General features: G+C 68.5%; 52 protein-coding genes (2 of these 52 cut by a window edge). 33 read left to right on the top strand and 19 right to left on the bottom strand.

The window, feature by feature from the left end; genetic code table 11:
• Positions 1–123, top strand: the final stretch of a protein-coding gene (locus tag HWX08_RS01300) for a glutamine synthetase family protein (protein ID WP_174922358.1). It extends 1,224 nt beyond the left edge of the window; the window shows 123 of its 1,347 coding nt (coding positions 1,225–1,347); the start codon falls outside the window, past its left edge; its stop codon occupies positions 121–123.
• A 24-nt stretch (positions 124–147) separates the two neighbouring features.
• On the opposite strand, the gene HWX08_RS01305 is transcribed toward HWX08_RS01300, so the two are convergent.
• The 5 genes from HWX08_RS01305 to HWX08_RS01325 form a co-directional block, all read right to left on the bottom strand.
• The gene (locus HWX08_RS01305; protein WP_244122667.1) at positions 148–660 is read right to left on the bottom strand and encodes a GNAT family N-acetyltransferase; all 513 of its coding nucleotides are present in this window, start codon (positions 658–660) and stop codon (positions 148–150) included.
• A 142-nt stretch (positions 661–802) separates the two neighbouring features.
• Positions 803–1,192, bottom strand: a complete 390-nt coding sequence (locus tag HWX08_RS01310) for a lysozyme inhibitor LprI family protein (RefSeq protein WP_069260443.1) — start codon at positions 1,190–1,192, stop codon at positions 803–805.
• 55 nt (positions 1,193–1,247) lie between these two features.
• On the bottom strand, positions 1,248–2,009 hold the full coding sequence (locus HWX08_RS01315; RefSeq protein ID WP_174922360.1) for an N-acetylmuramoyl-L-alanine amidase family protein: 762 nt from the start codon (positions 2,007–2,009) through the stop codon (positions 1,248–1,250).
• A 148-nt stretch (positions 2,010–2,157) separates the two neighbouring features.
• On the bottom strand, positions 2,158–3,777 hold the full coding sequence (locus HWX08_RS01320) for an NAD(P)-binding protein (protein ID WP_174922361.1): 1,620 nt from the start codon (positions 3,775–3,777) through the stop codon (positions 2,158–2,160).
• Complete coding sequence (locus HWX08_RS01325) at positions 3,777–5,300, bottom strand: polyamine aminopropyltransferase (protein ID WP_174922362.1); 1,524 nt, start codon at positions 5,298–5,300, stop codon at positions 3,777–3,779. Before HWX08_RS01325 ends, HWX08_RS01320 begins: the two co-directional genes overlap by 1 nt.
• 121 nt (positions 5,301–5,421) lie before the next feature.
• Here HWX08_RS01325 and HWX08_RS01330 point away from each other — a divergent pair, with 121 nt between their 5' ends.
• From HWX08_RS01330 to speD, 5 genes are read left to right on the top strand one after another with little or no spacing between them, the layout of a single operon-like run.
• On the top strand, positions 5,422–5,808 hold the full coding sequence (locus HWX08_RS01330) for a DUF350 domain-containing protein (RefSeq protein ID WP_107314819.1): 387 nt from the start codon (positions 5,422–5,424) through the stop codon (positions 5,806–5,808).
• A gap of 27 nt (positions 5,809–5,835) precedes the next feature.
• Positions 5,836–6,873 carry an SPFH domain-containing protein gene (locus tag HWX08_RS01335; protein WP_175806962.1) on the top strand — a complete coding sequence of 346 codons (1,038 nt, stop codon included), beginning with the start codon at positions 5,836–5,838 and terminating at the stop codon, positions 6,871–6,873.
• Positions 6,874–6,882: 9 nt separating this feature from the next.
• A complete protein-coding gene (locus HWX08_RS01340) occupies positions 6,883–8,409 on the top strand; it encodes a DUF4178 domain-containing protein (RefSeq protein WP_174922819.1) in 1,527 nt (508 codons plus the stop codon).
• A complete protein-coding gene (locus HWX08_RS01345) occupies positions 8,406–8,555 on the top strand; it encodes a hypothetical protein (protein ID WP_157126877.1) in 150 nt (49 codons plus the stop codon). The genes HWX08_RS01340 and HWX08_RS01345 overlap by 4 nt, the downstream gene beginning before the upstream one ends.
• Positions 8,552–8,938 carry an adenosylmethionine decarboxylase gene (speD, locus tag HWX08_RS01350; RefSeq protein ID WP_174922818.1) on the top strand — a complete coding sequence of 129 codons (387 nt, stop codon included), beginning with the start codon at positions 8,552–8,554 and terminating at the stop codon, positions 8,936–8,938. Before HWX08_RS01345 ends, speD begins: the two co-directional genes overlap by 4 nt.
• A gap of 90 nt (positions 8,939–9,028) precedes the next feature.
• Here speD and HWX08_RS01355 read toward each other — a convergent pair whose 3' ends face one another.
• Positions 9,029–9,481, bottom strand: a complete 453-nt coding sequence (locus tag HWX08_RS01355; RefSeq protein ID WP_069260435.1) for an SRPBCC family protein — start codon at positions 9,479–9,481, stop codon at positions 9,029–9,031.
• Between the two features lie 181 nt (positions 9,482–9,662).
• Here HWX08_RS01355 and HWX08_RS01360 point away from each other — a divergent pair, with 181 nt between their 5' ends.
• Together HWX08_RS01360 and HWX08_RS01365 are read left to right on the top strand one after the other, a co-directional pair.
• Positions 9,663–10,703, top strand: a complete 1,041-nt coding sequence (locus tag HWX08_RS01360; RefSeq protein WP_174922817.1) for a bifunctional nicotinamide-nucleotide adenylyltransferase/Nudix hydroxylase — start codon at positions 9,663–9,665, stop codon at positions 10,701–10,703.
• A gap of 73 nt (positions 10,704–10,776) precedes the next feature.
• Entirely contained in the window at positions 10,777–12,210 is a 1,434-nt protein-coding gene (locus HWX08_RS01365; protein WP_174922816.1) for a nicotinate phosphoribosyltransferase, read from the top strand.
• A 57-nt stretch (positions 12,211–12,267) separates the two neighbouring features.
• Here the strand turns inward: HWX08_RS01365 and HWX08_RS01370 are convergent, their stop codons facing one another.
• The gene (locus tag HWX08_RS01370) at positions 12,268–13,134 is read right to left on the bottom strand and encodes an NmrA family NAD(P)-binding protein (protein ID WP_174922815.1); all 867 of its coding nucleotides are present in this window, start codon (positions 13,132–13,134) and stop codon (positions 12,268–12,270) included.
• A gap of 195 nt (positions 13,135–13,329) precedes the next feature.
• Between HWX08_RS01370 and HWX08_RS01375 the strand changes: the two genes are divergently transcribed.
• Positions 13,330–14,238: a LysR family transcriptional regulator gene (locus HWX08_RS01375; protein WP_107311124.1), complete on the top strand. Its 909-nt coding sequence runs from the start codon at positions 13,330–13,332 to the stop codon at positions 14,236–14,238.
• Positions 14,239–14,253: 15 nt separating this feature from the next.
• Here HWX08_RS01375 and HWX08_RS01380 read toward each other — a convergent pair whose 3' ends face one another.
• Complete coding sequence (locus HWX08_RS01380; RefSeq protein ID WP_174922814.1) at positions 14,254–15,720, bottom strand: aminotransferase-like domain-containing protein; 1,467 nt, start codon at positions 15,718–15,720, stop codon at positions 14,254–14,256.
• A gap of 126 nt (positions 15,721–15,846) precedes the next feature.
• On the opposite strand from HWX08_RS01380, the gene HWX08_RS01385 reads away from it, so the two are divergent.
• Positions 15,847–16,734, top strand: a complete 888-nt coding sequence (locus HWX08_RS01385; protein WP_174922813.1) for a DMT family transporter — start codon at positions 15,847–15,849, stop codon at positions 16,732–16,734.
• 108 nt (positions 16,735–16,842) lie between these two features.
• Here the strand turns inward: HWX08_RS01385 and lysA are convergent, their stop codons facing one another.
• Positions 16,843–18,081 (bottom strand): diaminopimelate decarboxylase, encoded by a 1,239-nt coding sequence (lysA, locus tag HWX08_RS01390; RefSeq protein WP_174922812.1) that lies wholly within the window; start codon positions 18,079–18,081, stop codon positions 16,843–16,845.
• A 109-nt stretch (positions 18,082–18,190) separates the two neighbouring features.
• Between lysA and HWX08_RS01395 the strand changes: the two genes are divergently transcribed.
• Both HWX08_RS01395 and HWX08_RS01400 read left to right on the top strand, forming a co-directional pair.
• Positions 18,191–19,105 carry a LysR family transcriptional regulator gene (locus HWX08_RS01395; RefSeq protein WP_107311109.1) on the top strand — a complete coding sequence of 305 codons (915 nt, stop codon included), beginning with the start codon at positions 18,191–18,193 and terminating at the stop codon, positions 19,103–19,105.
• A gap of 55 nt (positions 19,106–19,160) precedes the next feature.
• Positions 19,161–19,781 (top strand): GNAT family N-acetyltransferase, encoded by a 621-nt coding sequence (locus HWX08_RS01400; RefSeq protein ID WP_174922811.1) that lies wholly within the window; start codon positions 19,161–19,163, stop codon positions 19,779–19,781.
• A gap of 94 nt (positions 19,782–19,875) precedes the next feature.
• Here the strand turns inward: HWX08_RS01400 and HWX08_RS01405 are convergent, their stop codons facing one another.
• Together HWX08_RS01405 and HWX08_RS01410 are read right to left on the bottom strand one after the other, a co-directional pair.
• A complete protein-coding gene (locus HWX08_RS01405) occupies positions 19,876–20,454 on the bottom strand; it encodes a DUF4142 domain-containing protein (RefSeq protein WP_069260426.1) in 579 nt (192 codons plus the stop codon).
• 431 nt (positions 20,455–20,885) lie between these two features.
• Entirely contained in the window at positions 20,886–21,509 is a 624-nt protein-coding gene (locus HWX08_RS01410; RefSeq protein WP_174922810.1) for an HAD hydrolase-like protein, read from the bottom strand.
• Positions 21,510–21,902: 393 nt separating this feature from the next.
• Here HWX08_RS01410 and HWX08_RS01415 point away from each other — a divergent pair, with 393 nt between their 5' ends.
• Together HWX08_RS01415 and HWX08_RS01420 are read left to right on the top strand one after the other, a co-directional pair.
• Positions 21,903–22,346: a GNAT family N-acetyltransferase gene (locus HWX08_RS01415; protein ID WP_069260424.1), complete on the top strand. Its 444-nt coding sequence runs from the start codon at positions 21,903–21,905 to the stop codon at positions 22,344–22,346.
• 58 nt (positions 22,347–22,404) lie between these two features.
• A complete protein-coding gene (locus HWX08_RS01420; RefSeq protein WP_006480837.1) occupies positions 22,405–22,623 on the top strand; it encodes a DUF1653 domain-containing protein in 219 nt (72 codons plus the stop codon).
• A 51-nt stretch (positions 22,624–22,674) separates the two neighbouring features.
• Here the strand turns inward: HWX08_RS01420 and HWX08_RS01425 are convergent, their stop codons facing one another.
• The 4 genes from HWX08_RS01425 to HWX08_RS01440 all read right to left on the bottom strand — a co-directional run bounded on the left by HWX08_RS01425 (position 22,675) and on the right by HWX08_RS01440 (position 27,891).
• Entirely contained in the window at positions 22,675–23,886 is a 1,212-nt protein-coding gene (locus tag HWX08_RS01425) for a winged helix-turn-helix domain-containing protein (protein ID WP_174922809.1), read from the bottom strand.
• Between the two features lie 336 nt (positions 23,887–24,222).
• Entirely contained in the window at positions 24,223–25,293 is a 1,071-nt protein-coding gene (locus tag HWX08_RS01430; protein ID WP_174922808.1) for a terpene synthase family protein, read from the bottom strand.
• 54 nt (positions 25,294–25,347) lie between these two features.
• Positions 25,348–26,118, bottom strand: coding sequence for a polyprenyl diphosphate synthase (gene uppS, locus HWX08_RS01435; protein ID WP_174922807.1), 771 nt, complete (start codon positions 26,116–26,118; stop codon positions 25,348–25,350).
• Between the two features lie 384 nt (positions 26,119–26,502).
• On the bottom strand, positions 26,503–27,891 hold the full coding sequence (locus HWX08_RS01440; protein ID WP_069260420.1) for an MFS transporter: 1,389 nt from the start codon (positions 27,889–27,891) through the stop codon (positions 26,503–26,505).
• A gap of 547 nt (positions 27,892–28,438) precedes the next feature.
• Between HWX08_RS01440 and HWX08_RS01445 the strand changes: the two genes are divergently transcribed.
• Both HWX08_RS01445 and treA read left to right on the top strand, forming a co-directional pair.
• The gene (locus HWX08_RS01445; protein WP_174922821.1) at positions 28,439–29,068 is read left to right on the top strand and encodes a TetR/AcrR family transcriptional regulator; all 630 of its coding nucleotides are present in this window, start codon (positions 28,439–28,441) and stop codon (positions 29,066–29,068) included.
• 135 nt (positions 29,069–29,203) lie between these two features.
• Positions 29,204–30,946: an alpha,alpha-trehalase TreA gene (gene treA, locus HWX08_RS01450; protein ID WP_174922806.1), complete on the top strand. Its 1,743-nt coding sequence runs from the start codon at positions 29,204–29,206 to the stop codon at positions 30,944–30,946.
• Between the two features lie 111 nt (positions 30,947–31,057).
• Here the strand turns inward: treA and HWX08_RS01455 are convergent, their stop codons facing one another.
• The gene (locus tag HWX08_RS01455) at positions 31,058–32,521 is read right to left on the bottom strand and encodes a carbohydrate porin (RefSeq protein WP_174922805.1); all 1,464 of its coding nucleotides are present in this window, start codon (positions 32,519–32,521) and stop codon (positions 31,058–31,060) included.
• Positions 32,522–32,646: 125 nt separating this feature from the next.
• Positions 32,647–32,916, bottom strand: a complete 270-nt coding sequence (locus HWX08_RS01460) for a hypothetical protein (RefSeq protein ID WP_174922804.1) — start codon at positions 32,914–32,916, stop codon at positions 32,647–32,649.
• Positions 32,917–33,995: 1,079 nt separating this feature from the next.
• Here HWX08_RS01460 and HWX08_RS01465 point away from each other — a divergent pair.
• Both HWX08_RS01465 and HWX08_RS01470 read left to right on the top strand, forming a co-directional pair.
• Entirely contained in the window at positions 33,996–34,133 is a 138-nt protein-coding gene (locus HWX08_RS01465) for a hypothetical protein (RefSeq protein ID WP_167375402.1), read from the top strand.
• A gap of 115 nt (positions 34,134–34,248) precedes the next feature.
• Positions 34,249–35,895 (top strand): NRAMP family divalent metal transporter, encoded by a 1,647-nt coding sequence (locus HWX08_RS01470; RefSeq protein WP_069260415.1) that lies wholly within the window; start codon positions 34,249–34,251, stop codon positions 35,893–35,895.
• A gap of 112 nt (positions 35,896–36,007) precedes the next feature.
• Here the strand turns inward: HWX08_RS01470 and HWX08_RS01475 are convergent, their stop codons facing one another.
• Positions 36,008–36,913 carry a helix-turn-helix transcriptional regulator gene (locus tag HWX08_RS01475; protein ID WP_069261202.1) on the bottom strand — a complete coding sequence of 302 codons (906 nt, stop codon included), beginning with the start codon at positions 36,911–36,913 and terminating at the stop codon, positions 36,008–36,010.
• 282 nt (positions 36,914–37,195) lie between these two features.
• On the opposite strand from HWX08_RS01475, the gene HWX08_RS01480 reads away from it, so the two are divergent.
• The 15 genes from HWX08_RS01480 (at position 37,196) to asnB (ending at position 53,586) form a co-directional block, all read left to right on the top strand.
• A complete protein-coding gene (locus HWX08_RS01480; protein ID WP_069260414.1) occupies positions 37,196–38,044 on the top strand; it encodes a helix-turn-helix transcriptional regulator in 849 nt (282 codons plus the stop codon).
• Between the two features lie 234 nt (positions 38,045–38,278).
• Positions 38,279–40,486, top strand: coding sequence for a type III secretion system export apparatus subunit SctV (gene sctV / locus HWX08_RS01485; protein WP_174922803.1), 2,208 nt, complete (start codon positions 38,279–38,281; stop codon positions 40,484–40,486).
• Positions 40,483–40,761: a type III secretion system export apparatus subunit SctS gene (gene sctS / locus HWX08_RS01490; protein ID WP_006480854.1), complete on the top strand. Its 279-nt coding sequence runs from the start codon at positions 40,483–40,485 to the stop codon at positions 40,759–40,761. The genes sctV and sctS overlap by 4 nt, the downstream gene beginning before the upstream one ends.
• A complete protein-coding gene (sctC, locus tag HWX08_RS01495; RefSeq protein WP_174922802.1) occupies positions 40,761–42,797 on the top strand; it encodes a type III secretion system outer membrane ring subunit SctC in 2,037 nt (678 codons plus the stop codon). The genes sctS and sctC overlap by 1 nt, the downstream gene beginning before the upstream one ends.
• The gene (gene sctD / locus HWX08_RS01500) at positions 42,778–44,157 is read left to right on the top strand and encodes a type III secretion system inner membrane ring subunit SctD (protein ID WP_174922801.1); all 1,380 of its coding nucleotides are present in this window, start codon (positions 42,778–42,780) and stop codon (positions 44,155–44,157) included. Before sctC ends, sctD begins: the two co-directional genes overlap by 20 nt.
• 141 nt (positions 44,158–44,298) lie before the next feature.
• Positions 44,299–44,511, top strand: coding sequence for a hypothetical protein (locus HWX08_RS01505; protein ID WP_034180511.1), 213 nt, complete (start codon positions 44,299–44,301; stop codon positions 44,509–44,511).
• 148 nt (positions 44,512–44,659) lie between these two features.
• Entirely contained in the window at positions 44,660–45,136 is a 477-nt protein-coding gene (locus HWX08_RS01510) for a hypothetical protein (protein WP_069261201.1), read from the top strand.
• A gap of 52 nt (positions 45,137–45,188) precedes the next feature.
• Positions 45,189–46,058, top strand: coding sequence for a type III secretion system inner membrane ring lipoprotein SctJ (gene sctJ / locus HWX08_RS01515; protein ID WP_175806964.1), 870 nt, complete (start codon positions 45,189–45,191; stop codon positions 46,056–46,058).
• A complete protein-coding gene (locus tag HWX08_RS01520) occupies positions 46,055–46,804 on the top strand; it encodes a SctK family type III secretion system sorting platform protein (protein ID WP_175806966.1) in 750 nt (249 codons plus the stop codon). Before sctJ ends, HWX08_RS01520 begins: the two co-directional genes overlap by 4 nt.
• Entirely contained in the window at positions 46,786–47,415 is a 630-nt protein-coding gene (gene sctL, locus HWX08_RS01525) for a type III secretion system stator protein SctL (protein ID WP_174923181.1), read from the top strand. The genes HWX08_RS01520 and sctL overlap by 19 nt, the downstream gene beginning before the upstream one ends.
• Positions 47,412–48,788: a type III secretion system ATPase SctN gene (gene sctN, locus HWX08_RS01530; protein WP_174923182.1), complete on the top strand. Its 1,377-nt coding sequence runs from the start codon at positions 47,412–47,414 to the stop codon at positions 48,786–48,788. The genes sctL and sctN overlap by 4 nt, the downstream gene beginning before the upstream one ends.
• Positions 48,781–49,497: a hypothetical protein gene (locus HWX08_RS01535; RefSeq protein WP_244122668.1), complete on the top strand. Its 717-nt coding sequence runs from the start codon at positions 48,781–48,783 to the stop codon at positions 49,495–49,497. The genes sctN and HWX08_RS01535 overlap by 8 nt, the downstream gene beginning before the upstream one ends.
• Positions 49,491–50,300: a type III secretion system export apparatus subunit SctT gene (gene sctT / locus HWX08_RS01540; protein WP_069260405.1), complete on the top strand. Its 810-nt coding sequence runs from the start codon at positions 49,491–49,493 to the stop codon at positions 50,298–50,300. Before HWX08_RS01535 ends, sctT begins: the two co-directional genes overlap by 7 nt.
• Before the next feature lie 16 nt (positions 50,301–50,316).
• The gene (locus HWX08_RS01545) at positions 50,317–51,348 is read left to right on the top strand and encodes an EscU/YscU/HrcU family type III secretion system export apparatus switch protein (protein WP_069260404.1); all 1,032 of its coding nucleotides are present in this window, start codon (positions 50,317–50,319) and stop codon (positions 51,346–51,348) included.
• Positions 51,349–51,618: 270 nt separating this feature from the next.
• On the top strand, positions 51,619–53,586 hold the full coding sequence (asnB, locus tag HWX08_RS01550) for an asparagine synthase (glutamine-hydrolyzing) (protein ID WP_174923184.1): 1,968 nt from the start codon (positions 51,619–51,621) through the stop codon (positions 53,584–53,586).
• Between the two features lie 55 nt (positions 53,587–53,641).
• Here the strand turns inward: asnB and HWX08_RS01555 are convergent, their stop codons facing one another.
• Positions 53,642–56,666, bottom strand: partial view of an LWXIA domain-containing protein gene (locus HWX08_RS01555; RefSeq protein WP_175806968.1) — the end only. Its footprint extends 10,418 nt past the window's final position; only the last 3,025 of its 13,443 coding nucleotides appear in the window; its start codon lies beyond the right edge, outside the window — the gene reads right to left on this strand; the stop codon is at positions 53,642–53,644.

Raw genomic sequence — 56,666 nt, forward strand, 5'->3', positions numbered from 1 at the left:
CATGCGGCCGTGCGCGAAGGGCTCGGCAGCGAGTTCGTGATGGTGTATTGCGAGAACAAGCGCCAGGAAGAGCTGGATTTTCGCAATGAGATCGGCGCGCGGGAGTATCGGTGGTTTCTGTGACTGTCCGTGAGCCGATGTCGCCCGTCAGGGCAGTGCGCGCCAGTACCGCACTTCGTCGATCGGCGTGCCGTCGATCTCGAACGTCTTGATGTCGTCTTCGGCGACGAAGCTCTCGCGTTCATAGAACGCCCGGGCGCGATGGTTCTTGATCAGCACCCACAGCGACACCCATTCATGACCCATGTCATGCAGCGCCCGGCACGCATGGTCGACCAGCGCCGCGCCGATGCGTTGCCCGCAATGCGACGGATGCAGGTAGATCGCTTCGATTTCGCCCCAGGCGCGATCCTTGTCGGTGTCGCGCGTCGGACCGTAGGCGACCCAGCCCGTCGGGCCGCTTTCCGCGAACGCGAGCGCAACGCGCGGCCGGCCGGCGTCGAGCGTATGGCGCCACGAAGCGGTGCGCTTTTCGACCGACAGGCCGGCGAGGAACGGGGCCGGCATGATGCCCGGGTAGGTGGCCTGCCACGATGCGACGTGGATGGCGGCGATGGCCGGGGCGTCGGCGGCCGTGGCGGCGCGGATGTCGATCTTCATCGTGTCCGGATCGTTGAGGACTTCAGAGGATTCAGGCCGCATCGCCGCGCGTTTTTGCGGTGCCGAAGCGGCGCAACGGCAAGGGCCGCACGCGCCGCGCCGCGTCGAGAAACGCCTCGCGGCACGGCATGCGAACAAGCCCTTACTCGCCGAGCTTCGACGTCACGCAGCCCGTGCTCGAGCATTCGCGCTCGCGTTCGCGCAGGAACGACAGCCGCGACTGCGTCATGTCGTTCGCGCACTGGATATCGACGAGATAGCGGTCGTTGCGCGTCTCGCTGCACTGCGCGTCGCGTTGCTTGAGCCACGCGAGCTGGCCGGCCTTCAGCGTCGCCTGCTGGTCGCCGCTCAGTTGCTTGCGCAGGCGGCCGTATTCGTCGTTGAGATCGCGGTCGGACTGCGAGAACTGCGTGCTGGTGCAGTACACCTGGTCGAACGCGCTGCGCGGCGTCCCGCAGCCGGCCGCCTGCGCGGCGAACGGAACGGCGAGCGCGAGCAGTGCGCAGGATGCGAGCAGATTCTTCATTTTCATCGTGGTGCTCCTGACTGGGGGAAATCCGTGGGGGCCGACAGCGGCCCCGTCGTTGTCATTTCGGCGCGGTGCACGCGTCGATCCCGCCCGCGATCGCGGTCGACAGTTTCTGGATCGTCTCGCGTCGCGCAAGCCGCGCTTCCTCGTCCGGATTGACGATCACGCCGGCTTCGATGAGCACGGCCGGAATCGGCGCGGTGCGCAACACGACGAGATCGTCGAAGCGGTGGATGCCGAGTTGCGGGTCGATCAGCGGGCGATTCTCGCCGCGGATCGGCTGCGCGTGATACAGCGACGGCCGTTCGCCGGCTGCGACCAGCCGTTCGGCGATCGCCTTCGCGCAACGCAGGCTTTCCGCATAGTGCGGATTGCGTTCCGACACGAACACCGAGAAGCCGCGGAATTCGCGCTGCCGGCCCGCGTCGATGAACTGCTGCTGCATCGAGTCGTGATGGATCGACACGAACAGGTTCGCGTCGGGCGCCTGCGTCGATCGCTGGTCAAGCGCAATCTCGCGGCCGTCGGCCGACGTGCGCAGCACGCGATCGCCATGCGCTGTGAGTTTTTCGGCAACCGCCGCGGACAGGTCGAGGTTGTACAGGTATTCGACGCGGCCGCTCGCGCCGGTCGAGCCCGGGTGAGCCGGCGTATGGCCGGTGTCGACGACGATGTAGCGCCCGGAGGCCGGCTCGGCGGCGGCACCGGCCGTGTCGGCCGCATGCAGCGCCAGCGGCGCGGCGAGCAGCGGCGCGCAGGCGAGCACACGCGCGGCCGTGCGGGCGAGCGCACCCAGGTGTCGGAGGATTCGGTTCGTCATTGTTGTTCTCGCGGAGGGCATACGGCGCGTCGAACGGCGCGGCGCCGTCGGCCTGCTCAATGCAGTCGGAATGTCGCGCGATTATAGCGGTTGGCGGCGCCGCCGCAATGACGAAACGGCCGGCACCGCGCCGCGCGGCAGGCGGCGCTCAGGCCAGCACGCGGCGGGCCGCCAGCATGCCCCAGTACGACGCTTCCTCGAACAGCGACAGCCCGGACAGATCGGCATGCGCGAACACGACGGGGCCGTCGGCATCGCGCAGCGCGAGCAGGCCCGGCCGGCTCAGGAAGCCGACGTCGGGCGTGGCCATCGCGTGGCCGCGCACGGTGATCTCGAGCGCCGTCGCGTGCTTCCACAGCTCGCGCCCGTATACGGCCTGCAGGTCGATCGCCGCCTGTTCGCGCAGCGCGTCGGGCTTGGCCTGCGCCAGCCAGCGGCGCGTGTCGTCCGGTGCCTGCAGGTTCAATGCCTGATACGCGGAAAACACCGAGCGTGTCGGCGGCGACATCCGGATCAGTTGGTGCGTCGACACGACATAGCCGAGCGCCGCACCGTCGTAGACGACGTTGTCCCACGCGAGCGGTACACCCGCTTCCTCGGCCGGCATCCCGTCGAGCAGGAAGTTGGACACGAGCCACGGCGCACGCGGCGGCAGGTCGCGCGCGGGGTCGAAGCCCGACGCGGCAAGCAGCGGAAATACGCGTGCCGCGACGAACAGCGGCATCGCGCTGACGACGCGTCGCGCCTTCAGCGTGAACGTCGACAGTGCGCCGTCGCTGCCGATGCGCGCGCACAGCACGTCGACGCCGCCCGCGCGTTCGGTCGCGCGCACCGCGAAGCCGTCGCGCGACCACGCGTTCGAGCCGGTGCGCGCGGTGATCGAATCGCTCAGCTTCGTCACCATCGTGTGCAGCCCGTCGGGCCAGGTCAGTACCGCACCGTCGCTCGCATCGCCCGCATGGCCGCCGCGCGACGAGAAATAGTGCAGGCCGGCCCATGCCGAAACGTGCGCGTAGCCCGCGCCATAGTCGTCGCGGCAGCAGTAGTTCAGGTACCAGTGCAGCGCCTTCGCGGTATAGCCCTCGTCGAGCAGCCACTGGCGAAACGAGCGCCGGTCCAGCGCGCGCCAGCGCGGGTCGCGCGACGATTCCGCGATCGGGATGCAGAACACCTTGCGGCCGTCGGCGCCGCGCGCGGTGCGCAGGCTGTCCGTATACGCGAAGAAGCGTGCCTGTTGAGCGAGTTCGTCGGCGCCGAGGCCGGCCGTCGGCACGATGCCGTCCTGCCACTGCCCGGCGATGAAGAGCCGTTCGTCGGGCGCATGGACGAGCACGCGCTCGTCGTACACCGGCCGCGCGGCGAACGGCGCCGACTCGATAACGCCGAGATCGGCGAGCATGTCGCGCAGATGCGCGGATTCGAGCGACGGCAGCGGCAGGTAGTGCGCGCCCTTCGGATAGCCGAGATCGCCGAAGCGTCCGCCGGCCGCGTTGCCGCCGAATTCGGGGCCCGCGAGCACCGTGAAGCGCTGGTGCCCCGCGCGCGCGAGCTGCCACGCGCACGACAGGCCGGCCGCTCCCGCGCCGAGGATCGCGATGTCGGTCTCGATCGTGCCGGACGGCGGCGGCAGCGTCGCATGGTCGCGCAGCGCGTGGCCTTCGCGCATGCCGGGGTAGCCGACATGCGGCGTCGTCTCGATCCAGCCGGTGCGCCCGCAGGCGGCGAGCGACGCGGCCGCCGACGCGACGAGGAACGTGCGGCGGTCCATCAGCGCAGCACGTGTTTCCAGTCGTCGTCGAAGCGGCGCACGAGCGGCTGGTCGTTGAGTTCGTTCGGCGACATCGGCAGCGCCGGCATGTCGGCCGGGAAGTGGAACATCTCGACGGCCGTCTGCGCGTCGAGCCAACGCGTGGGCACCGAGTAGTGCGTCGGCACCGTGAAGTCGCGGCGCTTGCCGGCGATCACGAAACCCCAGTCGCCGAACGACGGCACGTAGCAGTGATAAGGCCACGTGTTGAGCCCGGCTTCGTGCAGCGTCGCGATGATGGTCCAGTACGCGTGCGGCGCGAAGTACGGCGACGTCGACTGGATCACCGCGTAACCGTTCTCCGACAGGTGGCGCGCGAGCAGCCGGAACACCGGCACCGAATACAGCCGGCCGAGCCCGAAGTTGGTCGGGTCGGGAAAGTCGACGACGATCGCGTCGTACACGTCGGCATTCGATTCGAGCCAGCGCACCGCATCGTCGTTGATCACCTGCACGCGCGGGTCCTTCAGCGCGCCCTGGTTCAGCTTGACGAGCGGCGCGGACGTCGAGAACAGCTTCGTCATCGCGGGATCGAGATCGACGAGCGTGATCCGTTCGAGGTTGCGGTGCTTGAGCAGTTCGCGCACCGCGAGACCGTCGCCGCCGCCGAGTACGAGCACGCGCTTCGCCCACGGCAGCGCCTCGATCGTCGGATGGATCAGCGCCTCGTGATAGCGGTGCTCGTCGCGCGACGAAAACTGCAGGTTGCCGTTCAGGTAGAGCCGCATGTCGTCGTGCCACTGCGTGAGCACGATGCGCTGGTACGGCGTCGTTTCCGAATAGATCGTCTCGTCGCCGTACACGCCGTGTTCGGCCCAGTGCGTGATGCGGTCCGACAGCGCGAACCCGGCGACGAGCAGCCCGATCACGAGCGACGCGCGCATCAGCTTGCCGCGCACGTTGCGGATCTCGTCGCGGAACAGGTGCGTCGTCCACAGCGCGACGAAGGCGTTCAGGAGCCCGAACAGGAAGCTCGTGCGCAGCAGGCCGAGACGGGGCGCGAGCACGAGCGGGAAGATCAGCGATACGGCGAGCGAGCCGAGATAGTCGAAGGTCAGCACTTCGCTGACGGTATGGCGGAACGCCTGGCGGCGCTGCTGGAACGCGCGCATCACGAGCGGGATCTCCATCCCGATCAGCAGGCCGAGCGCGAGCACGAGTGCATAGAGCGCCGCGCGAAACGGTGCGGCGAGCCACGCGAACACCGCGAACACAGCGAACAGCAGCGCGGCCGACACGCCGCCGAGCAGGCCGACGAGCAGCTCGATGTCGACGAAGCGGTCGAGCACGTCGTCGTCCTCGACGAACTTCGCGAGCCACGAGCCGATCCCCATCGCGAACAGGTAGCAGCCGATCACCGACGAGAACTGCAGGATCGAATCGCCGAGCAGGTAGCTCGACAGCGCGCTGCTGATCAGTTCGTAGCCGAGCCCGCACGACGCGAGCACGAGGATCGACAGGACGAGCGCGCGCTTATGCAGCATGGCGCATCCGTTGTGCAGTGTTCGGCAATGTGGATATACTGGCGCGGATTTTTGTCTGTCGGCCCCGAGCGGGCCGGCCGGCGACGGGGCGGCGAACCGAGCACAAAATCCGAGGAAAAGAATGAATAGTGCCTATCTTTATGCGGTTCATTTGCTGTCGGCGTTCGTGCTGCTTTTCGTGTTCGCGGCAGTGTACCTGAAGGTCACCCCGTTCGACGAACTGGCGCTGATCCGCGACGGCAACGCGGCCGCGACGCTGTCGTTCGGCGGCGCGCTGATCGGTTTCTGCCTGACGCTCGCGTCCAGCATCGCGCACAATTCCACGCTCGGCGAAGTCGTGGTCTGGGCCATCGGCGCGATGATCGTCCAGTTGATCACCTATGCGGCGCTCACCCGCGTGATGCCCGGCATGAATCATGCAATCGAGGATCGCAACGTCGCGATGGGCGGCCTGATGGGCACCGCGTCGCTCGTCGTCGGCATCATCAATGCCGCCTGCCTGACCTGACGCGCCACGCGTTTCGAGGAGACCGACATGAGTCTGGGTTCATTCATCCGCAAGCAGTTCATCGACGTCCTGCAATGGACGGAGGACACCGACGGCGTGCTGGCCTGGCGCTATCCGATGGAAGACCAGGAAATCCAGTACGGCGGCAAGCTGACCGTGCGCGAAACGCAGGTCGCGATCTTCGTGAACGAAGGCAAGATCGCCGACGTCTTCCAGCCGGGGCTGTACACGCTGGAAACGAACACGCTCCCGGTGCTCACGTACCTGAAGAACTGGGACAAGTTCTTTCAGTCGCCTTTCAAGTCGGACGTCTATTTCTTCAGCACGCGGCTGCAACTCGGCCGCCGCTGGGGCACCGCGCAGCCGGTGACGATCCGTGACCGCGAATTCGGTTTTGTGCAGGTGCGTGCGTTCGGCATCTACTCGTACCGGATCGTCGACGCGGGCGCGTTCCACCGCGAAGTGAGCGGCACGCGCGCGCAGTACACGGTCGACGATCTCGAACAGCAGTTGCGCAACCTGGTCGTCACGGCGATGAGCACGACGTTCGGCTCGTCGGACGTGCCGTTCGTCGACATGGCCGCGAACCAGTCGCTGCTGTCGCAACGCGTCGCCGACGCGCTGGCGCCGGTGTTCACGCGCTATGGCCTCGCGCTTGACGCGTTCGCGGTCGAGAGCGTATCGCTGCCGGCCGAACTGCAGAAGGCGCTGGACCTGCGCATCGGCGCGGGGATGGCCGGCGATCTCGCCCGCGCCACGCAATACCAGACCGCGCAGGCGATTCCGCTCGCCGCGCAAAACCCGGGCGGCATCGCCGGCGTCGGCGCGGGGCTCGCGGCCGGCGCGGCGATCGGGCAGGCGATGGCCGGCCAGATCGCGGGCGCCGCGCCGCCCGCGCCCGTGGCGGCGCCGGCGGCGGCTGCGCCGGCGGCAGCTGCGCCGGCGGCAGGTACCGATTACGTGCAGCGGCTCGAACAGTTGAAGGCGCTGTTCGACAAGGGCCTCGTGACCGAAGACGAATATTCGCGCGCGAAGGCCGAGATCCTCGCGAAGCTCACCGGTTAAGCGTCGCGCATGTTCAGTACCTCGTGCCCCCAGTGCGGCGCGCCGGTCGAGTTTCGCTCGGCCGCGGCGGTCATGGCCGTCTGCGCGTTCTGCCGCAGTACGCTGCTCAAGCGCGGTGCCGACGTCGAACGGATCGGCGAACTGGCCACGGTGCTCGACGATGCGTCGCCGATCCAGATCGGCACGGCCGGGCGCTACGGCAAGCGCGCGTTCACGGTGCTCGGGCGCATCCAGATGACGTACGACGCCGGCGCCTGGAGCGAGTGGTACGTCGTGTTCGACGACGGCGCGTTCGGCTGGCTGTCCGATGCGTCGGGCCAGTATGCGATCACGGTGCGCGAGCCCGACGACGCGATCGGCGCGACCTGGCCGGCGTTCAACGCGCTCGAACCCGGCATGCGGATCGACCACGGCGGCCGCGCGTATCTCGTGTCCGACGTGCGCACCGCACGCTGCACGGGCGGCGACGGCGAGTTGCCGTTCCGGGTCGATGCGGGGTGGGAAGCGCGCGTGGCCGATTTGCGCACCGGCAACGCATTCGCGACCTACGACTATTCCGATGCCGCCGCGAACGGCGGGCGCCCGGCGGTCTACGTGGGCGAAGCATTCGAGTTCGACGCACTCGCGTTCACCGGGCTGCGCGATACCGAGAACGAGACGCGCGAGCAGCGCGGCGCGGAGATGGTGCCGTTCGCGTGCCCGAGTTGCGGTGCGCCGCTGTCGTATGCGCCGAACGTGGCCGATTACGTCGTGTGCGGAAACTGCCATGCGGGCGTGCAGTGCACGGCCGAGCAGCAGACCGTGTTCGCCGCGCAGCGCAGGCTCGACGCGGTGAAGGGCGCGCTGGAGCTCGGCGCGGTCGGTACGTTCGACGGCGCGAAGTACACGGTGATCGGGATGATGCGTTGCCGCGTGCCGGGCGACGACGAGACGTGGGACGAATACCTGCTGCTGAATCCGAAACGCGGCTTCCTGTGGCTCGTGCAGAGCGACGGGCGCTGGGAGCGCGTGCAGGTGCTCGACCAATGGCCGACGATCGGCGGCGATGCCGACGTGACCGACGGCGGCAAGACCTATCGCCTGCGCGAGACATACGACTCGGAGGTCGTCTACGTGGTCGGGGCGTTCAACTGGCGTGTGCAGGTCGGCGATCGCACGTCGATCATCGACTACGGCTGGCAGAAGGACAAGCTGACGCGCGAGCGCAGCGCCGCGGAGATCGTGTGGTCGCGCGCGCGGCCGCTGTCGGGCAGCGCGCTCGCCGACCGCTTCGGCATGCCGGCGCTCGCGACGGCCGCGGCTACCGGGGCTACGGCGGCAACCGGCGCCGCCGCGTCGACCGGCCTGTTCGGCGGAAAAGGCCCGCACAGTTTCGCGCCGCTGCCGCTCGTGTTCAGCGCGCTGCTCGTGATCCTGAATATGGGCTCGCTGTTTTCGTTTAGCGGGCGCACCGTCTACGTGCTGATCGGCCTGCTGGTGCTGTGGCTGCCTGAATGGCTGTGGAAGCGCTTTGCATCGGACGGGGGCGGAGCGTGATCCGGTACATCCTCTACGGCATTTACGCGCTGATCGTCGTCACGCTGTTCAGCTGCGCATCGATCGGCGGCAGCGGTTCGGGCGGCAGCGGCTGGGGCAGTTCGTCGGCCCGCAGCGGCTACTCGTCGTACGGGTCGCACAAATGACCGCGTTCGACGGGATTGCGGCACCGCCGCGCGCGACGTTCGGTTCGCACGTGCTGGCCGATCTGGCCGGCATCGACGCCGCGCTGCTGCGCGACGCCGCGCGGCTCGAGGCGCTGCTGACCGACGCGGCGCAGCGGGCGGGCGCCCGCGTGATCGGCGCGCATTTCCATCATTTCGGCGGCGAGCATGGCGTGACGGGGGTCGTGCTGCTCGCCGAATCGCACATCACGATCCACACATGGCCCGAGCATCGCTTCGCGGCCGTCGACGCGTTCATGTGCGGCGCGGCGCGCGCGGCCGATGCGGTCGATGCGATCGCCGCCGCGCTCGGCGCGCAGGCGCAGGTCCGGCAGCAGGTCGCGCGCGGCGGCGCGGCAATGTAACCGGGCGAGTCGCGTTCCTGACGCTATTCCCGTCAACGGTCGAACCGGAACGACGACACGCCGCGCAGCGTCGCGCGGCACATGCCGCTGTCAGTGCGGCACCGCTTCGGCTTCGGCCCAGCGCTTGAACGAATCGAGGCGCCGGCGCGTCTGCACGAGGTAGAACGCGCCGATCAGCGGTTCGAGCAGCCAGCGCAGCCAGGCCGGCTGCGCGCGGAAGTGATATGTGAATTTCACCTCGGTCGTGCCGGGCGTGTGCTCGGTGAAGTTCCAGCTGCCGCTGAAGCGTTCGAGCACTTTCGGCCCGTCGACCATTTCGACGGCCGCGACCTGCGGCGGACGGTACGAGATGTAGCGCGACACCATCGTCGCGCCCGACTGGCTGCGGCAGAACGCATCGACGCCGACGTCGGCCGCCGCTCCGTCGAGCAGGTAGGCGTCGGCGAGGAAGCTGTCCCACATGAGCCGCCGCGCGTAATCCTGCGACCACGTGAAGAGGCGCCTGCGATCGACGCCGACGGTCCGGCTGACTGAGATCCTCATGATGGCGGACGCAATGGCGCGGATTGGGATGAAATCGAGTGTAACCCGCCAATGCCGCGCATTTCTTCATACTTCGTCAAGTCGAGGAGGGGCTCGATTGACGCACTCCGGGATTTCACCTAGAGTTCGTGTCAACCCTTCGGGAAAGACCCGAAGCGTTTCAATCTCTTGAGGGAGCCTCATGAGTACGCAACAGAACCGGCGCTTCGACGCGCTCGTTTTCATTGGTCGTTTCCAGCCTCCGCATCGTGGTCACCTGAACGTGCTGAAGTCGGCACTGAGCCGGGCCGAACGCGTGTGCGTGCTGATCGGATCGACCGACAAGCCCCGCACCATCAAGGATCCGTTTTCGTTCGACGAGCGCCGCCAGATGCTGGCTTCGCTGCTCGACGCGTCCGAGCGCGACCGCGTCACGATCGCACCGTTGCAGGATTCGACCTACAACGACGGCGACTGGGTGCGCTGGGTGCAGGACGCCGTCGCGTCCGCGCTCGGCGACGTCGCGCAGCGCAAGGTCGGGCTGATCGGCCACGAGAAGGACGCCACGTCGTATTACCTGCGGATGTTCCCGCAATGGGAGCTCGTCGACGTCGATGCGACCGAAGACATTTCCGCCACCGAGATCCGCGACCAGTATTTCGCCGAACGCCCCAACAGCTTCGTGCAATGGGCCGTGCCGGAACCGGTGTTCGGCTGGCTCGAGCGTTTCCGCACGCAGCCGGAATTCGCGCAACTGAAGTCGGAAGCCGAATTCATCGCCGGCTATCGCAAGGCGTGGGCGGCCGCACCGTATCCGGTCACGTTCGTGACGGTCGACGCGGTGGTCGTGCATTCGGGCCATATCCTGCTCGTGCGCCGTCGCAGCGAGCCGGGCCGAGGCCTGTGGGCGCTGCCGGGCGGGTTCGTGAACCAGGACGAGCGGCTCGACGCGGCCTGTATCCGCGAGCTGCGCGAAGAAACCGGCCTGAAGCTGCCGGAGCCCGTGCTGCGCGGCTCGATCAAGGACCGCCAGGTGTTCGACCACCCCACGCGTTCGCTGCGCGGGCGCACGATCACGCACGCGTGCCTGTTCAACTTCCCGACCGGCGAATTGCCGCGCGTGAAGGGCAGCGACGACGCCGACAAGGCGCGCTGGGTGCCGCTGAACGAATTCGCGCAGATGCGCGGCGTGATGTTCGAGGATCACTTCGACATCGCGTATCACTTCCTGGGGAAGCTGTGACACGCTGATTCCCCGCAATCCGTCCGCCGCGACAGACGCGGCGGCACTTCAACGGCCTAGAGGAGCTCTAGCCATGCAAAGCGATCCCGGCGGCTTTGCCGCGATTCTCGCCAATCCGATCCTCAACACGGATTCGTACAAAGCTTCCCATTTCCTGCAATATCCGCCCGACGCGACGGCGATGTTCTCGTACGTCGAATCGCGCGGCGGCCGCTACGACCGCACGCTGTTCTTCGGCCTGCAGATGCTGCTGAAGGATTATCTGTGCAAGCCGATCACGCACGCGATGATCGACGAGGCGCGCGACTTCTTCACGGTGCACGGCGAGCCGTTCAACGAAGCGGGGTGGCGCTATATCGTCGAACGCTACGACGGCTATCTGCCCGTGAAGATCCGCGCGGTGCCCGAGGGGTCGGTCGTGCCGGTGCACAACGTGCTGATGACGGTCGAATGCGCCGATCCGCAGGTGTTCTGGCTCGCGTCGTATCTCGAGACGATGCTGTTGCGCGTCTGGTATCCGGTGACGGTCGCGACGCGCAGCTGGCACCTGCGGCAGACGATCCGCCGCTTCCTCGAAAAGACCGACGACGATCTCGCACAACTGCCGTTCAAGCTGCACGACTTCGGCGCGCGCGGCGTGTCGAGCGCGGAGTCGGCCGCGATCGGCGGCGCCGCGCACCTCGTGAATTTCATGGGCTCGGACACGGTGCTCGGCGTACTGGCCGCGAACCGTTTCTATCGCGAGCCGATGGCCGCGTATTCGGTGCCGGCGGCCGAACACAGCACGATCACGTCGTGGGGCCGCGAACACGAAGCCGATGCGTACCGGAACATGATTCGCCGCTTCGGGCTGCCCGGTGCGATCGTATCGGTCGTGTCGGACTCCTACGATCTGTTCGCCGCGCTCGATCTGTGGGGCGGCGAGCTTCGTCAGGCCGTGCTCGACTCGGGCGCGACGCTCGTCGTGCGACCCGATTCGGGCGACCCGGTGAAAATCGTGCTGCAGACCGTGCGCGCGCTCGACGAATCGTTCGGCTCGACCGTGAACGGCAAGGGGCGGCGCGTGCTGAACCGCGTGCGCGTGATCCAGGGCGACGGCGTCGACGAGCTGTCGATCGAAGCGATCCTTTCCGCGCTCGACGATGCGGGCTATGCGGCCGGCAACGTCGTGTTCGGGATGGGCGGCGCGCTGTTGCAGCAGGTGAATCGCGATACGCAGCGCTTTGCGATGAAGTGCTCGGCGATCCGGCGCGGCGACGTATGGCACGACGTCCGCAAGGATCCGGTCACCGACCAGGGCAAGCGCTCGAAGAAGGGGCGGCTCACGCTGCTGCGCAGCATGCGCACCGGTGAGTATCGGACCGTGACGCTGCCCGTCGCTTGGGACGACCGGGTGCTGGAAGGCGAGTGGGAAGAGGCGCTGGTAACGGTGTTCGATACGGGGCGGTTGCTGGTCGACACGACGTTTGCGGAAGTGCGGGCGAGGGCGCACGCGGGGGAGGTGTGACGCAGCCCACCGGCGCGAACGGGGCGGCAGCGCGCGATGCGGCCGCCCCGTTCGCGCTCAGGCGGCGCGGGTGACGAGCGTGCGAAGCACGGCATCCACGTCGATTTCCCCTTTCAATACATCCGCGCGTGCCGACTCGAAATCGATCCAGCCTTCGTTGAAGCCGTCGAGCATGCTCATGCGCGGTTCGGGGTAACGCATCCGCTGCGTATCGAACAGGGCTGCCCATGTGTCGCGCGGTACGACTTCGGCGTGGACGGCGCGCCCGAGCACGCGAGCGAACGCGGCCGCAAGGTCGTTCGGGCTGACACGACGAGGCCCTTCGAGCTCGACGATGCGTACGCCGGCCCATTCTTCCTGGAGCAGCGCGGCGGCTACGCGGCCGACGTCTTCGGTAGCGACCATCGGTACCGGTCTGTCGAGCGGCTGGAGAAAGCTGTGGACGACACCGGCGTCGCGTGCCGTCGCGACGTCCCATGCGGCGTTTTCGACGAACCACGCGGGGCGCAGGAACGCGACGGGCATTGGCAGGTCGCCGAACGCCCGCTCGAGCATCGTCAATTGCGTGAGCAGGTTCACCCGCGTCGCCTGCGCGCCGATCGTCGACAGGCAGACGATCTTGCGCGGCCGCGCGGCTCGCAATGCCGCGCCGACTGCGTCGATCACCGCGCGTGTTTCGGGAAATCCCGGGGATGGATCGAAGCACGGCGGCAGCAGAACGAACACGCCGGCCGAGTCCGAGAAAGCCGCCGTCAGTGCAGCGGTGTCGGTCATGTCGGCGAGTGCAACGTCGCAGTTGCGCGCAGCCCAGGGCACGGCGCGATCCGCGCTGCGCGTGACGGCCCGCACGCGCTGGCCGGATGCGAGCAGCGTTCGGGCGAGTGCGCCGCCGACCTGTCCGGTGATGCCGGTAATGGTGTACATGGTTCGAAATCCTCATCGAAAAATGGGAGGAATGCGCGCCGGAACGGCCGGTAGGCGCATCTGCCTGTCGTACTCGGCATGCCGCCGCAGGGGGTTGCCGTCGCGATGCATCGGGTTGCATGATAGGGAACGGCGATTCCTGACGGAATCGAATTCATGTCATTGGATTGGTGATTTTTTGTCATGAGCGAAATCATGAGCATCGACGGGCGGATTCTGGCGAACGTGAGCGTGCTGGCCGCGATCGTAGAGGGCGGCAGCTTCGCGCGCGCGGCCGATGCGCTCGGCATGTCGCCGTCCGGTGTCAGCCGGGCCGTCGGCCGGCTCGAGGCGCGCGTCGGCGTGCGGCTGCTCGATCGCACGACGCGGTCGGTGACGCTCACGGACGAAGGGCGGCGTCTGTACGAAGACATCGGGCCGCTGCTCGCCGGCATTGGCGACGCGGTCACGCTGGCCGCCGGCTCGGCCGCCGCCGTGCGTGGCAGGCTGCGCGTGAATGTCGACGCCTATTTTTCGCGACGGGTACTGGCACCGCATCTGCCCGCGTTTCTTGCGCGCCATCCCGATCTGTCGCTGGAACTCGCTGCACGCGAGCAACTCGGCGATCTCGTCGCCGAAGGATTCGACATTGCGGTGCGGTTTGGCGAACCGCCGTCATCGTCGCTGGTCGCGCGCAAGCTTCTGGAGACGCGTGCGGTGACGGTCGCCGCGCCCGCGTACGTGAAACGGCACGGGCGTCCCGAGACGCCGGCCGATCTCGTCGACCATGCCTGTATCCAGATGCGCAACACGCTGACCGGCGAGCCGCTCGAATGGGTCTATCAGCTTGGCCGCAAGCGCGTGCCGGTGAAGACGACCGGCCGGCTGCTCGTCAACGATGCCGGCACGATGCTCGGCGCATGCCTGGCCGGTGCCGGCGTCGCGCGCTTCAAGGCGAGCGGGGTAGCGGGGCTGATCGAGCAGGGGCGGCTCGTTGAACTGCTTGAGGATTGGCGCGGCGAGGCGTTCCCGCTGTTTGCGTACTATCCGTCGCGTCATCTGCCGCCCGCAAAGGTACGGGCGTTCATCGATTTCGTGGCCGAGATCGTGGCGATCGGCAGTTAGCACGATCGCCCGCGATCACCGCTCACCTGCGAGCGCGCGCGTTCCGGCATCCGTCTGCATGCCAGCCCGCGCCGCCTCCATCGCCCGCGCGAGCGCATCGAACACGGCCGGCCCCTTGCAACGCGACACGTTGAACCGCAGGTACGACGTCGCGCCGTGCGACGGGCTGAACACGTTGCCGGGCGCGAGCACCACGTCCTCGTCCAGCGCATGGCGCGCGACACGCGCGGCGTCGAGCCCGTCGGGCAATTGCGCCCACACGAACAGGCCGCCGCGCGGCTCCGTCCAGATTCGCAGCCCGGCGCGCGACACGCGCCGGAGCGTTTCGCCCATCGCATCCGCGAGGCGCGCACGCAGGCTGTCGACATGGCGCCGGTACGTGCCGTCGACGAGCAGCCGGTGTACGACGTTCGCGCCGATCTGCGCATGGCCGAACGACGTCGCGAGCTTCAGGTCGACCAGCGCATCGATCCATTCCGGGCGCGCGGCGACATAGCCGCAGCGGATCGCGGCCGACAGCGTCTTCGAGAAGCTGCCGATCGATACGACGCGCGACAGCCCGTCGAAGGCCGCGAGGCGCGGCGCGGGCGTGCTTTCGAAATCCGCGAAGATGTCGTCCTCGACGATCAGCAGGCCATGCTCGGCCGCGAGCGTCAGCAGCCGGTGCGCGACGGGCGCCGAGAGCGTCGCGCCGGTCGGGTTGTGCAGCGCCGCGTTGGTGATGTACAGGCGCGGCCGGTGCTCGGCGAGCACCTGCTCGAAGCGCGCGAGATCGGGGCCGTTCGGCGTGTACGGGACGCTGACGATCCGCGCGCGGTGCGCACGCAGCAGCGCCTGGAAGTTGAAATAGCACGGATCGTCGAGCACGACCGTGTCGCCCGGCTCCAGCAGCAGGCGGCACACGAGATCGAGTGCGTGCGAGCCGCCGTCGGTCAGCATGATCTGCGCGGGTTCGGCCTGGATGCCATGCTGCGCGAGCCGCCACGCGAGCTGCTGGCGCATCGCGGGCAGGCCGAGCGGCGTCGCGTAGTCGGTCAGCGCGTCGGATTCGTCGCGCGACGCGGCGCGCAGCGCGCGGCGCAGGCTCTCGTCCGGCAGCCACGACGGCGGCAGCCACCCGCAGCCGGGCTTCACGGACGTCGGCGCCGCTTCGAGCGACTGGCGCGACAGCCACAGCGGATCGAGCCCGCGATCGAGGCGCGGGCCGAGATCGGCGAGCGCGAGCGGCGGCGCGTGCCCCGACACATAGAAACCCGAGCCGCGCCGCGCCACGAGCACGCCTTCGCTCGCGAGTCGCTCGTATGCATCGACGACGGTCGATTTCGACACGCCCAGCCCCTCCGCCATCATCCGGATCGACGGCACGCGCGCGCCGGGCACCAGCGCACGGCTCGCGATCCGTGCGCGCAACGTATCCATCACGGTCTCCACGCGCGTGCGCGACGGAGTGGGCGGAACGGGAAGCGGGGTGGCCTGGCTCATGGCGAAGAATGAACTGTACGGCCGGTTGTCCAGTACAGTTTGTCCGAATTGTATTGGGCTGTAGCTTACGCGCTTTTCACGGACGGCGGATCATCGGTCATCCACTTTCCCCGTTCAGGATTTCCCGTGCAAAAAACGACCGACGGATGGCTCAGCGGCCTGCTGGGCGTGATCATCTTCAGCGGCTCGCTGCCCGCGACGCGTGTCGCGGTGCAGGGGCTCGACCCGCTGTTCGTCACGTTCGCGCGCGCGACGATCGCCGGCGCGCTCGGCCTGCTGCTGCTCGTCGCGCTGAAGCAGCGCCGGCCGACGCGTGCCGAAGCCGTGTCGCTGGCCATCGTCGCGCTCGGCGTCGTGGTCGGTTTTCCATTGCTGACGGCGCTCGCGCTGAAGCACGTGACCTCCGCGCACGCGATCGTGTTCGTCGGGTTGCTGCCGCTCGCGACCGCGCTGTTCGGGGTGTGGCGCGGCGGCGAACGGCCGCGGCTGCCGTTCTGGATCTTCTCGATCGTCGGCAGCGGTGCGGTGGCCGCGTTTGCGCTGCGTAACGGCGGCCACGCGTCGGTGGTCGGCGATGCGCTGATGCTGGCCGCGATCGTCGCGTGCGGGCTCGGCTATGCGGAAGGCGCGCGCCTGTCGCGCGAGCTCGGCGGGTGGCAGGTGATTTCGTGGGCGCTCGTGCTATCGCTGCCGCTGATGCTGCCGCTCGCGTGGCTCACCCGGCCCGCGTCGTTCGACGGCGTCGATGCCGCCGCGCTGTGGGGGCTCGCGTACGTGTCGCTGTTCAGCATGCTGATCGGCTTCGTGTTCTGGTATCGCGGGCTCGCGCTCGGCGGGATCGCGGGCGTCGGCCAGTTGCAGTTGCTGCAGCCGTTCTTCGGCTTGCTGCTCGCAGCCGGGTTGTTGCACGAGGCCGTACCGTCGTCGATGGTCGTGGTGACGGTCGTCGTGGTCGGCTGCGTGGCGGGCGCGAAATACTTCTCGAAAATGACGCCCGTGCGGCGCGCGGGCTGACGCGCATGGCCGAACGGAGGGGGCGGGCGCTTCCCGTCGAAGGTTGACGCGCTCGCGCCCGGTCGTCCGGGGCACGCAGGCCGCGCGCCCCGTTGCTTCGTGCCGGCGTTACTCGAACGTTTCGAGCGCGAGCAATTCGTCGATCGTCTGCCGGCGGCGGATCAGACGCGGCACGCCGCGATCGACGAGCACTTCCGGCGCGAGCGGCCGGCTGTTGTAATTCGACGACATCGACGCGCCGTACGCGCCCGCGTCGTGCAGGAACAGCAGGTCGCCGATCTGCGGCTGCGCCAGCTTGCGGTGCGTGACGACACCGCCCGCATCCTGCGTGAACACGTCGCCCGATTCGCACAGCGGCCCCGCGATCGCGATGTCGACGAGCGGCCGGCCGGCCGGCAGCGCGCCATCCGGCGCATGCACCGACACCGCGTGGTAGCTGCCGTACATCGACGGGCGCATCAGGTCGTTGAAGCCCGCGTCGATCAGCACGAAATCGTGCTTCGGCCGGCGGTTGACGGCCTGCACTTCGGTGACGAGCGTGCCGGCTTCGGCGACGAGGAAACGGCCCGGTTCGATCTCGATGCGTACCGGGTGGCCGAGGTGCCGCTCGATCCGCTTGCGCGCGGCGTCCCACTGGCTGAAGTAGTGACCGACGTCGACACGCGGCTCGCCGTCGCGATACGGGATCGACAGGCCGCCGCCGGCCGAGATCGCGTCGATGTCATGGCCGAGCGACGTGACGAGATCGACCATCGCATCGCATACCTGCGACAGGTGGCCGTAGTCGACGCCCGAGCCGATATGCATATGGATGCCGACCAGCTTCAGCCCGTACCGGCGCACGATCTCGATCGCGCGCGGCACGTCGTCGATCCAGATGCCGTGCTTGCTCTGCGGGCCGCCGGTGTTGGTCTTGTTGCTGTGGCCGTGGCCGAACCCGGGGTTGACGCGCAGCCACACGCGGTGGCCGGGCGCGTGCTCGCCGATGCGCGCGAGCATGTCGAGCGAACCGGCGTTGACGGTCACGCCGTGCTTCAGCACGGCCGCGAGCGTCGGGCGGTCGATCAGGTCGGCCGTGAACACGACGCCCTCCGGCTCGCCTGCCGGACTGAACCCGGCCGCGAGGCTGCGCTCGATCTCGCCGAGCGACACCGCGTCGACGCACGCGCCTTCCTCGCGCATCAGCTTCAGGATATGGACGTTCGAGTTCGCCTTCTGCGCATAGCGGATCACGTCGAACTGGCGCAGTTGGGCGATGCGGTCGCGGATGACGTCGGCGTCGTACACCCACAGCGGGGTGCCGTATTGCTGCGCGAGCGTCGCGAGCTGGCGGGAATCGAGGGACATGGCGGATGAATCGGGACGAATGAACGGATAACGTGAATGATGCGCCGGATTGGCTATACAGTAAAATGCATGTTTATCGACATTCGATTCATATCTGATATAGCCGATCATGCTCACGCATCGTCATATCGAGGTTTTTCGCGCGCTGATGGTCACCGGCAGCACGACGCGCGCGGCCGAGATGCTCTATACGTCGCAACCGACGATCAGCCGCGAGCTCGCGCGCATGGAGCAGGTGGTCGGCTTTGCGTTGTTCGAGCGCGCGCACGGCCGGCTGCGGCCGACGATGGCGGCGCTCACGCTGTTCGACGACGTGCGGCTCGCGTATGTGGGGCTTGAACGCGTCGCGGCGACGGCCGCGCGCCTGCGCGAGTTTCGCGACGGTCAGCTGTCGGTGATCGCGCTGCCGGCGTTTTCGCACGCGATCCTGCCCGGCGCGTGCCGGCGTTTTCATGACGCGCACGCGGGCGTGAGCGTGTCGGTTGCGACGCAGGAATCGCCGGTGCTCGAAGAGTGGCTGACCGCGCAGCGTTACGACGTCGGACTGACCGAGCACGACGTCGCGCCGCCCGGCACTGTGCTCACGCCGCTGCTCGAAGTCGACGAAGTCTGCGTGCTGCCCGACGGCCATCCGCTGCTCGCGCAGGACGCGATCGATCTGCCGGATCTCGCCGACCGTCCGTTCGTGAGCCTGTCGTTGAACGATCCGTACCGCATCCTGATCGACGAGGCGTTCGCGCAACTCGGCGTCGCGCCGCGCTCGGTCGTCGAAACACCGTCGGCGGTGTCGGTGTGCGCGTTCGTGCGGCAAGGGCTCGGCGCCGCGATCGTCAATCCGCTGACCGCGCTCGATTTCGTCGGGCGCGGCCTGCACGTGCGGCCGCTCACGCGGTCGTTCCCGTACCGGGTCAGCGTGATCGTGCCCGAGCATCGGCCGAAGAGCCTGCTCGTCGATGCGTTTGCCGACGCGCTGCGCGGCGAGGCGAACGCGATTCGCCGGCGCCTGGCCACGCTGCTCGGCTGACGCGGCCGTATGATGGGCGTTTCACCGCCATCGCCGCCTTTTTCCGGAATTCCTCATGACCGACACTTCCGTTTCCCTCGAACCACCGATCCTCACCGGCGCATGCGTCGAACTGAGGCCGCTCGACCGAGCCGACCGGCAGGCGCTGCTGGATGCCGCCGCGGACGGCCAGCTGTGGAACCTGAAGGTCACGGTCGTGCCGGGCCCCGAGACGGTCGACGCCTATATCGACACCGCGTTGCAGGGCCGCGCCGCCGGCACCGTGATGCCGTTCGCGATCGTCGATCGCGCATCGGGCCGCGTGATCGGCAGCACGCGCTTCTGGAAGATCGATCGCCAGAACCGCAAGCTCGAGATCGGCCATACGTGGCTGAGCGAATCGGCGCAGCGCACGCGCGCGAATACCGACGCGAAACGGTTGCTGCTGGGTTATGCGTTCGACGTGCTGCAATGCGTGCGCGTGCAGTTCACGACCGACGAGCTGAACGAGAAATCGCGCGCGGCGATTTTGCGGCTCGGTGCGAAGCAGGAAGGCATCGTGCGGCACGAACGGATCATGCCGGATGGCCGCAAGCGCAATTCGGTGCGCTTCAGCATCATCGACGACGAATGGCCGGACGTGCGTGCGCGGCTGGACGCGAAGCTTGCGATGTCACGTGCAACGCGTGAAGTGTGACGTCTGACGCGCGTCGCGCCGCCGGAAGGGAGCGGCGACGCGACGGCAGGGAAAGCAGCGCGCCGCGCATCACGCGCGGCGCTGGGGCGGCGCGTTACTGCGCCGATGCGAGGTGGTGGCGTTCCGCGAGCTTCTGCGCGTCCGCATACTGCTTCTGCAGGATCGGCAGCGCCTGGCGGGCGACTTCCTTCAGCTTCGCGTCGCGGCCCGACGCGATTTCGGCCTGGAACGCCGAAATCGTCTTCTGCTGGCCGGCGAGCGCGACCTGTTCGATATACGCCTTGTCGAACTCGGCGCCGCGCAGGTTCTTGATGCTGTCCAGCACGGCCGTGTCGGGGTCGTTGGCCGGCACGTCGACGCCGCGCGGGCTGGCTGCGCGCATCGCCTGGATGATCTTTTGATCATCGGCCGACACGCGTTGCGCGAATGCCTTCACCTGGCTGTCCGACGTGCGCGAGTCGGCGATGCGTGCCGCGCCGTGCTGCGTCGACACCGTTTTCGTGCCGTCCGTGATGAAGGCCTGGTCGGCTTCGTGGATGCGCGTCGCGGCGGCGGCCGGCGCAGCCGGTGCGGCCGGTGCCGGTTGGGCGGTTTGCGCGGTCGCCGTCACGGCGACGAGAAGCAGGCCAGCGGCAGACAAGGCAAGGCGCGAGACTTGGGGAAAGCGGTTCATGGGACCTCCTTTCGATCGGGGCTCTGGTTGAAAACCGGATCGTTTGATCCGGTGCTGTGCGAGAGACCGGGCGCGCCCGGGCCGGATTCGACCGCCGCTCTGCCGCGGCGCCGGTCGAAGTGTTTCCCGGCCCGACCGATTCTAGGAGAGCGATCCGGTAGCAGGTGCAACGGTGCTGTGGTTTGTGTAACGGTTGGTAAGACGAATCGATGAGCGTGCGCGCCGACAGGTATTGCGTACATGCTGTGTGTGCGGCGGCGGCAATTTTTGCGTGCACGTGACGCGTGAAATGCACGGGGGTGTCATCTGGCGGCCATCGTGGTGTCGTGGGAGATCGTGCGTGGCGAGCGGCGGACCGAACCGGACGTGCGACGCGCACGAGGCGAACGAAGCACACGACGTGAACGATGCGCAGGACGCGCACGAATGCGTCATACGCGATCGAGCAGGGCGGCGAGACTCGGCAGCAACGGTGTCGCGCAATGCGCCTGCAACGCGTCGGGCGCGGTATAGCCCCACGCGACGCCCTGGAATGCGATGCGCGCGCGTCGTGCCGCGTCGGCATCGCGGATTTCGTCGCCGACGTACAGCGCTTCGTCGTGCCGCACGCCGGCCTCTTGAACGAGTGCGCGCAGACGACGTGCCTTGCCGAACAGCGGAATGCCGCACGCGAAATGTTCGACCCGGCTGCTCGCGTGCGGGCCGAGCCGGTCGCGCACGATCGCCTCGGTATTCGACGTGGCGATCGCGATGCGGATGCCGCGCGCGGCGAGCGCGTCGAACGTAGCGTCGACGCCGGGGAACAGCGCCACTTGCGCGACACGCGGCTGCATCAGGCGACGCATGTCGATCGTCACGCGCGGCACTTTCCACATCGGCACGTCGAGCGCGCGAATGATGTCGCGCGCCGACATGCCGCGCAGCGCCGGGCGCAGCTCGGGCGTCGCGTCGCGAAAGCCGTGCAGACGCGACGCTTCCGACAGCGCCGCGAGAAAGCTGTCGAGCGAATCGGCAAGTGTGCCGTCGAAGTCGAATGCGATGAGGCGGTAGGGCATGAAGCGGTGTGGCGGGTTGATCGGGCAGGGTGACATTGTCACCGAATCGCGTTCGGTCGCGTGCACGATCGGCTGCGCGTGCGGAGACGCGAGAGGGTCGAGCGCGCTCGCGCCGCCTCATCGGGACGATTGGCACCGATGTGCGGTTTGCTGAACAAGTCGGCCACCCCAGCCCGGTTGCACGCCACTTTCGCCCGCAAAGCGCATGTGCATCCGTCGGGCCGCAGCGACAGGCAGCATAAATGTCGACCGCCCGAGCCCGACTGCACGCCACTTTCGCCCGGAAGGCGCATGCGCATCCGTCGAGCCGCAGCGACATGCAGCACCGCTTGTCGCCCCACGCGCTGCGCGGTATTGTCGGCGTTTCGCATTCCCCTCGAACCGGAGACCGACGTGCCCGCTGCCGCCCCCGCCACGCTGAGATTTTCCACCGACAAGCGCGAACTCGACGTCGACGCGATCTTCGACTTCCTGCACCGCGACGCGTACTGGTCGCAGGGCATCCCGCGCGACGTGGTCGAGCGGGCGATCGCGGGCTCGCTGTGCTTCGGCGCGTACGTCGGCGACCGGCTCGTCGGCTTCGCGCGGCTCGTGACCGATCACGCGACGTTCGCGTACCTGTGCGACGTGTTCGTGCTGCCGGCCGACCGCGGCCACGGTTACGGCCGCGCGCTGATCGATTACGTGTTCGCGCAGGAGATGGTGCAGGGCCTGCGCCGCATCATGCTCGTGACGTCCGATGCGCATGCGCTGTACCGGCCGGTCGGCTTCGGGCCGGTGGAGAATCCCGAGCGGGTGATGGAGATCCGCCGCCCGGACATCTACGCGAAACGCTGACGCGCGGCGCAGCGCATACAATACGCACTTTCCGTTTTTTGCCGAAGAGAAGCCCGTCATGACCGAACAGGAAGCCGAACAGCTCGCGACGCATCGCCATTACAAGGGCGGTCTGTATCGCTATATCGGCGTTGCGCGCCATTCCGAAACCGAGGAATCGGTGGTCGTGTACGAACACCTGTGGCCGCATGCGCGCGGGCTGTGGGTGCGGCCGGAAGCGATGTTCAACGGCAATCTCGAAGACGGCACGCCGCGTTTTCGCAAGCTGCGCGATTGACGGGCGGCCGGCCCGCGCGGGCCGGCACCCTGCGCGTGAGCCGCGCGCGCGTTACGCGGCGGCCAGCGCCTTCTCCAGCTCGGGCGGCGCGTGCCGGACCGTGACGTCCGGCGTGCCGTGCCATGCAGCGAGCTTCTTCACCGCCTTCGCGACATCGGCCGCGACCCCGGTGCCGAATCGCACACCGGGCTCGACATGCACGGCCTTCAGTTCGAACGTGCCGAGCGTGCGATGCGCCTTCGCGTCGACGCGCCCGACCAGCCGGCCGCGATGCAGCACCGGCAGGCAGAAATAGCCGTAACGCCGCTTGTGCTCGGGCGTATAGCATTCGATCGTGTAATCGAAACCGAACAGCGTCGATGCACGCCGCCGGTCCCAGACGACCGGGTCGAACGGCGACAGCAGCGTCGTGACCGTCGAGCGCAGCGTATCGGCCTCGGCGGCCGGCAGCCACGCTTCGAGCGAGCGATGCACGTAGGCCGGCTCCTTCCAGCCGTCGATCGCCACCGGGATCAGGTCGCCCGCGTCCGCGAGCTGCTCGAGCTCCGCGCGGTACGAACGGCGCGGCAGCCGATAGTAATCGGCCACCCAGTCCGCGCGCACGACGCCGAGCGCGCGGCACGTGAGGTCGAGCAGCGCGGGCAGCACGGCTTCGCGCGGCGGCAGGTCGCGCGCGTCGTCCCAGTCGGGCAGCACGCGCTCGCGCACGTCGTAGACGCGCTGGAAATTGCGGCGTTCCGACACCATCAGGTCGCCCGTCGTGAACAGCACTTCCAGGTGACGCTTCTCGGGCTTGCGATCCCACCACCCGTTGCCTTTCACGCCATCGTCGCGGACGAAATCGGCCGAGCGCACGGGGCCTTCGTCGCGAATTCGCGCGAGCAGCCGCTCGATGGCGGGACGATGCTGTTCGTGCCACTCGGCCGCGTATTTCCAGCCCATTCCCGACGGATCGAGCATCTTGTAGCGCATCAGGCCGAACTGCTCGATCGGCAAAAAGCACGCCTCGTGCGACCAGTATTCGAACAGGCGCGCCTCCGCGAGATGTTCGTCGAGCCACTGCGGCGAGAAATCGCCGAGACGGCTGAACAGCACGAGATACGGGCTCCGCGCGACGACGTGGATCGTGTCGATCTGCAGTTGCGCCATCCGGCGGATCGTGTCGAGCACGTCGGATTTGGTCGCCTTGCGGCGGGGCGGCGTCAGCAGGCCCTGCGCGGCGAGATGCAGCGCGCGGGCGGCGGCGGGCGAGAGCGTAAGCATCGGAAGGGCGGCCGGGAGTGATGATCGGGAGCCACTTTAGCGCGAAAGCGGCGCACGCGCATGACGTGCCGCTGCAACGTGTCTGACAATGCTTGACAGATGCATTTCGCAAGTTTCCCTATAGTGCAGTCCATGGCGCGACGAAATGAGCGCGCAACGATTCCGCTTCCGACGCACATATGTCCATGGCACGCAGGAAGCGAATCCGGGATTCTCAACCCCCATCGGGAGACCCGGAGCCCTGAGCGGACATCCATGCGGTTGCGCACCGGCCCCGTGTGGATGTCCGCTGATTTTTTTGTTTTTTCCGGTTTCCCCTCTCCGTCACGCGGCCCTTCAGGCCGTGGTGCTCGTCTCCCCCGGCCGCAATGCGCGCGACAAGTCGTAATGTCGGGCCGCGCCGTAACGCGGCGAACCGAAATGCCAGTCGTAGTTGCCGCGAATATACGTGCGGGCTTCGTCAAGCAGCCGCAGCGACGTTCGGTCGGTGGTGCGCGCCCGCACCCGCGTTTCCAGATCCAGATATTGCGCCAGATACCCGTTGTGGATTCCGGCCGCCGCGTCGAGCGCGGCTTGCGGCGCGAGCCGGCGTTCGTGCATCAGGACGCACACGAGATTGCTGCTCGATTCGCCGGCTTCCTTCGGATACGAAAAGATGTCGTTGCACAGGCACAGGATCAGGCTGGACAGCTTGCGCAGGCGCTGAACCTCCTCGTCGGCGTAGAACGCGGCCGGTGCTTCGTAGCCCGCGGCGATATCGATCAGCGCAAACGCGCCTTCGCCGCATCCGTTGTACGTGCGGCCTGAGAGGTATTCGGCCTCGCCCGGCACGACGTCGGTCGCGTAACGGCCGGCTTCCCACAGCGTCGAAAACAGGAACGTCATCATGCCCGCCGTCCAGCGCGCGAATTGCGCGCGCGTGCACGTGGCCGCGATGCGTGCACACACGTCCTGCGTCGCCCGTTGCAGCGACGGCAGGAATGCAGCCAGGTGCGGCAGCCGCGCCGCCAGCGCAGTGCGCAGCGGCACCGGATCGTAGCCGGTCGGATCGGCCATCATCTCGTACAGCCACAGGTAGAGCGCCCCGAGATCGCCGGGCGCGCGCGCGGCGCCGTGCAGGCTGCACAGGCCGTCGTCGATCGCGAAGATCCAGCCGTATGCGCGGGTCGTCGTGCACAGGCCGTCGAAGGTCGCATGCGCATAGACGCGCGCGCAGTATTCGCCGACCTTGCCGTGGCGGATGCCGCTGGCCCAGCGCGGATCGTCGAGCAAGCCGTGGCCGTTCATCCACGCATGCAGATCGGCTTCGGCGCGACCGGCATCGGGATGCACGGGCGTTTCGAACGGGTGGAACAGATGCGGCAGCACCAGCGCGGGCGCGGCGGCAACGGTTTCGACGGTGGACATGGCGTATCTCGCGAAGGGCGGATGACAACGGGCGCAGTGAAGGTGCGCTCCGGCCTACTTGCCGAACCGGCGCGTGCGTTTGCCGTAGGCATCGATGGCCTGCTCGAAGTCGTTGCGTCCGAAATCGGGCCAGCACGTCGGCGTGAAATAGAACTCCGAGAAAGCGGTTTGCCAGAGCATGAAATTCGACAGGCGCTGCTCGCCGGACGTGCGGATCACGAGGTCCGGTTCGGGCTGGCCGGCCGTGTAGAGCCGGCTCGCGATCAGCTCGGGGCTGAGCCGCGCGAGCAGCTGATCGACGGTGCCGACCGCGACATGCTCCTCGATCAACGACCGGATCGCACGCAGCAGGTCGAGGCGGCCGCTGTACGCGACCGCGATGTTCACGTCGAGCCCGCGCGAGCCGGCCGTGCGTCGTTGCGCGGCGTCGATGCGCCCGGCCGTGGCGGGCGGCAGTTTCGTCAGGTCGCCGATCACGCGCAGGCGCCAGCGGCCGCTGGCGGCGAGTTCGTCGAAGACGTCGGCGATCACCGCGAGCAGGCCGCGCAATTCGTCGGCGTCGCGGTCGAGGTTGTCGGTGGACAGCGGCCAGAGCGTCACGAACGGGATGCCGGCTTCCTCGCACCACGACAGCAGCGCGTGCACGTTGCGGCCGCCGGCCCGGTACCCTTCGGCGGGCGGCAGGCCGAGCCGGTCGGCCCAGCGCCGGTTGCCGTCGAGAATGACGGCCAGATGCGCGGGTAGCCGCCGCGGGGCGATGGCCGGCGCGACCGGCGAATCGACGGCGAACGGGTTCGGCGCACGCAAAATCAGCTCTTGAGTCATGGCGACTCCTTCGACGCATGAAAGCGGTCGAAACTTGAAGCAGCAGATGGGATTGTTACCGCAACTGTCCGAATGCCGGCGTGGGGATGACGTTCGCGCGGATGCGGGCCGCTCATTATTGGTCGATATATTCGGGATTTTCAAGTGATCCGCGTGCGCGAATCGCAATGCCCCCGGGGCGCAAGGCCGGGCGGGCATTGCGCCGGACAAGGCGGAAGCCCCGTACGGTTCCGTTCAGGCGATTTTCGGTTCGACGTGATTTTCAGGTCGCTATTGCGGCCGGCGCTTTTTATTCATTTCGCTTTATTGAATAAAGCGGGAATTGAAAAATTAAAACGCAACGCAATTCGCCGGCGGCGAAAACGATTCCGCCGCACGGGCCGTTTATTGCCGCTTGCCACGCGCGACTTCGTCGCCGGCGCCGGGCGGCAGCCGGCGCGTGATCGGAATCGATGCGAACGAGCACAGCCCGACCACGACGAACGCGGGCCAGAAATCCGACCACACCATCTTCTGATGACCCTGCAGCCAGTGCGAAATATGCAGCACGAGGCCGGCCACCGTCACGCCGAGGCCGAGCGACATCTGCTGCACGACGCTGCCGAGGCTCGTCGCGCGGCCCGCATCGCGCGGCGAGATGTCCGCGTAGATCATCGAGTTCAGGCTCGTGAACTGCAGCGCGGGGAAGATGCCGCCGACGAGCACGATCAGCCAGATCGCCCAGGTCGCCATGCCGGGATGGAACACGCCGTACGCGGCGATCGCGAGCCCCGCGAAGGCCGCGTTGTAGATCAGCACCGTGCGGAAGCCGAAGCGGCGCAGCGTATGGGTGGCCGTCGAGCGGCTCATCGCGCCGCCGAACGCGGACGCGCAGGTGATCAGCCCCGAATGGAACGCGCTCATGCCGAGACCTTCCTGCAGCGCGAGCGGCAGCAGGAACGGCACCGCGCCGAGGCCGATGCGGAACAGCGACCCGCCGACGACGCTCGCGTGATACGTCGGAATCTTGAGGAAACTGAGGTCGAGCACCGGGCGCTCCTTGCGGCGCGCGTACGGCACGTAGAGCGCGAGCATCGCGGTGCCGGCCACGCACATGAGGATCGCGTTCGAGCGCGACGTGAGCGAGCCGTCGATCAGCGTGAGGCCCATCAGCAGCAGCGCGGCGCCGCTGGCCGACAGCAGGAAGCCGAACCAGTCGAGCGGGCCCGGATCGGGCTCGCGCGTGTTCGCGATGTGCTTGCTCGCGAGATAGATCCCGTAGATGCCGATCGGCACGTTGATGAAGAAGATCATCCGCCAGTGCAGGTAGGTCGTGATGAAGCCGCCGACGAGCGGCCCGACCGTCGGCCCGAACAGCGCGGGAATCGCGAGGTAGTTCATCGCGCGCACGAGATCCGAGCGCGGCACCGCGCGGAAGATGATGATGCGCCCGACGGGCACCATCATCGCGCCGCCGACGCCCTGGATGAAGCGCGCGAACGTGAGCACGCCGAGGGAATTGGACGCCGCGCACATCAGCGAGCCGACGACGAAGATGCCGATCGCGGTGCGGAATACGGAGCGGGCGCTGAAGCGGTCGGCGAGCCAGCCGCAGATCGGGATGAACACGCCGAGCCCGACCACGTAGGCCGTGATCGCGATGTTCAACGTGACGGGGCTGTGCCCGAAGTCCCTCGCCATCGCCGGGAGGGCGGTGACGATGATGTTCGCGTCGACGCTTTCCATGAACAACGCACAGGCAACGATGAGCGGTGCTAGAAAGACGGGCGACATGGGCTGGGCACGCGGTAAAGGCGCCATTATGCCCACAATGTGACCGTTGAGTCACGTACGACAACAGTTGTTCCGCATGTTGCAACAGTCGTCTTTTCGAGCGGGCGGGGTGGAAAGAACGACTGCGCGAACGGGCGCACGCGCAGCATGGACTCGGCTGACAGGCTGCGCGGTCTCGACGGTCGGCAGGATCTTCGCGATGTCGAAGCGGCGATCGCCGGAATGCGTCTCGTGCAGTGCCGCGACGGCGAGTTCACGCGCGTGGCGATCCTGCGCGACCCGGACTCGCGAGCCGGTCGTCCACGCCGAGTCGGGTGGGGTTTCGTTGCAGCGCAGCGAGTCGCGTGTGCCGTCAGTTTCGAGAGAGAGCGGTGCAATGTGTTCGTGCAGTAACCATAGAGGCTTCGCGATTCGGCGCACGTGCCGGAGAACAGGAACACGATGGGCCGCGTCACGGTTCACCATCGCACACGGACCTTTTTGACAGCGCGAAAGGGCGTTTCTAGAATATGAGCGTTTGCTCATATTCGAAGCTCGCATGCCCACCATGTCCGAATCGTCTTCGCGCACGCCGCTGTCGCCCCGCAAGGCACCGCGCCAGCGCCGTTCGGTCGCTACCGTCGACGCGATCGTCGAGGCCGCTGCCCGCGTGCTGGAGCGCGACGGCTTCGACGGCTACACGACCAACGCGGTCGCGGCACTGGCCGGCGTGAGCATCGGCTCGCTCTATCAATACTTCCCGAATCGCGATGCGCTGACGGCCGCGCTCGTCGAGCGCGAGAGCGCGCATCTGCTCGACGACGTCGATCGCGCGGCCGCGCTGTCGTGCTGCGACGACGTCCTGCGCGCGCTGGTGCGCGGAGCCGTGGCGCACCAGATGCGCCGGCCGGCGCTCGCGCGGCTGATCGATTTCGAGGAAGCGCGGCTGACGCTCGACGCGCGCGACGCACGGGTCGCGGACCGCATCCACGCCGTGTTGCTGCATGCGCTCGGTCTGCGCGACGCGCCGCACGTCGCGGCGCCCGACGTCGTCGCACGCGATCTGCTCGCGATCGTGAAGGGGATCGTCGATGCGGCGGGCGCGCGCGGCGAGACCGATGACGCTGCACTCGAAGCGCGCGCTTGGCGCGCGGTGCGCGGCTATCTGCGCGAGTCGCGCGAATCGAAACTTGCTTGACATGCGGGTTTCGTGCGACAGTCGGACCCACTCGCACCACTACATGACGCGTATCGATCGACGGCCATCGAGACGAACGCGCGCGCGAACGAGACCCCGTGCCGATCCACTCACCATCGAAAGGGGGGACACGTCATGACGTCACGTCGTGCCGCATCGATTGCATCTCGCTTGTCAGCCGGTCCTGCATCGCATCCCGCATCGGGTTTCGCACCGCCCGCGCCACGCCTGCGCTGGGCTGCCGCGCTGGCCGTCGCCTACCTCGCCGTCGCCGGCTGCGCCGCGCAGGCCGACAACGCGAACCCTGCCGCCGCACAGGTTGCCAGCCCGCCCGCGGTCGCGGGCACCTCTGCTGCGGCGGCGACCCCCGCCGCGGGCACGCTGCTGCCGCCGCCGAGCCAGCTCTACGGCGACCTGTTCGTCGCGGTGCAGACCGCGCAGCTCTATCCCGACCAGAAGACCTTCGTCGACGCGACGCCCGATACCGATCCCGCGACGATCGTGCAGTTGTATCAGCAACAGAAATCGCAGCCGGGCTTTTCGCTGAAGGCGTTCGTCGACCAGCATTTCACGCCGCCCCCGGCAGGCGGCGTGACGCCGCCGCCGAACCAGACGCTGCGCCAGCACATCGACTGGCTTTGGCCGCAGCTCACGCGCACGAGCACGACGGTGCCGCCGTACAGTTCGCTGATTCCGATGCCGAAACCGTACGTCGTGCCGGGCGGCCGCTTCCGCGAAGGTTACTACTGGGACACCTATTTCACGATGCTCGGGCTGCAGGTGTCGGGCCGCGAGGATCTCGTCGACGACATGCTCGACAACTTCGCCCACCTGATCGACACGATCGGCCACATCCCGAACGGCAACCGCACGTATTACGCGAGCCGCTCGCAGCCGCCGTTCTTCGCGTACATGGTCACGCTCGCCGCGCAGGCCGAAGGCGACAAGGTCTACCTGAAATACCTGCCGGAACTGCGCAAGGAGCATGCGTACTGGATGCAGGGCGAAACCACCACGCCGCGCGGGCAGGCCGCGCGCCACGTGGTCGCGATGCCCGACGGCGCGGTGCTGAACCGCTACTGGGATGCCAGCGATACGCCGCGCGACGAGTCGTATCTCGAGGACGTGACGACCGCGAAGTCGGTGCCGTCCCGCCCGGCGACCGACGTGTACCGCGACCTGCGCGCGGGCGCCGAAAGCGGCTGGGACTACAGCTCGCGCTGGTTCGGCGACGGCAAGACGCTCGCGACGATCCGCACGACGTCGATCGTGCCGGTCGACCTGAACAGCCTGATGTTCCATCTCGAGACGACGATCGTGAAGGGCTGCGCGGTCGCGCGGGACATCGGATGCGTGACCGATTTCTCCGGGCGTGCCGCGCGGCGCGCAGTCGCGATCAATCGCTATCTGTGGAATCGTCGCGGCTATTACGGCGACTACGACTGGCAGTTGCGCAAGCCGCGCGACGGCGTGACGGCCGCCGCGCTGTATCCGCTGTTCGCGGGCGTCGCATGGCCCGAGCGCGCGAAGGCGACCGCGCGCGAGGTGCGCAAGACGCTGCTGCAGCCGGGCGGCCTCGCGACGACCACCGAGAACACCGGGCAGCAGTGGGATGCGCCGAACGGCTGGGCGCCGTTGCAGTGGATCGCGATCGACGGGCTGCGGCGCTATGGCGACCCGGCGCTCGCGAAGGACATCGGCACGCGCTTCCTGTCCGACGTGAAGCAGGTGTATGCAGCCGAAGGCAAGCTCGTCGAGAAGTACGTGGTCGAAGGCGCGGGCACGGGCGGCGGCGGGGGCGGCGAATATCCGCTGCAGGACGGCTTCGGCTGGACCAACGGCGTCACGCTGAAGCTGCTGGGGTTGTACGGCGAGTAAGACGGCGAGTCATACGACGCGGCGCGTGCCGCGTCGCCCGCACGGGAAACATCACACGGGCCGGAGCGGCGCGCAAGCGGCCGTCCGGCCCGTGTCTTGATGCGGGCTGCGTCAGAACGTGATCGTCGTGCGCACGCCGATCACCGTTTCGTCGCCGATGCGCGCACCGGCCGCGTTCGGGTTCGGGATGCCGCCGCCCGGACGGAAGAAGTGCTGCAGGTCGGCCTGCACTTGCCACCACGGCGCGACCTGGTACTGGTAGGTCGCTTCGACGACGGTTTCCGCGCGGCGCACCGGGTAGCCGGGTGTCGCGTACACGCCGGTGTCGCCGTCGAGGCCGCGCGCATGCGAGCCGATCTTCGCGTAACCGACCGCGATGCCCGCCACGTCGTCGTCGCGCCCGGCGAACGGCGCCTTCAGCGTCACGCCTGCGTTGGCCGCGAAATCGACGATATTGCGATCGCCCGGCGAGCCCATCACGCGCGCGAACACGCCGACCGCGCGCGGGCTGTCGGCCGACGGCCGCCATACCATCTGGTCGGCCACCGCATAGAAACCGTAGTTGCCGCGATGGGTGGCGGCGATGCCGTTGCTGTCCGGATTCGCGAGCGACAGGCCGTCGGTGCCGTAGCGCGGGTCGTTCGCATGCTGCGACTGATACCAGAAGCCGAGCTTGTACGTGCCCGGCAGGCCGGCCGGCTGCGGCGCCTTCGGGTCGGCCGGGGGCGCGTTCAGCGCGTACTGCACTTCGCCGATCACGAATGCGCCGCTGCGCAGGTTGAAGTTGGTGCCGTGCGCGTTCAGCACCTGCGGATCGCCGTCGCTGCGCCCGGCCGGGTTGCCGTCGAACACGCCGACCATCGCGGTCCACGCATCGGCCGGCTTCACGCGCAGCCGCACGCCGAGCGACGACAGCGGATACGCGGCGCCGCCGGCCGGCAGGTCGGTCGACGGCAGCACGGGCCAGCCGAACGTCGCGTTCATGAACGTCGCCGCGTTCTGGCTCACCATGAATTCCTGGTCGACGCTCTGCTGGCCGACCTTCACGTCGACCTTGCCGTCGAGCAGCGACTGCTGGTACCAGAGTTCCCACAGGCGCGTGGTCGCATTCGCCTCGATGCCGGTCGCGGTCTGCAGCGTCTGCAGGTAGCGCTGCGTGAGGTTGGTGCCGTGAATCTGCAGCGCCGACACGTTGAACGTGCCGCCCGGCAGGCCGACCGCCTTGCCCGTGTCGACAGTGAAGCCGAATTGCGTGAGCCCCTGATAGGCGCCGCCGCGATTCGTGCCGCCCGACGTGTTGTACAGGTACTCGCTGGTTTCCTGCAGGCTGAGCGTCACGCCGTGATCGCCGAGCACGTCGCGCAGGCCGCCCATGTTGCCGAGCAGGTTCGAACGCTCCCACAAGCCGGTGGGCGCGGCGGCATCGGCGGCCTGTTGCGCGGGCGCGGCGGCGTCGCCGGCGCTGGCCGGCGATGGCGACTGGGCGAACGCGGGCGCGGCGGCGAGCGACAGCAGCAGCGTGGCGAGCGCATCGACACGGCGCTTGCGCGGAACGGGTTCGAGAGGGTTCTTCATGTGGATTCCGTTGTTGGTTTGTTTAGTCAAGCTGACGAAATGAACACGGGATGCGCGGCGCATGGCGGGACGATCGCGCGGCGGCCCCTGGCGCCTGGAAACTGGCGCGGCTGCGCAACGGCGAGTTACGGCAGCCAGCCGCCGATGCGCCACACCTGCGCGAAGCCGAGGCGCGACGCCGCCGAACACAGCAGCGCGACGAGCGCGACCGCGGCGGCCATCACGGCGACCATCACGCAGTCGAGCAGGCGCGGGGCCGCCGGCAGGTGGGCGAGTGCCGTGCCGCGCCAGTTGCTGAACGCATGGGCGAGCGGCGAGCGGCCGGAAACGAACGCGCGGTCGCATGCGCCTTGCAGGATGCGCTTGAGCCTGACCGCGAACGATTGAAGAAACATGACGCTGCCTCCGTCCGGTCCGGCTCGGGCCGGACGACGTGATCGAGCGCGGGCGCTTGATGCAGCCTGCGATCGGAGGGTGGAACGTAACGGAGCGTGCAACGGACGAACCGGCGATGGCCGGCCCGGGAGGAAGCGCGCTAACCCGGCGAATGCGAGCTAGCGGCGAACGACATGCGTGCGGCGGCTATCTCGCGATGGCTTGGCCGGCGTGGGCCGGCATCGAACTGCAACTAGAGCATGTGTCCACGGATGGAATCCTGTGATGAATTGCGGCGGATTGTATGCGTGTGGTTTGCTGCAGCGCAAGTAAAAAACGCACGAACGGCGCTGCGTGTGGCGTGCGCCTCACTGCGCGCGGCTGCATCGCGGCCCCGGCAAGAGGGGGTGCGACGACGCGGCGGCGGTGCGCCGCGCCGTTGTTCGTGCACATCGGATCGTGACCGTATCGCGACGCGCTGAAAGGTTTCGTCGCGTCGTTTCGAGGGCAAATCTTTCAATGCCGCAAGGCGGGAAATTTATTTGGGGAAATGGGGTTTGGAGGGGTTGACTTCACTTTCGGGCCGTCCATAGAATCCGCCATCTTCACTCTTGGGGCCGCCGCCTTGGACGCCTGCAGTAGTCGATCTTCGAACGAAATTTCCGCCTGAGCGACCGACGTCCGCGCCTCATCGAAGCCGCCGTTTGTCCCCCGGGCAAACGGTGCGCGCAGCAGTATTCCGCAGCAAATCCCTACGTGCACCCTGATTCGCGCCGGTTAGCGTGATGCGTTTTCGCATGCGCCGCCCGGCTTCACCGCCGCCTGGCTGGCGGCCGCGTTCGCGCATGCCTTTGCCCGGCGCGCGAATGCCGGCCCGCACGCCGGACGGCGGTCAACCGTGTTCTTCGGAACACCGCACAGGAGCCGCCATGAACGACAGTGACAGTTGTCCCTTATGCCCGTTGCACGCACAGACCCTTTTGAACCCGGGTCGCAGGGACACTCCGGCCGACTAGCCTGACACGTCGCTCAGGCCCCGGACTGGCCCCGCGCCCAACACGCGGCCGGCACGCCTGCCGTCGCCGCATGGAGCCAGACCATGAACTTCGGCCTTCTGCTGTCGAATCTTCCGCACGTCACGGAATCGCGCCACCACTACGACGCGATGCTGATGCTCGACGCCCGCCCGCGGGTGTTCTCCCGCCTGCTGACCCGGCTGAAATCGCTGCTTCACTGAAAGACGCACCGAGCGCGTCTCGGCATGCACACACGCGGCCGCGTCGAGCGGTCGCCCCGCGCGCATGCCAAGGTCGCCTGCTCATCGGATCATCATTAGCCGTACGGAACACATCATGTCCACGCCATCCAACGTATCTCCACCGATCGCCGCCGAACGCGGCGCCGTGCTCGACGAAGCCCACCTGGGCGACATCCGCGGTGCGCTCGGGACGATCGCGCATCACGACACCGGCGCGCGCGGCACGTGGTGGGCGCGCCTGCGCACGCTGCTCGCGATCGTCGGCCCGGGCCTCATCGTGATGGTGGGCGACAACGACGCCGGCGCATTCGGCACCTACACGCAGGCCGGCCAGAACTACGGCACGACGCTGCTGTGGACGCTGCTGCTGCTCGTGCCGGTGCTGTACGTGAACCAGGAAATGGTGCTGCGCCTCGGCGCGGTCACGGGCGTCGGCCATGCGCGCCTGATCTTCGAACGCTTCGGCAGGTTCTGGGGGGCGTTCAGCGTGATCGACCTGTTCCTGCTCAATGCGCTCACCATCGTCACCGAGTTCATCGGCATCACGTTCGTGCTGGCTTTCTTCGGGCTGCCGAAGGTGGCCGGCGTGTGCGTGGCCGCGGCGCTGACCATGGCCGCCGTGAGTACCGGCGATTTCCGGCGATTCGAGCGGTTCGCGATCGGGCTGTGCGTGCTGAGCCTGCTGCTCGTGCCGGTGCTCGTGTCCATCCATCCGCCCGTCGCGCAGATGTCGCGCGACTTCTTCGTGCCGAACTGGCCCGCGCACGCGAAGCTGTCGGACGTGATGCTGCTCGTGATCGGCATCGTCGGCACGACCGTCGCGCCGTGGCAGCTGTTCTTTCAGCAGAGCTACGTGATCGACAAGCGCATCACGCCGCGCTTCATGAAGTATGAAAAGGCCGACCTGTGGATCGGCATCGTGTTCGTGCTGATCGGTGCGGTCGCGATGATCGGTTTCAGTTCCGCGCTGTTCAGCGGGCATCCGGAAGCCGGCAACTTCACCGATGCGGGCGGCATCATCGCGGGCCTCGAGAAGTATGCGGGCCGTACGAGCGCGACGCTGTTCGCGGTGGCGCTGCTCGACGCGTGCATCATCGGCGCGGCGGCCGTGTCGCTGTCGACGGCCTATGCGATCGGCGACGTGTTCAGGATCCGCCACTCGCTGCATCGCGGCGTGTCCGATGCAAAGGGTTTCTATCTCGTGTATTTCGGCATCGTCGCGGCCGCGGCCGCGCTCGTGCTGATTCCGGGCAGCCCGCTCGGCCTGCTGACCGAAGCCGTGCAGACGCTCGCGGGCGTGCTGCTGCCGAGCGCGACGGTGTTCCTGCTGGTGCTGTGCAACGACCGCCAGGTGCTGGGGCCCTGGGTCAACTCGACGAAGCTCAACGTGTTCACCGGTGCGGTGATCTGGGTGCTCGTGCTGCTGTCGATCATCCTCACGGCGTCGGTGATGTATCCGGATATCAGCGGCGAAGCGATCGTCGACGTGCTGATCGGCGGCACCGTCCTCGCGATCGCCGGCTATATCGCGACGGTACTGGTTCGCCGCAACAAGCGCGTGATCGAACCGGCGGTCGACCGTTCGCTGCGCGACACGTGGCGCATGCCGGCGCTCGACACGCTCGAGCCGCGGAGCATGACGCTCGCCACGCGGATCTGGATGGCCGTGCTGCGCGGCTATCTCGTGATCGCGGTCGGTCTCGTGATCGTCAAGGTGGTGCAGATGACGCTGCTGAAGTAACGCGGCGGCTCGCTCGACCGCAAGCGGCACCGCGCCGCCACCCGCACATGCCGGCCCGCGAGGCCGGCATGTGCGTTTACCGACGCGTGTGACGACGGCACGCGGCGCGACGTCAGATCAGTTCGAGCTTCGACGTCAGGTACGTGAGCTGGATCCGGTTCGCGACACCGAAGCGCTTGCGCAGCTTGCGCAGGTGATAGTCGACGTTGTGCGCGCTGGTGTCGAGGCGCCGGCCGATCTCCTTGTCGGACGCGCCTTCGGCGATGCCGAGCAGCAGTTCCTGCTCGAACGGCGTGAGCCCGTTTACCGCGCGTTCGCGCGACGTCGAGATCAGTTGCGGCGACGCGAACTTGTGCACCGACAGCCCGATCGACAGCGCCTGCTCGATCGTCGCCGGCGTGATCCATTCGCGCGTGCGGCGCGGCGCGGTGAAGCTCATGAACGCGTGCAGACGCGTGCCGGGCACGGCCATCGAATACATGATGCCGCTGCACATCCCGTCGTCCTGCATCGTCTGCAGGAAGCCGTCGAGCGCGGCGGGCGTCGCGCGCGGGCCGGCATCGTGTTCGCGGTGGTCGCGGCGCAGTTGCTGCAGGTCCCACACGATCGGCATGTTGCACACGCGTGCGCCGAGCGTGCGCGGATCGACGTCGTGATGGTTGTGCCGCACGTAGTCGCCGCGATAGGTGGCCGGCGTGAAGGCTTCGTGCAGGTAGAGGCTTTCGACCCGCTCGTGCGCGAATTCGAGTGCGAAGTACGCGAACGTCGAGAAGCCCGTCAGATGCAGCAGGCTCGCGACGATCCGGTTGCGCTCGGCCGTGCTCTGCGCGTGCGCGAGCGTATCGGCGACGCCGAGCTTCGGCGCATGCGGCTGCGTGAGCTCGCCGCGCTTCACGTCGTCGCACCAGACGACCTGCACCGGGCGCTCCCGCAGCACGTCGGGGCGCGCGTTCAGCCCGTGCGACGGACGGGCAATGGTTGAGGCGACCGCTTCTTCATGCAATGCAATATCGGACATGAGCCATCCCTCGGAATCGACGCGCATCGCCTGGCGGCGGCCGTATCGTGTACGGCATTCGCGGCGGTGCGATCGAGCATCGTGTGATATGCGCCGATCGTCATCCCTGACGAAACGCGGGGGCATTGTACAAAAATGCGTCGGTGCGCGTAATATGCCGTAATACTAATCGCGGTGAAAGTTTCATATTCGCACGCGTATAACGACGACCAGAAAATCCTAAAGAAAAGACCAGATCGTGACGGGGCGCAGTTTCACATATTGGGAAAGGGCGGGCTCCTCATGACACATGCTGACGGCGCACCACGCGTCGAATGGTTCTCACAAGCCGATATAACGGCGGCTGCCGCTTATTCGAGCGAATATCAGTCAATCGAGCGCGACGTTTTTACCGGCTTGCAAATTACGCCAGGTAAATCCGACTTCGCATCGGTCGATTTCGCGCAATGCCATGCGCGATTGCGGCAAATCGGATTCAGCACGCTCGGTTACGGCGCGTACGAAATGATCGGGCGGCGCATCCTGTGCGCGCACCTGCTGCGCGACCTCGCGCCGGCGACATTCATGCAGCCGTTCATCGAAGGCATGCTCTACGAAAGCGACCCGCGTTTCGCGCAGGTGCGGCAGAGCGGCTTTCCGGTCGCGTGGCGGCTCGACGAGATCGAAGCGGCCGCGCAGGGCAGCGGCGACCGCAAGGTGCTCGCGCTTGCCGGCCATCTGCGCGCGCACGCGATGAACAGCGGCGTGATCTTCGGGCTGTCGGCGCCGCGCCTCGACCTGCGTGTCGCGGTGAACCTGACGTCGGAGACGCACGGCACCGACTGGATTGACGATCGCGTGATCGGCGGCGCGTTGTCGGTCAGCCTTGCCGTGCATCGCGTCGCGCTGCCGTTCCTCGAGGCGCGCGTCGCGCGCATGCGCGGCTTTGCGCTCGGCGACGAACAGCAGCAGGTGCTCGACCGCCTCGTGCACGGGCTGTCCGATCAGGAGATCGCGAGCGCGCTGCGCACGTCGCTGCACAAGGTCGGTCACCATATTCGCTCGCTCGAAAAACTCTTCAACGTGCAGAACCGTGCGCAACTCGCGTACCTCGCCGCACGGCGGATGCCGTCCGACCTGACGTCCGCCTGACGCGCGCGCCGGCGGCCCGGCGCGCGATGGAAGCGGTTCCGGCGGCGCGTGCCGGAACGTGCCGCCGGGTTTCGTAGTCCGCTTCGATCGTGGCCGGAAAACGCGCTTTCACGCTACGAGGCGCGTGCCTTTTTCCGTCGTTCCCCGTCGCTACACTCGTCCCATTCAACGGTCCGTGCGACATGGGGCAGGGTTGCCCGTACCAGCAGGCAATAACGACAGGACGACGGCACGATGGCAGAACCGAAGGCGCTCCCCCGCGACTGGCAGCGGTTGTTTTCCGCTGGCCGCGGCGTGTCCGGACGGCGCCTCGGGGGCGCATCGCCGCGCGCCGATCTGTTTCTCGCGACGTTCATCGTCGCGGTCGTCGCGCTGTTCATCCTGCCGCTGCCGCAGGCCGCGCTCGACGGAATGATCTCGCTGAATCTCGCCGCGAGCGTCGTGTTGCTGACGGTGTCGACCTACGTGCCGTCGGCGGTCAGCTTCTCGTCGTTTCCGGCGCTGCTGCTGTTCACGACGCTGTTCCGGCTCGCGCTGAACATCGCGTCGTGCAAGCTGATCCTGCTGCATGCGAACGCGGGTCACGTGATCGACGCATTCGGGCGGCTCGTGGTGGGCAACAACGTCGTGGTGGGCGGCGTGGTGTTCCTCGTGATCGCCGTCGTGCAGTTCATCGTGATCGCGAAGGGCTCGGAGCGGGTGGCCGAGGTCGGCGCGCGCTTCTCGCTCGATGCGATGCCGGGCAAGCAGATGAGCATCGACGCGGACCTGCGCGCGGGCATCATCAGCGCCGACGAAGCGCGCGAACGCCGCGAGAAGCTCGAGCAGGAATCGCAGATGCACGGCGCGATGGACGGCGCGATGAAGTTCGTGAAGGGCGACGCGATCGCCGGCCTCGTGATCGCGTTCATCAACATCGTCGCGGGGATCGCGGTCGGCACGCTGATGCACGGCATGGATATCGGCGAAGCGCTGCAACGTTACGCGATCCTGACGGTCGGCGACGGGATGGCGTCGCAGATCCCGTCGCTGCTCGTGTCGATCGCGGCCGGCATCGTGACGACGCGTGTCGCGACCCGCGATGCACGGCAGCGCCAGCTCGGCGAACAGCTCGGCGAGCAGCTGGGCGCGCATCCGCGCGCATTGCTGATCGCGGCGTTCGTGCTGAGCGGTTTTCTCGTCGTACCCGGTTTTCCGAAATGGTCGTTCGCGCTGATCGCGCTCGGCCTCGGCGCGTTCGCGTTCTCGCAGCTCAGGCGCAAGACGGCCGCGCCGAGCTTCAACCTGATTCATGTCGCGGGGCGCGTCGGCACGGCCGACGACGGCCAGCCCGCGAAGGTGTCGCATGCGGCCGGCGTCACGTCGCTGATCGCGGTGTCGCTGTCCGACGACCTGCGCGCGAGCCTGAACCTGGCGCACCTGCAGGCCGCGCTGTCGAGCGCGAAGGCGCGGGTCGACGCGGACATCGGCACGGTGTTTCCGCGCATCACGCTGAACGACGACGAAGGCGCGGCGGCCGGCACGTACCGGATCTACCTGCAGGACGTGCTCGCCGCGCAAGGCGCGCTGAAGCCGGGCTGGCTGCTGTGGGACGGTGTCGCGCCGCTGCCCGAGCGCGCGGAGCGCCAGCCGGCCGAAGCGTTCGGCCCGTTCGCGACCGCGCTGTGGATCAAGCCCGACGGCGCCGCGCCCGACGGCAGGTGGCTGTCGAGTGAAGGCGCGCTGGCCGCGCACGTCGAGCAGATCGTGCGCCAGCATGCGGACGAACTGCTCGGGATCCAGGAGACGCAGGCGCTCGTGCACCTGGTGCGCCGCGATCACCCGGAGCTCGTCGGCGAACTGACGCGGCTCGTGCCGCTGCAGCGCGTGACCGAGGTGTTGCGCCGGCTGCTGGCGGAACAGGTGCCGATCCGCAATCTGCGCGTGATCTTCGAGAGCCTGATCACGTGGGCGCCGAACGAACCCGACGACGTGATCGCGCTGGTCGAACTCGTGCGTGTCGACCTGCGCCGGATGATCACCGACCGCCATGCGGGCACGACGCGCCAGCTGCGGGTCGTGCTGTTCGAGCAGAACCTGCAGGAGCGGATCGAGCGTGCGGTGATGCGCACGAAGCAGGGGAATTTCCTCGCGCTGTCGAGCGCGGTCAAGCAGGACATCGGCGAGCAGGTGCGCGCGATCGTGCAGGCCGCGCAGGCGGCCGGCCCCGGCGGTCACGGCACTGCGCAGGGCGCCGCGCGGCTCGCGGTGATGGTCGCGCTCGGCGCGCGCCGCTACGTGAAGACGATCCTGCAGCCGGTGCTGCCCGACCTCGCGGTGCTGTCGTACCAGGAGGTCGAGGAGGACGTGCAGCTGCATACGGTCGGCTGGGTCAAGAACCCGCCGGACGACGGGACGGTCGGCGCGGGCGCCGACGTGCGCGTGCCGGGAGCCGTGCAATGACCAGCTCGACGATCCTCGACCTGACGCGGCAGGCGCTGATGCTCGTGCTGCTGCTGTCGCTGCCGATCGTGCTGATCGCCACCGTCACCGGCCTCGTCGTCGCGATTCTGCAGGCCGTCACGCAGGTGCAGGACGCCAATATCGGCATCGCGGTGCGGCTGATCGCCGTGATGGTCGCCCTCGTGCTGCTGTCGGGCTGGCTCGGCGGCGAAGTGCTGCGTTTCGCGCAGCAGGCGCTGGAACGCATGTTCGTTTCTTCCACAGGAGTGCTTTGATGCGTCGACGCGTCGCCTCGATCCGGTTTCAACCGCGCAGCCTGCAACGGGCCGCGCTTGCCGTGTGCGCGAGCGCGCTGCTCGCGGCATCGCTGTGCATGGCGCCCGCGCAGCCCGCGCGCGCCGCGGACCTGCGCTGGCGCAACAAGCCGTTCACGATCGTCGCGAACGGCAAGAAGATCGGCGACTTCATCCGCGAGCTCGCGTCGTCGCAGGGCGTGACGGCGGTAGTCGACCCGAAGGTCGACGGCGTGATCAGCGGCCGCTTCTCCGGTACGCCGCAGCAGACGCTGGATACGATCTGCTCGACCTACGGCCTGACCTGGTACTACGACGGATCGTTCCTGTACGTCGATCCGGCCGACCAGTCGCAGACGCAGATGATCCCGATCCCGCCGAATGCCTCCGGAGAAATCGGCCGCGCGCTGCAGGCCATGCAGATCCCCGACAAGCGCTACACGCTGGTGATCAACGACCGCGCGAACAGCGTGTACGTGGCCGGCCCGCGCCGCTACGTCGAACTCGTGCGGCAGGCGGTGGGCTCGGTCGGCGACCCGTCGGCGAACGGTGCGCACGCGGACATCCGCGCGTTCCGGCTCAAGTACGGCTGGGCGTCGGACTTCACGATCAACCGCTCCGGCAAGGAAGTGACGGTGCCGGGCGTCGCGACGATCCTGCGGCGGCTGTTCGGCAAGGCGGCCGACACGACCGCGGCGCCGTCGAACCCGTCGCTCGGGCAGGCCGCGCGCCAGGTGAAGCTCGGCTCGGGGCTGACGATCGCGGTGCCGCGCCTCGATTTCCCCGACATCTCCGGCGGCCCGCGTTCGGGCGGCTATGCCGGCGACGGCAGCATGGGCGGCGGGTTCTCGCCGTTCTCGAACGGCGGCGGCGACACGCTGCCGCAGATCGTCGCCGACCCGGCGATCAACGCGGTGATCGTGCGCGACCTGCCGGAGAACATGTACCGCTACCAGTCGCTGATCGGCCAGCTCGACGAGCGGCCGCGCATCGTCGAGATCAACGTGACGATCATCGACATCAACGAGGATTCGCTCGACAGCCTCGGGATCGACTGGCGCCTGCACACGACGCACGGCGACGTGCAGATCGGCAATGGCCAGAATGCGCTGAACGGCAACACGCAGTACAACGGCAGCGGCAATCCGCCGCTGACGTTCGGGATCGGCACGTCGGAAACCGGGCAGACGGGCACCTTCATGCCGACCGGCATCGCGCTGACCGCGTCGATCGGCGGGTCGCTGCGCAACTACCTGCTCACGCGCGTGAACGCGCTCGCGCAGAAGGGGCAGGCGCAGCTGCGATCGAAGCCGAAGGTGCTCGCGCTCGACAACACCGAGGCGATCCTCGAGAACCTCACGCAGTTCTACGTGCAGGTGCCGGGCTATCAGGATTCGTCGCTGTACAGCGTGACGACCGGCACGAGCATCAAGGTGACGCCGATGATCGTCGACGAGGCGATCCGCAATGCGGCCGCCGTATCCGGCAACCCGCAGAGCGTGATGATGTCGATCGACATCCAGGACGGCAACATCGTGCCGGGGCAGGCCGTGTCGAACGTGCCGGTGATCCAGCAGCGCAACATCGTCACCAAGACGATGATCGACGAAGGCAAGAGCCTGCTGATCGCCGGTTTCAACGACGACGAGGTGCGGCTGAACAAGAGCGGCGTGCCCTGGCTGTCCGACATTCCGCTGATCGGCAACCTGTTCAAGTACACCGACAAGTCGGGCAACCACATGGAGCGGTTCTACCTGCTGACGCCGCGCGTGGTGACGACCGCGTCGATGTATGCGCCCGACGGCTCGCCGGTGAACCCGGGCGCCGACGGGCCGGCCAGCCCGGAAGGGATGTCGATGTACCGGCCGCCGGACAACGACGTCGCGGTGCCGCTGACGCCGAAGCCGCTGCCCGGCACGAAGTTCGGGCCGCCCGCGTTGCCGCCGCCGTCGGGTTCGGCGTCGCAGCCGGCGGCGACGACCGCAGGAGTTCCCCCGCATGTCGACGACCATCATTGATCCGCACGGCGACGGTGCATTGCCCGGCGGCGCGGGAGGCGCGGGGGCCGGTTCGGCCGCGCCCGCGTCGCCGTGGAACCTGTGCTTCCTGAGCGGGCCGATGTACGGCCGCACGATGTCGCTCGCGCGCGGCGCGAACTGGGTCGGCACCGCGGCCGACTGCGAGGTGATCCTGCCCGATCGCGAGATCGGCGCGAAACAGGTGTGCCTGCAGGTCGGCGCGCTCGCGGTGACCGTGCAGAACCACGGCGGCGGCGCCGGCGCACCGGTCCTGTTCAACGACGAGCCGCTCGGCGCGGGCCGCCGCTCGCTGACGCCGCACGACGTCGTGACGGTCGGCTCGATCCGGCTCGGCATCGCGCGGCACGCGCAGGCGAGCGTCGCGCTGCCGGATGAAGCCGGCACGCCGGACCCCGCGCGCGAGGTGGCGTGGCTCGGCTGGCTCGCGGGCGGACTGCGCCGCCTCGGCAGCCGGCGGCTCGTGATCGCGCTGGTCGCGCTGTGGCTCGGCGTGCTGCTCGGCGCGCTCGGCTACGGTTTCGTCACGTGGTCGGGGCGCCTGCCGTGGCAGCACGAATCGGTGCTCGCGCGCACGCACCGGCTGCAGCAACTGCTGCGCGCGTACCCGGAGCTGGCCGTCGCGCCGCGCGACGACGGCGTGATCGTGTCGGGCTACGTGAGCGATCCGGCCGCGCGCGAACGCGTCGCGCAGATCGTCGCGGGCGTCGACAACGCGGCGCTCGGCAACATCTACGTGGTCAGCGACCTGGTCGCGACCGCGCAGACCTATTTCAGCGACACGGCGCTGACGGTCGCGTATCTCGGCCGCGGCCGGATCGAGCTGACGGGCACGGCCGCGCGCGCGCAGATCGAGCCGCGTATCCGCAACTACATGAAGGATGCGCGTCCGGCGCTCGAGGTGGTCGATCACGTGCGCGATGCCGACGCAGGCGCGCCGCGCACCGCGACGACGCTCGGCGGCACGGCGGGGATTCCGGAGATCACGACCGTGTTCGCCGGCGACGGCGACCAGCGCTACATCGAGACCGCCGACGGCAGCCGCTATTTCGAGGGCGCGCGGCTGAAGGAGGGCGCGACGGTCGTGTCGATCGGCCCGGACGAAGTCGTGTTCGAGCGCAACGGCCAGCGCATCACGATGCCGCTCGGCGGCCCGTCGGCGCATGCGCCCGAGCAGGTGCCGGCGCCGCCCGTGGCGCCGCTCGCGAGCGGCGCGGCGGCAGGGATCGCGCAACCGGTGCCGACGTCGTTGCCGGATGGTTTGCCGTCCGATGCCGCGGCGGCCGATGCCGCGCCGGCCGGTGCCGCGGCGCAACGCGCATCGAAGGACGCGGCGCACTAGCGTCGTGACAGGTCATGCGCATCGCGCGGCGCGCGGTGCGCGCATTACGCGGGGCGTCGCGAGCGTGCGGCGCCCCACGTCGACGGCGGGGCATGGGGCTTCCGTCGCCAGGTGGATGACGTTCACGTAAAGGAGCGCAACATGGGTACGCAGGCAGCAGGTGGTGCAACCAACACGAACCAGGTCCAGCAGCAGGCGGACGACCTGACCAAGACGCAGCTCGAACTGACGAAGATCAACTTCCAGGTCCAGCAGTCGACCGCGACGTTCGAAACCAGCAACGCCGTGACCGCGCAGGAGGGGACGGCGAACGCCCAGGTCGCGCAACACCTGAGCTCGGCCGGCCGCGCATGACGCCGGCCGCCGGCCACGCCGCGCGCCGTTGTGCGCCGGGCGTGCCCGCGACGGGCGCCCGGTGGCGGTGGTGCGCGTGCCGGCCGGCCTGTTCCGGGCGGGCCCGACCGATCCGGTCCGGCGCGTGCTTTTCGAGGAGGGCATGGACATGTCAGTGACAGGCGTAGGCGCGGCGACGCCGGGCGCGGCCGCGCTCGCGGGGGCCGCGCAGCAAACGGGCGCGGCGTCCGATCCGGCGCAGGTGCGCCAGTTCGATGCGTTGATGCAGCCGGGCGCTTCACCAGCGGCGCCGCCGTCTTCGTCGGGCGTCGCGATGTCGCGCGCGCCGGCCGATGCGGCGCCGGCCGTGCAGATGACGCCCGCGCAGGCGAACCCGTCGTCGCTCGTCGAGCGGTTGCGCACCTACGGCAACGATCTCGACGCGCGGTACGCGAACATCGACAAGCATCGCAGCGAGATGCTGACGTCGATGGCCGACAGCCGCAGCGATCCGATGATGACGATGGTGAAGGCGATGGATTTCCAGTGGACGGCGACCACCACGATTTCGGAATACCAGTTGAGCCTGTCGGTCGCGCAGGCGGCGAACGGCTTCACGCACACGGTGCTGAAGACGCAGGAGTGATGGCGTGCGCGCGTGCCGCACGAGGCCGCGCACACACGGAAGCGGACAAACGATGACGACGATCGATTCGACGCCGCGCGCGCATGCGTGGCGCAGCCGGGCGGCGCGCGCGCTGCTCGCGGGGCTGCTCGTGCTGCTGGCCGGGTGCCAGAAGGAGCTGTACTCGGGCCTGTCGGAGCGCGATGCGAACCAGATGGTCGCGGTGCTCGGCGACGCGGGCATCAGCGCGTCGAAGGACAACGACGCGCGCGACACGTCGGACCGCAACGCGTGGCTCGTCAGCGTCGCGGACGGCGACATGCAGTCGGCGCTCACGGTGCTGCAGGCGAACGGGTTGCCGAAGCCGAGCTATGCGAGCCTCGGCGAGCTGTTCCAGAAGCAGGGCCTCGTGTCGACCCCGGCCGAGGAACGCGTGCGCTACCTGTACGGCGTGTCGCAGGACCTGTCGCGCACGCTGCAGGACATCGAGGGCGTGGTCGTCGCGCGCGTGCAGGTCGTGATTCCGGAGAACGATCCGCTCGCGGACAAGATCAAGCCGTCGTCGGCGGCCGTGTATATCCGCTACCGGCCCGGCGTCGACCTGCGCGCGATGGCGCCGATGGTCAAGGATCTCGTCGCGCACAGCATCGAAGGGCTGCAGTACGACAACGTGTCGCTGTTCCTGCAGCCGGCCGCCGCGCGCGCGACGCGCGTGGACGGGATCGGCAGCGCGGTGACCGACATCGTGCGGCTGCGCTCGCCGCTCGGCTGGCTCGTGTTCGCGCTGATCCTGCTGACCTGCGCGGTGATCGCGCTGTCGGCGGCGCGGCGCGGGATGTTCGGCGCGCGGCTCGCGGGCCTGCTCGGCGCGTCGCGCGCGGCGCACGGTGCGGCCGGTTCCGGCGGCCTGCGCACGCCGGACGGCGCGCGCGACGGCGCATGAGCGATCCGTACGCGCCGCCGCCGGGCGACGGGCCCGCCGCATCCGACGCGGCGCCGCTGCCGTGGCTGCAGCCGCTCGGGCCGCCGCCCGCGGCGCGGCGCGCCGCGTTTCATGCGCTCGTCTGCGACTTCAACCTGCGGCCCGACCGCTATCTGCACGTGACGCGCGTGCCGGCCGACTGGCCCGCGCGCTACCGTTCGCCGGATGCGTTCGGCATGGCCGGCCGCAAGCTGCTGGCGCGGTACCTGCTCGACGCGCACGGCGTGGCCGGCCGGCACGACTTCGACGTCGCGAACCCGTGCGCGCGGCTCGCGCTGCTGCCGGGCGCGGCGCTCGAGCAGCTGGCCGCGTATGCGGGGCTGCTGCTGCATCGCCTGTGGCTGCGCGATGCGCTGGCCGTGCGGCGGATTCGCGCCGAAGTCGCGGCGAAGCTCGGCGCGGACGCACTGGAACTCGCGCTCGAACGCGCGCCGGAATTCGGTGCGCTCACCGACACGCTCGAGCCGTGGCGCGCCGATCCCGCTGCGTTGCCTGCGATGATTCGCGCGCGCGGCGGCCGGCTGCTGGCGGATTTCATCGGTGCGGCGGGCGACGCGGTCGCGCGGCGCACGCGCCTGAAATTCCACCGCGTGATCGACGACGAAGCGCCGTACTGGCTGAACCGCGCGCAGCGCGACCAGTTCGGCGAACTGATGTTCCTGTTTCTGATTCCCGAGAGGCTCGCGTCATGGGACTGGCTTTTCTGATCACGAGCGACAACCTGCAACTCCTGTCGGAGCGCAAGGTGCTCAAGGAGCGCGAATACGCGGCGCTGCTCGACGCGTCCGCGGTGATCGCCACCGCGCGCGACGAGGCCGCGCGCATCGTCGCCGACGCGCAGCGCGAATTCGACAGGCGCCAGGCGGCCGGCTACGACGAAGGGATGCGCCGCGCGCAGCGCGAGCAGGCCGCGCAGGCCTATACGCAGGCGCTCGCCGCCGCGCGCACGATGGAGACGATGAAGGATGCGATGGCCGACATCGTCGTGAAGGCCGTGCGCGCGATCGTCGGCGAGATGAGCACGAAGACGCTGTACGAGGCCGCGCTCGCGCGGATCGCGCCGCTCGTGCGCGACGAGGCGTTCCTGATCGTGCGGGTCGCGCCCGGCCGCCAGGACGAAATGCGCGACGCGCTCGACGGCGCATTCGCCGGGCAGTCGAACCGGCAGAAGATCCGCATCGTCGAGGACGCGCAGCTCGAACGCCATGCGTGCACGGTCGAGACGCCGTCCGGGCGCATCGACGCGAGCCTCGACCTGCAGATCGACGCGCTGCGCCAGGCGATCCGCCGCGATGCGCTGAAGGGCGCCGCGCGATGAACGCACCGCTCGACGATACGCTGCCGGCGGGCGACGACGACGGCGCGCCGTTCGATCGCGGCCGCCTCGTCGGCGAGCTCGATGCGGGGCTCGCGTTCTTCTCGCCGGTGTCGGTGCAGGGCCGCGTCAATCACGCGGTCGGGCAGATCCTGAACGCGACGGGCATCCGTGCGCGGCTCGGGGAAATCTGCGAGCTGCGCACGCCGAACCAGCCGACGCTGCTCGCCGAAGTGGTCGGCTTCTCGCGGCAGACGACGCTGCTCACGCCGCTCGGCGACGTGGCGGGGCTGTCGCCCGAGACGACCGTCGTGCCGTCCGGGCGCGAGCATGTGTTTCCGGTCGGAGAAGGGCTGTTCGGCCGCGTGCTCGACGGGCTCGGCCGGCCGCTCGACGATCGCGGGCCGGTGACCGGCGCCGCGTGGGTGTCGACGCAGCAGGACCCGCCGAATCCGCTCGCGCGCAAGCTGATCGACATGCCGTTTCCGACCGGCGTGCGCGTGATCGACGGCTTGATGACGCTCGGCATCGGGCAGCGCGTCGGCATCTTCGCGCCGTCCGGCGTCGGCAAGAGCACGCTGCTCGGCATGATCGCGCGCGGCGCGCAGGCCGACGTGAACGTGATCGCGCTCGTTGGCGAACGCGGCCGCGAGGTGCGCGAATTCATCGAGCACAGCCTGTCGCCCGAGGTGCGCGCGCGGTCGATCGTCGTCGTGTCGACGTCCGATCGCCCGGCGATGGAGCGTGTGAAATCCGCGCTGGTCGCCACCGCGATCGCCGAACATTTCCGCGATGCGGGCAAGCGCGTGCTGCTGCTGGTCGATTCGCTCACGCGCTTCGCGCGCGCGCAGCGCGAGGTCGGCCTCGCGAGCGGCGAGCCGCCGACCCGGCGCAGCTTCCCGCCGTCGACGTTCGCGGTACTGCCGCGCCTGCTCGAGCGCGCGGGGCAGGGCTCGCGCGGCTCGATTACCGCGCTCTATACGGTGCTCGTCGAAGGCGACGAGGAATCGGATCCGATCGCCGAGGAAGTGCGCTCGATCCTCGACGGCCATATCGTGCTGTCGCGCAAGATCGCGCTCGCGAACCGCTATCCGGCGATCGACGTGCTCGCGAGCCTGTCGCGCGTGATGCCGCTCGTCGCGAGCCGCACGCACCAGCATGCGGCCGCGCGCGTGCGCGAGTTGATCGCGAAGTACCAGGAAATCGAGCTGCTCGTGCAGATCGGCGAATATCGCGAAGGCAGCGACCGGCTCGGCGATCTCGCGCTGCGCGCGCGCGACGCGATCGGTGCGTTCTGCGCGCAGGCGTCGGACGAGGACGTGCGCTTCGACACGCTGCTCGCGAAGCTGACGAAGCTGGCGAACGATCATGTCTGAAGCCGACGACCGCCTCGTGCTCGCGACGCTCGCGCGCCTGAAGCGCGTGCGCGCGATGCGCAGCCAGATCGCACGCGTCGCGGCCGCGCGCCAGCAGGGCATCGCCGCGCAGAGCCGACGCGCGCTCGCGGCCGCGCACGCGCAGCTGGCGCAGCAGGTCGCCGCGAAGGCCGCGATCCAGACGCGGCTCGCCGACGACGTGCGCGAGGCGCGTGCGCTGCAGGACGCGGCGGCCGACACGCGCACGTTCGACCGGCAGATCGGCACCGCGAACGCGTCGGTGAACGAGGCCGCGCACGTGCATCGCGGCCACGAGGCGACGCTTGCCGACCTGCAGCGCGCCGCGCGCAAGGCGCAGGCAGCCGAGGACAAGCTCGGGAAAGCCGGCGAGAAGGCGCTGCACGCGCGCGCCGCGCGGGTCGAGCGCGATGCCGACGAAGTCGCGGACGGCCATGCGGTGCGACGTTTCGCGACGGCTGGCGCATGGGCGGCCGTGGGCGCCGACGCGTCGGGCCACGGGGCGGCCGCGTCCGATGCAGCGCAGGCATTCGATGCGGAGATGACCGCACCGCGGGCCGATACGCGAGCCGACCGGGACGACCCGAACGACCCGAACGACCCGAACGACCCGGCCGCTTCCGCCGCCGATGGCGTTGGCGATGATCTCCCCGATGTCGCCACGCCGGCCACGCTGGAGCGCCGATGCTAGACCCGGCCTCGGGCTTCAACGACGTCGCGGGCACGCTGCGGCCGCTGCTCTATGTGATGCCGCGCCTGTTGCCGATCATGTTCGTCGTGCCGGTATTCAACGAGCAGATCGTCACGGGCCTCGTGCGCAACGGGATCGCGGTCGTGATCGCCGCGTTCGTCGCGCCGGCGATCGACGCCGCGCAGGTGGCCGCGCTGCCGTTTCTGATGTGGTGCCTGCTCGTCGCGAAGGAGGCGATGGTCGGCATGTTGCTCGCGGGCGCGTTCAGCGCGGTGCTGTTCGCGATCCAGGGCGTCGGCTACCTGATCGACTTCCAGACCGGCAGCGGCAGCGCCGCGTTCTTCGATCCGATGGGCGGACACGAAGGCGGCCCGACGTCGGGATTCCTCAATTTCGTCGCGATCGCGCTGTTCGTCACCGCGGGCGGGCTGCAGGTGCTCGTGCAGCTGTTCGCGCAGTCGTATGCGTGGTGGCCGATCGGCTCGCTCGGCCCCGATTTCTCGTCGATGCTGCAGACCTTCGTCGTGCGCCAGACCGACACGATCTTCGAATGGATGGTGAAGCTCGCCGCGCCGGTGACGATCGTGCTGGTGCTCGTCGAGCTCGGCGTCGGGCTGGTCGGGCGCGCGGTGCCGCAGCTCAACGTGTTCGTGTTCTCGCAGCCGCTGAAGAGCGCGCTCGCGCTGCTGATGATGGTGCTGTTCCTGCCGGTGGTGTACGCGTCGCTGCATGCACTGCTGAGCCCCGACAGCGGGTTGATGGCGTTGCTGCGCGCGCTGTTCGCCGCGCACGGCGGCGCGTGAGCGCGACGGAGCCGCGATGGCCGAAAAGGACCAGAAGCCGACCGCGAAACGCCTGCGCGAAGCGCGCGAGAAAGGCGATGTGCCGAAGAGCGCGGAAACGATCTCGTCGGCGTTCTTCGTCGGCGTGTGCGTCGCGCTCGCGGTGGGTATCGGCGCGCTGTTCGCGCGGCTGCAGGCGCTGTTCCGGCTCGTGTTCGACGCGGTCGGCGCGGCCGACCCGTCCGCGCGGATCGCGGTGCTGATCGACGGCGCCGCCCGCGACTGGGCGACGCTGTCCGCGCAGATCGTCGCGGCCGGGCTGCTGGCGGGCCTGCTCGCGGGCTTCGTGCAGGTCGGCGGCGTGATGGCGTGGAGCCGCCTCGTGCCGCAGCTGTCGCGACTCAACCCGGCCGAGGGGATGAAGAACCTGTGGTCGCTGCGCAACCTCGTCAATCTCGCGAAGATGCTGCTGAAAACGGCGCTGCTCGCCGCGACGCTCGGCTGGCTGATCGTCGAGTCGCTCGACCCGGCCGTGCAGTCGGGCTTCACGCGGCCGCTCTCGATCCTCGCGCTGATCGTGAAGCTGCTGATGCTGCTGTTCGGCTGGGCCGCGCTGATCTACATCGTGATGGCATTGATCGACATCGTGCACCAGCGGCACGAATTCAACCAGAAGATGAAAATGTCGATCGACGAAGTGCGGCGCGAGCACAAGGAAGACGAAGGCGATCCGCACGTCGAGGCGAAGCGCCGCCAACTCGCGCGCGAAGTGCAGTTCGCGTCGCTGTCCGACCGGATCGGCTATGCATCGGTGGTCGTCCATTCGCCGCGCGTCGCGGTCGCGCTGTATTACGGCGGGATCGGCACGCTGCCGTGGGTGCTCGCGCGCGGCGAGGGCGACGCGGCCGAGCGGATCGTGCGTGCCGCGCGCGATGCGCTGCGCCCGACGCTCGCGAACGTCGGGCTCGCGCAGGCGCTGTACGAGACGACGCCCGAGAACGGCACGATCCAGCCGCAGCATTTCCGCGAAGTCGCGCAGCTGCTGAAATGGGCGACCGGCGCGGGCTGATGCGTGCGACGGCAGCCGCTTCGGCATTCAGCCCTTTTTTCGTTCCGCGCGCGTGCTTGCGTGGCCATGCGTTCCGATCCGATATGGCCCCTTGGGGCGGTCATGCGTGTGCGGCGCTTGACGATATTTTTTTCTTGTTTGCGCGCAAGTTCACCTGTGAATTATTGCTGATTTATTTCTTCGTAAGATGGCTCGACCGTCACGCCGGACGGCGGGCCGCGAGCTTGCGCCACGCGTGACGGAAATGGTCAACAGGGGCGGACAAATCAAATGTGCGGAATCGACGGCTTTCTGAATAGCGTCGCCTTCGATGAGGAGACAGCGCGCGGCACGCTCGCGCGGATGACGGCAAGCCTCGCGCATCGCGGGCCGGATGGGCAGGGGATCTGGGTCGATCCGGAAGCCGGCGTCGCGCTCGGCCACCGGCGGCTCGCGATCGTCGACCTGTCGGTACACGGCCGACAGCCGATGGCATCCGCGTGCGGCCGCTACGTCTTGGTCTTCAACGGCGAAATCTACAACCATCGCGAACTGCGCGCGGAACTCGAGCGTGCCGGGCGCGCACCGGCGTGGCGCGGCCACTCCGACAGCGAGGTGCTGATCGCGGCGATCGCCGCGTGGGGTGTCGACGCGGCGTTGCGGCGCGCGACCGGCATGTTCGCGTTCGCGCTGTGGAACCGCGCGTCGCGGGTGCTGACGCTCGCACGCGACCGGATCGGCGAGAAGCCGCTCTATTACGGCCGGATCGGCGACGCGCTGGTATTCGCGTCCGAGCTGAAGGCGCTGCGCGGCTATCCGGGCTTCGACGGCGCGATCGATCGCGATGCGCTGTGCCTGTACCTGCGCCAGTCGAGCGTGCCCGCGCCTCACACGATCTATCGCGGCATCCACAAGCTGCCGCCGGGCACCTTCATCCAGTTCGAGCATGCGCGCGACACGCCGCGCATCCGCGCGTACTGGACGCTCGAGCAGGCCATCGAGGATGGCCGCGCACAGCCGTTCGAGGGCAGCGCCGACGAAGCCGTCGGCCAGCTCGACACGATCCTGCGCCAGGCGGTGGCGCGGCAGATGGAAGCGGACGTGCCGCTCGGCGCGTTCCTGTCGGGCGGCATCGATTCCTCGACGATCGTCGCGCTGATGCAGGCGCAATCGGCGACGCCGGTCGACACGTTTACGATCGGCTTCCATGAAGCCGGGTACGACGAAGCCGGATACGCGAAGGCAGTCGCGCGTCATCTCGGCACGCGCCATACCGAACTCTACGTGACGGCCGACCATGCGCTCGGCGTCGTGCCGAAGCTGCCGTCGATCTACGACGAGCCGTTCTCCGATGCGTCGCAGATTCCGACCTTCCTCGTGTCGGAGCTGACGCGCCGGCACGTGAAGGTGAGCCTGTCCGGCGACGGCGGCGACGAGCTGTTCGGCGGCTATACGCGCTACTTCCTGACGCCGCGCCTGTGGCGCAAGCTGCATCGCGTGCCGGCGGCGGTGCGCGCGCGGATCGCCGCCGCGCTGCATGCGTTGCGGCCCGATCACGCGGACCAGCTCGCGGCCGTCGCGCAAGGTGCGTGGGGCGGCGTGGAGGCACGCGATACGGCGACGCGCATCGGCGACCGCCTGCACAAGCTCGGTCACGTGATGACGGCCGAGAGCCGCATCGGGCTGTACCGGCTGCTGATGTCGGCGGTACATCATCCGGAACGTCTCGCGCTGTCGGGGCACGAGCCGCCGACGCCGCTCGACACGGTGTCCGCGTGGCCCGAGCATCTGAGCTTCGCCGAGCAGGCGATGGCGATCGATACGCTCACCTACCTGCCGACCGACATTCTCGCGAAGGTCGATCGCGCGGCGATGGCCGTCAGCCTCGAAACGCGCATGCCGTTCCTCGATCATCACGTGGTCGAATTCGCGTGGCGGGTGCCTGCGGCGGTGCGCTTGCCGGAAGGGCAGTCGAAGGCGCTGCTGCGCCGCCTGCTCGACCGCTACGTGCCGTCCGCGCTGATCGACCGGCCGAAGCAGGGCTTCTGCGCGCCCGTCGACCATTGGCTGCGCGGCGCGCTGCGCGACTGGGCCGAGACGCTGCTGCGGCCGTCGCGGCTGCGCGAGGAGGGCTTCTTCGACGCGGCCGCCGTCGAGCGCCTGTGGCGGCAGCACCAGACCGGCCGGATGAACTGGCAACATCAGCTGTGGACGGTGCTGATGTTCCAGGCGTGGCTCGAACATCAGCGCGCGGGGTGACGCGGCGCGGCGGGCGCGATCGACGCGCACCGCCGCATCCGGGCGCGCGCCGCCATCAGCCCACGATCAGCGGCGCGCCGACCGGCAGGCGATTCGGATCGTTCGCGACCGACGGATTGAGCTGCAGGATTTCTTTCAGCGCGCGCGCGTCCTGCTGGTCGCGCGTCATTCCCTGTTGATCGGCGGGCGATACGTGCGCGGCGTCGAGCAGCGACTGGCGATGCCGGTCGGCGATGACCCACAGCGAATCGCCGGCGACGACGATGTAGGGCTGCGCGGCGGCGCCTCCGGGCGCCTGCGGTGTCGTCGTCGGGGGCGCCGCGGGCGCGACGTGCGCGTGCGTGCCTGACGGCGGTGCCGGCGGCGCGGACGGCACGGACGGCACGGACGGCGCGCTGCCGTGGTTCGTCGCGCCGCTCGACGGCGGCGTGTTGCCGTTGCCGCTATTGCTGCTGCTACTGCCGCTGCCGCTGAACGCCGTATAGATCCAGTTGCCGACGTAGATCCCGATCGGCGCGAGCAGCAGTATCGTCGGCATCTTGCCGGTGACGCGCTTGGTCAGGTTCGGGAAATGCGTGTCGGCACGAGCGAGCGCGAGCAGCGTTGCCGAACCGAGCGACGAGATCGCCATCGGCACGTTCGTGTGGATGGTCGCCGCCGCGCCGACGAACGGCGCGATATAGCCGCCCGCGATGCTCGCGAGGTCGGACGCGGTATCGATGAAGCGCACGACGCGGCTGCGCCGTTCGATGCTCAGGTGGGTGAACGCGCTGGCCTGCACGAGCCCGGTGTAGGTGAGGCCCAGCACCGCACCGGTGGTGCCGAGGAACGGCACCAGCGACGGATCCTGCAGCAGCGTATGCAGCGACAATTCGCCGAGGCTCGCATAGCCGGCGATCGCGGCCGTGCGGCCCACCTTGCCGAGGAAGCGGCGCGGATTGCCGTGATGCAGCTGCTGGATCGACGTGCCGGCCAGCACGCCCTGCATCTGCTGGATCATGTCGGTCGCGAGCAGCTTCGTATACTCGACCGTCTTGTCGGCGGACAGCACCTTGCGGCCGTGCAGTTCGAGCTGCAGGTTGATCTTCGCGCGGCCTTCGGCCGCCAGCCGCACCAGCGACTCGCGACGTTGCGCCTCGTCCATCCGGTGTGCCGACAACTGGTTGTTGAGCCCGTTGATGAAGCGATCGATCACGTGGTTGAAGAGCCGTGGATCGCCGCTTTGCAGCGCGCGCAGCGTGTCCTGGTGCAGTGCCTGGACGAGGCGGCCCGTTCGCACGCCGACGAACGTCGCGTTGGCCGCCTGCTTGTAGTGGGCGGGCGTCAGGCCGATATGGTGGACGGCGACGCCGGCGCCGATCCCGACCAGTCCCGACAGCACGTTCTTCCAGTTGAGCACCGACCACGAGCGTTCCATCTGCTGCAGGCGCAGCGCATTGAGTTCTGCGAATGCGGCGAGCGGATCGTCCGGCTTCACGTAGTCGGCAGCCTGCGCGCTGATCAGACGGTTGTCGCTGACCGGCAGCGACGCGTCGACCATCAGCGCCGGCCGCCGGACCACTTCGCGCCACGGTTGGAGCCCGGCCGCGACGTCCCGGCCGTCGATCAGCGTCGTGTCCTGTTCCGGCGCGTCCAGCAGCGCGCCGACGTCTTTCAGCCATGCGTCGTTGAACGCGCGCTCGCGGGACTTCTCGGACGGCGCGTGCTTCGGGTCGGCGTGCCACGCGTCGGTGGCGAACTTCGCCGTCGCATAGCGCGCGCGATTCAGCAGCCGCGTCGTATTGCCTTCATACAATCGCTGGCGCAATTCGGCGATCCGGGCGGGCGTGAGCCCCTTTTCGCGGCCGATCCGCTCGATTTCGGCCAGCAGCATCTGGTGCTGGTCCGCCAGCGTGTCGCGATCGACGCGCTCGAACACGCGCGTCAGCGCGTCCGTGCCGTGCAGCCGTGCGAGCTTGCTGTGTCGCGGGTTCAAGCCGCCCGGCTGCGCGTATTCCTCCACGGCCCGCTCGACGAGCAGCCTGGCCAGCGCGGTCGTCAGCTCCTGGTTCGCGATGAAGTCGGCGCCGTGCGTCGCGTACGACAGGCCGACATGCACCCATTGGAGCGTGGGCCGGTCGAGCAGCGAATTGAGCAGCTCCAGGTGCCCGGCGCCCGGCACCGGCTCCGGCACCGCGTCCCAGCCGTGGAAGGTCACCATCACGTGCGGAGCCGGTTGGCCCTCGTGCTCGGCGGCCCATGATTCGAGCAGGGTGCCGAGGCGTGCGTGATGGTGGTAGCCGTCGTTGGTGCCCGCGAGGTGGCGATAGTCGGCGGACGACACGAGCGCGCGCGCGGGCGCCATCTCGAGGCGCAGCAGGAAGCCGGCCTGCGAGGCCGCGTCGAGCCAGCGATGCAGGTTCTCGCGAGTCAGGTCGTCGAGGTGCATGACCTTGCCGTTCTCGCCCGTGACGGTACCTTCCCAGTAGTCGATCTTCGCCTTCTTCTGGTCGCCGATCGATTTCACGTCGCTGACGAATTCCGCGTCGTGCTTCGCGCCGCGCGTCGCGTTCAGCGTGTGCGGATCGATCGGGATCGTCACGACCGGCATGACGCCGCCGTTGCGACGGATTTGCGCGACGAACGCGGCCGGATCGTCGGACAGCCGATACGCGCGGCTCATCGGCACGATGCGGTTGCGCAACGCGTTGCCGGCGCCGAGCACGGCACGGCGCAGCGCGCGGTCGGTGGCGGCGGCCGTGCTGAGGCCGCGCTGCGCCCGCTTCGAAAACGGCACCGGCGCGTAGCGCGCGCCGCCGCCCGACCAGTCGCGGGCCACGTACAACGGCATGCCGGTGTCGCGCCATGCGGCGGCATCGGCCATGATCGCGGGCGGCGGCGTCGTGTCGGTTGCGTCGGTCAGTTCGAGCGGCGGCAGCCGCGAATCGCGCGCGTACTTCGCGAGCGCGTCGATCCGCTCGAGGTGCGCGAACAGGTCGGGCACGTTGCCGTCGCCATACAGGCGCTTCCATTCGACCAGCGTCGTGCTGACGAGCGACGGCTGGTACGGGCGAATCTTGAGCTCCGGGTATGCGGGCGCG

This window comes from Burkholderia metallica (assembly GCF_902832845.1).
GTDB classification, from domain to species: domain Bacteria; phylum Pseudomonadota; class Gammaproteobacteria; order Burkholderiales; family Burkholderiaceae; genus Burkholderia; species Burkholderia metallica.

Bases quoted from the DNA above. Each gene is read 5' to 3' on its own strand.
- HWX08_RS01460 (WP_174922804.1), bottom strand. From the start codon at position 32,916: ATGTTTCTTCAATCGTTCGCGGTCAGGCTCAAGCGCATCCTGCAAGGC.
- HWX08_RS01480 (WP_069260414.1), top strand. From the start codon at position 37,196: ATGACACATGCTGACGGCGCACCACGCGTCGAATGGTTCTCACAAGCC.
- uppS (WP_174922807.1), bottom strand. From the start codon at position 26,118: ATGACTCAAGAGCTGATTTTGCGTGCGCCGAACCCGTTCGCCGTCGAT.
- HWX08_RS01510 (WP_069261201.1), top strand. From the start codon at position 44,660: ATGTCAGTGACAGGCGTAGGCGCGGCGACGCCGGGCGCGGCCGCGCTC.
- HWX08_RS01505 (WP_034180511.1), top strand. From the start codon at position 44,299: ATGGGTACGCAGGCAGCAGGTGGTGCAACCAACACGAACCAGGTCCAG.
- HWX08_RS01420 (WP_006480837.1), top strand. From the start codon at position 22,405: ATGACCGAACAGGAAGCCGAACAGCTCGCGACGCATCGCCATTACAAG.
- HWX08_RS01325 (WP_174922362.1), bottom strand. From the start codon at position 5,300: ATGCTGCATAAGCGCGCGCTCGTCCTGTCGATCCTCGTGCTCGCGTCG.
- HWX08_RS01370 (WP_174922815.1), bottom strand. From the start codon at position 13,134: ATGTACACCATTACCGGCATCACCGGACAGGTCGGCGGCGCACTCGCC.
- HWX08_RS01445 (WP_174922821.1), top strand. From the start codon at position 28,439: ATGTCCGAATCGTCTTCGCGCACGCCGCTGTCGCCCCGCAAGGCACCG.
- sctN (WP_174923182.1), top strand. From the start codon at position 47,412: ATGAACGCACCGCTCGACGATACGCTGCCGGCGGGCGACGACGACGGC.
- HWX08_RS01365 (WP_174922816.1), top strand. From the start codon at position 10,777: ATGCAAAGCGATCCCGGCGGCTTTGCCGCGATTCTCGCCAATCCGATC.
- HWX08_RS01375 (WP_107311124.1), top strand. From the start codon at position 13,330: ATGAGCATCGACGGGCGGATTCTGGCGAACGTGAGCGTGCTGGCCGCG.
- HWX08_RS01465 (WP_167375402.1), top strand. From the start codon at position 33,996: ATGAACTTCGGCCTTCTGCTGTCGAATCTTCCGCACGTCACGGAATCG.
- HWX08_RS01430 (WP_174922808.1), bottom strand. From the start codon at position 25,293: ATGTCCACCGTCGAAACCGTTGCCGCCGCGCCCGCGCTGGTGCTGCCG.
- HWX08_RS01310 (WP_069260443.1), bottom strand. From the start codon at position 1,192: ATGAAAATGAAGAATCTGCTCGCATCCTGCGCACTGCTCGCGCTCGCC.
- sctD (WP_174922801.1), top strand. From the start codon at position 42,778: ATGTCGACGACCATCATTGATCCGCACGGCGACGGTGCATTGCCCGGC.
- asnB (WP_174923184.1), top strand. From the start codon at position 51,619: ATGTGCGGAATCGACGGCTTTCTGAATAGCGTCGCCTTCGATGAGGAG.
- HWX08_RS01475 (WP_069261202.1), bottom strand. From the start codon at position 36,913: ATGTCCGATATTGCATTGCATGAAGAAGCGGTCGCCTCAACCATTGCC.
- HWX08_RS01380 (WP_174922814.1), bottom strand. From the start codon at position 15,720: ATGAGCCAGGCCACCCCGCTTCCCGTTCCGCCCACTCCGTCGCGCACG.
- HWX08_RS01340 (WP_174922819.1), top strand. From the start codon at position 6,883: ATGTTCAGTACCTCGTGCCCCCAGTGCGGCGCGCCGGTCGAGTTTCGC.
- sctT (WP_069260405.1), top strand. From the start codon at position 49,491: ATGCTAGACCCGGCCTCGGGCTTCAACGACGTCGCGGGCACGCTGCGG.
- HWX08_RS01400 (WP_174922811.1), top strand. From the start codon at position 19,161: ATGACCGACACTTCCGTTTCCCTCGAACCACCGATCCTCACCGGCGCA.
- sctC (WP_174922802.1), top strand. From the start codon at position 40,761: ATGCGTCGACGCGTCGCCTCGATCCGGTTTCAACCGCGCAGCCTGCAA.
- HWX08_RS01395 (WP_107311109.1), top strand. From the start codon at position 18,191: ATGCTCACGCATCGTCATATCGAGGTTTTTCGCGCGCTGATGGTCACC.
- sctL (WP_174923181.1), top strand. From the start codon at position 46,786: ATGGGACTGGCTTTTCTGATCACGAGCGACAACCTGCAACTCCTGTCG.
- HWX08_RS01355 (WP_069260435.1), bottom strand. From the start codon at position 9,481: ATGAGGATCTCAGTCAGCCGGACCGTCGGCGTCGATCGCAGGCGCCTC.
- HWX08_RS01330 (WP_107314819.1), top strand. From the start codon at position 5,422: ATGAATAGTGCCTATCTTTATGCGGTTCATTTGCTGTCGGCGTTCGTG.
- sctJ (WP_175806964.1), top strand. From the start codon at position 45,189: ATGACGACGATCGATTCGACGCCGCGCGCGCATGCGTGGCGCAGCCGG.
- lysA (WP_174922812.1), bottom strand. From the start codon at position 18,081: ATGTCCCTCGATTCCCGCCAGCTCGCGACGCTCGCGCAGCAATACGGC.
- speD (WP_174922818.1), top strand. From the start codon at position 8,552: ATGACCGCGTTCGACGGGATTGCGGCACCGCCGCGCGCGACGTTCGGT.
- HWX08_RS01320 (WP_174922361.1), bottom strand. From the start codon at position 3,777: ATGGACCGCCGCACGTTCCTCGTCGCGTCGGCGGCCGCGTCGCTCGCC.
- sctS (WP_006480854.1), top strand. From the start codon at position 40,483: ATGACCAGCTCGACGATCCTCGACCTGACGCGGCAGGCGCTGATGCTC.
- HWX08_RS01315 (WP_174922360.1), bottom strand. From the start codon at position 2,009: ATGACGAACCGAATCCTCCGACACCTGGGTGCGCTCGCCCGCACGGCC.
- HWX08_RS01410 (WP_174922810.1), bottom strand. From the start codon at position 21,509: ATGCCCTACCGCCTCATCGCATTCGACTTCGACGGCACACTTGCCGAT.
- HWX08_RS01535 (WP_244122668.1), top strand. From the start codon at position 48,781: ATGTCTGAAGCCGACGACCGCCTCGTGCTCGCGACGCTCGCGCGCCTG.
- HWX08_RS01545 (WP_069260404.1), top strand. From the start codon at position 50,317: ATGGCCGAAAAGGACCAGAAGCCGACCGCGAAACGCCTGCGCGAAGCG.
- sctV (WP_174922803.1), top strand. From the start codon at position 38,279: ATGGCAGAACCGAAGGCGCTCCCCCGCGACTGGCAGCGGTTGTTTTCC.
- HWX08_RS01455 (WP_174922805.1), bottom strand. From the start codon at position 32,521: ATGAAGAACCCTCTCGAACCCGTTCCGCGCAAGCGCCGTGTCGATGCG.
- HWX08_RS01440 (WP_069260420.1), bottom strand. From the start codon at position 27,891: ATGTCGCCCGTCTTTCTAGCACCGCTCATCGTTGCCTGTGCGTTGTTC.
- HWX08_RS01305 (WP_244122667.1), bottom strand. From the start codon at position 660: ATGAAGATCGACATCCGCGCCGCCACGGCCGCCGACGCCCCGGCCATC.
- HWX08_RS01335 (WP_175806962.1), top strand. From the start codon at position 5,836: ATGAGTCTGGGTTCATTCATCCGCAAGCAGTTCATCGACGTCCTGCAA.
- HWX08_RS01405 (WP_069260426.1), bottom strand. From the start codon at position 20,454: ATGAACCGCTTTCCCCAAGTCTCGCGCCTTGCCTTGTCTGCCGCTGGC.
- HWX08_RS01520 (WP_175806966.1), top strand. From the start codon at position 46,055: ATGAGCGATCCGTACGCGCCGCCGCCGGGCGACGGGCCCGCCGCATCC.
- HWX08_RS01360 (WP_174922817.1), top strand. From the start codon at position 9,663: ATGAGTACGCAACAGAACCGGCGCTTCGACGCGCTCGTTTTCATTGGT.
- HWX08_RS01470 (WP_069260415.1), top strand. From the start codon at position 34,249: ATGTCCACGCCATCCAACGTATCTCCACCGATCGCCGCCGAACGCGGC.
- treA (WP_174922806.1), top strand. From the start codon at position 29,204: ATGACGTCACGTCGTGCCGCATCGATTGCATCTCGCTTGTCAGCCGGT.
- HWX08_RS01425 (WP_174922809.1), bottom strand. From the start codon at position 23,886: ATGCTTACGCTCTCGCCCGCCGCCGCCCGCGCGCTGCATCTCGCCGCG.